This is a genomic window from Variovorax paradoxus, assembly GCF_030815975.1.
Classification (GTDB): domain Bacteria; phylum Pseudomonadota; class Gammaproteobacteria; order Burkholderiales; family Burkholderiaceae_C; genus Variovorax; species Variovorax paradoxus_N.
Genome location: NZ_JAUSXL010000002.1, coordinates 4,722,959 through 4,776,621, shown reverse-complemented (window position 1 = coordinate 4,776,621; position 53,663 = coordinate 4,722,959). Strand labels below are relative to the sequence as shown.

The following is a 53,663-nucleotide window of genomic DNA, read 5'->3' as shown; positions in this document are numbered from 1 at the left end:
CAAAGCGCGGCCAGGCGGGCCTCGGTGGCGCCCAGCAGCGCGAAATCCTGGGTGAGCTGGCCATGCAGGAAGCTGGCGGCATCAGCGCCTTCGGCGCGGATCACGCCCAGGTGAGTAAGAGTGGTAACACCGTTGAGAACGACAGTAGTCATCGCTGAATTATCATGGCCGGAGCCGTTCCGTCGGGTCCGCAGGGAATCCCGCCCCGATTCCCGCCGGGCCACCGGCTTTTCGTCCTGATTCGTTTTCCTTTCTCCGCTAAATCATCGGACCCGTGCGCCGCTTCTTCCTCACGCTTTTTCTGCTCGCCGCCCTGGCTGCGCTCGGCCTCGGCGCGGCCGGCCTCTGGTGGGTGCATCAGCCGCTCAAGCTGCCCGCGCCCAGCGTCGATCTTTCCGTGGAACCCGGCACCACGCCGCGCGGCGTTGCGCAGGCGGTGGCCGACACCGGAACCGACGTGCAGCCACAGATGCTCTATTTCTGGTTCCGCATCTCGGGCCAGGACCGCCAGATCCGGGCCGGCAGCTACGAACTGGAGCGCGGCATCACGCCCAAGATGCTGCTCAACGTGCTGGTGCGCGGCGAGGAAGCCACGCGCAGCCTGGTGCTGGTCGAAGGCTGGAACATCCGGCAGGTGCGCGCCGCGCTCGCCAAGGCCGACCAACTCAAGCCCGAGACCGTCGGCCTGCCCGACGATGCCCTGATGGCCAAACTGGGCCGGCCCGGCGTGCATCCCGAAGGCCGCTTCTTCCCCGACACCTACACCTACTCGAAGGGCTCGACCGACGTCGCGCTGCTGCAGCGTGCCATGCGGGCCATGGACAAGAAGCTCGAAGCCGCGTGGGCCGCCAGGGCGGCCGATTTGCCGATCCAATCGGCGGATCAGGCGCTTATCCTGGCCAGCATTGTCGAAAAGGAGACAGGAAAAGCCAAGGACCGCTCCGAGATCGCCGCCGTTTTCGTCAACCGGCTGCGCGCCGGCATGCCGCTGCAAACCGACCCGACCGTGATCTACGGCCTGGGCACCGCGTTCGACGGCAACCTTCGCAAGAAAGACCTGCTGGCCGACACCCCCTGGAACACCTACACGCGCGGCGGCCTGCCGCCCACGCCCATCGCCATGCCGGGCAAGGCGGCGCTGCTGGCGGCGGTGCAGCCGGCGCAAAGCAAGTCGCTGTACTTCGTTTCGCGCGGCGACGGCACCAGCCAGTTCAGCAGTTCGCTCGACGACCACAACCGCGCGGTCAACCGCTACCAGCGCGGCGGCGGCGAACCCAAACCGAAAGTTGCGCAATGAGTGAGGGCCTGTTTCTGACGCTCGAGGGCATCGATGGCGCCGGCAAGTCGAGCCATCTCGACGCCATGGAGGCGCTTTTCAAGGCCCGCGGCCGCACGGTCGTGCGCACGCGCGAGCCCGGCGGCACACCGCTGGCCGAAACCCTGCGCGTGCTGATCCTCGAGCAGCCGATGGACCCGCTGACCGAATCGCTCCTGGTGTTCGCGGCGCGGCGGGACCACGTGGTGCGGGTGATAGAGCCGGCGCTGGCACGCGGCGACGTGGTGCTGTGCGACCGTTTCACCGACGCCACCTTTGCCTACCAGGGCGCGGGCCGCGATTTCGATACGCAGGTGCTGTCGACGCTGGAGCAATGGGTGCAGGGGGGCAGGGGAGCGGCAGGGCTGCTTCAGCCTCACGTCACGCTCTGGTTCGACCTGGCGCCCGAGATCGCCGCCCAGCGCCTGGCGGGAGCCCGCCTGCCCGACAAGTTCGAGTCCCAGCCGGTCGAATTCTTCCGGCGCGTCGCGGCGGGCTACGCGGCTCGCGCGGCGGCCGATGCGCGGCGTTTCGTGCGCATCGACGCCAGCCAGACGCGCGACCAGGTCTGGCAGCAGGTCGAGACGGCGCTTGTCGCACGCGGCGCGCTGGCACCCGCAAGCGGAGCGGCACGATGAGCACGCCGGCGCTTTCGCCCTGGCTGCATCGGCCGCTCGCGGAGCTCCTGCGCCAGCGCGGCCATGCCTGGCTGCTGCAGGGGCCCTCGGGCCTGGGCCAATACGAACTCGCGCTGGCGCTTGCCGCCGCCTGGCTGTGCGAACAGCCCAAGGAGGAGGGCGGCACCGCCTGCGGCCATTGCCCGAGCTGCCATGCCATCGAGGTGCGGACCCACGCCGACCTTTGCGTGCTGATGCCCGAGGTCGCCATGCAGGAACTGGGCTGGCCGCTCGACGAAAAGGCGCAGGCCGACATCGACGACAAGAAGCGCAAACCCAGCCGCGAGATCCGCGTCGAGGCCATGCGCGATGCGGTCGGCTTTGCCCAGCGCACCAGCGCCCGCGGCCGCGGCAAGGTGGTGCTGGTGTATCCGGCCGAGCGCATGAACACCATCACCGCCAATGCGCTGCTCAAGACGCTCGAGGAGCCGGTCGGCGATGTCCGCTTTGTGCTGGCCAGCGAGGCGGCCTGGCAATTGCTGCCGACCATCCGCAGCCGCTGCCTGGGCTTCACGCTGCCCTGGCCCGGGACGGCCGAAGCCGAAGCCTGGCTGGCCGCGCAGGACGTGCCCGCCGCAGATGCCACCGCATTGCTGCGCGCCGCCGGCGGGCGGCCCAGCGATGCCTTGCGGCTCGCGCGCTCCGGCCAGTCGCCCAAGGCCTGGTCGCTGCTGCCCAAGGCCGTTTCGCGCGGCGACGTGGCCGCCCTTGCGGACCAGTCGCCATCGCAGGCCATCGGCTCGCTGCAGAAGCTCTGCCACGACCTGATGGCCGTTGGCAACGGCGCCGCGCCGCGTTTCTTCGAGGCCGCCGACCTGCCGCCCGCCGTGCCTTCGCACCTGGCGCTGGCGCGCTGGTCGAAGTCGCTCGCGAACGCGGCCCGAACCGCCGAACATCCCTACAACCCGGGCCTGATGCTGGAAGCGCTTGTGAGCGAAGCGCGAACCACCCTAAACTCTGCTGCTCGCCGCCCATGAACCAACCAGCCGCATCCGCACCCGCCGCCCCGGCGCCTCAACGGCCGAGCGTGATCCAGCTCGCCATCAAGGAAAAGGGCGCGCTCTATGCCGCCTACATTCCGCTCTTTGCCGAAGGCGGCATCTTCATTCCGACCTCGCGCGAATACCGCCTGGGCGACGATGTCTACGTGCTGCTGACGCTCCCCGAAGACCCGCAGCGCTACCCGGTGGCTGGCAAGGTCGCATGGATCACGCCGCAGCGCGCCGCGGGCAACCGGGCACCGGGCGTGGGCATCCGTTTTCCGTCGGACGAAAAATCGCGCCAGCTCAAGGCCCGCATCGAAGCGGCGCTCGGCGGTTCGATGGCCTCCGACCGCCCGACACAGACTATCTAGGCTCGCCCCCAGGCTGCGCGCACTTCGTGTCGCTACGCCCACCCCCTACCGGGGGCGACACCAGAGGCCCGGCAAAGCCGGTTCCTCGGTGTCCCTGGCATAAGCCAGACAATCAGCGCCATGTTCACCGATTCCCACTGCCACCTCACTTTCCCTGAATTCGCGGACCAGATGCCGCAAATCCGCGCCGCCATGGCCGAGGCGCAGGTCGATCGGGCCTTGTGCATCTGCACCAAGCTCGAGGAGTTCGACGATGTGCAGGCGCTGGCCGCGCGCTACGACAACTTCTGGGCCAGCGTCGGCGTGCATCCCGACAACGAGGACATCGCCGAACCCACGGTGGACGACCTGGTGCGCCGCGCGGCCTTGCCCCGCGTGGTGGCCATCGGCGAAACCGGGCTCGACTACTACCAGATGGAAGAACGCAAGGGCGGGCGCAGCATTGCCGACATGGAATGGCAGCGCGACCGCTTCCGCGTGCACATCCGCGCCGCGCAGCAAACCCGCATGCCCCTGATCATCCACACGCGCGAAGCCTCGGCCGACACGCTGGCGATACTCAAGGAGGAGGGCGAGGACGGCTCCGGCAACGCTGCGGGCGGCGTGTTCCATTGCTTCACCGAAACCGCCGAAGTGGCCCGAGCGGCGCTCGACCTGGGCTTCTATATTTCCTTTTCCGGCATCCTGACCTTCAAGAAGGCGCAGGACCTGCGCGACGTGGCGGCCTTCGTGCCGCTCGACCGCATGCTGATCGAAACCGACAGCCCCTATCTGGCACCCGTGCCGTACCGCGGCAAGACCAACAATCCGTCGTACGTGCCGTACGTCGCCAGGCAGATCGCCGAACTGCGCGGGCTGCCGCTCGAAGAGATTGCGCGAGCCACGAGCGACAATTTTGAAACGCTGTTCAACGCGATAAAAACCAAATGAAGAAATGCATTAAGAAGTTTCTGTATCTTATTGTCGTAGCAGCAACTTTTATCGCGCATGCCGGTTCGTTCGAAGACTTCTTCCGGGCTGTGCGCGGCGACAATGCCAGCGGCGTGCGCACCCTGCTGAACCGCGGCTTCGACCCCAACACGCGCGATGAGCACGGCCAGACCGGCCTGATCATCGCCTTGCGCGAACCATCGCCCAAGGTCGCACAGGTGCTGCTCGAATCGCCGCAGACCGATGTCGACCTGGCCAACGCCAAGGACGAAACCCCGCTGATGCTGGCCGCCATCAAAGGCCAGCAGGAACTGGTCGCCCAGCTGCTCAAGCGCGACGCCGCCGTCAACAAGACCGGCTGGACGCCGCTGCATTACGCCGCCAGCAGCGGCCAGCTGAGCATCATGAAAGTGCTGCTCGACAACTACGCCTTTATCGATGCGCAATCGCCCAACGGCACCACGCCGCTCATGATGGCCGCGATGTACGGCTCGACCGAGGCCGTGAAGCTTTTGCTGGCCGAAGGCGCGGACACCACGATGAAGAACCAGCTCGGCATGACGGCCGTCGACTTCGCGACCAAGGCCAACCGCCCGGAAGCCGCGCAGTTGATCGCGGCGGCGGCCGACACCAAGGCTGCCCCGAAGGCGATCCCGAAGGATGGCAAATGGTGACGCCGGCGGGTTCCTTCGCATCGCATTGAAGGGCCGGATTCGCCGCATCGGCAGGCCCGGGAAAACGCCAGAAAGAGGGCGCCTGCGCATCGTGCGAGACTCTGCGCAGAAGGAGAAGCAGAGATGAATACGTTTCTATTCATGGTCTTTTTGCTGGCCGTCGGACTGCTTGGGTTCGCAGCAATCGCCAGAAACAGGTCGGCGCAAAACAGCAGCGGCTTCGTCGACAAGCCCAAGGCGCGCCCGCCGCTCACGGCGCGCGAGCAGGCCATGTACAACCGGCTCGTGCAGACCCTGCCGGATCTCGTGGTGCTGCCGCAGGTCAGCTTCGGTGCATTGCTCACGGCCCGCACGCGCGCAGCGCGAAGCTCGTTCAGCCGGAAGATCGCCGACTTCGTCGTGTGCGACCGCTCGTTCAAGGTCGTGGCCGTGGTCGCATTCGGCGGCGACAAGAGCAACAAGGGCAAGTCGCAGCGCGACTTGGACCGCGATGCGCTGCTGGTGGAGGCCGGCTACCGCGTGCTGCGATACCCGAGGTTGCCGGACGTGGGCCGCGTGGAGGCGGACTTCGATCCAACGCTGGCATCGGTGAGTCCGATGGGGTCCTGAGGGCGGGCTTGGTTTGCCAGGGATCGGGCCTCATTGGGTATTCCTGAAAGGAACACAATGTGCATTATGTTAAATGACATAAACAACAAGTCCCCCCTCCAGGACCTGTCGCCCGCGCCCACTGCTTCTTGCAGTTGCCCCAATAAGTCCTTGTCGCATTGGCAGTCGTCCGACAGACCCGTCGGGATCAGCTCTTGGGCTTTGCGTATTCCTCGGCGCTCATCACCTCGAAGCCAACGAACGGGTCGTTGCCTTCGACCCATGCGTCGTGGCCCGGTGGAATGGTGTACGACATGCCTTCCTCCAGGGTGGTCTTCGAGCCGTCGTTCATTTGCACGGTAACCCGCCCGGAAACCACGTACCCGACGTGAGCGACCTGGCAGCTGTCCGTGCCGACGACCGGCTTGATGCACTTCGACCAGCGCCATCCGGGCTGGAACTTGAAGCGTCCCAGCGTGTACCCCTCGAGGCGGACCACTTCGACCCGGGTCTTTTCGGGCTCCCGAACCTCATCCGGTTCGTCGTGGGATTTCGTCTGAAGCTTGGTGACATTCATCGGATTTGCCATCACTACTCTCCTTGCACGAGTGAGCAGGCAGGCCGCGCCAGCCTCGTGCAAAGCCGCGCGTCGAACGATCGAATGGTAGTCCCGCGCCACGCCTTGCGGCGACTCATTCCTCGCCCGGTAGGTACCCCGGTGGCGTGCATCTCGGGCACGTGCGCGGAATTTCCAGCGCTAAAGTGCTGATTGCGATGCTCAGGCAGACCACCACCACACTCGACTTCGACACCGATGGCCGGGGCCTTCGGGAAATCACCCCTGTCGTTGCGCAATGGGTGGAAAGCACCGGCTTGCAAACCGGGCTGCTGACGCTCTTCATTCGCCATACCTCGGCCAGTCTCCTGGTGCAGGAGAACGCGGATCCGGATGTGCAGGCAGATCTCGACCGTTTCCTTGCGCGCCTCGTGCCGGACGGCGACGCGCTTTTCCGGCATCGCGACGAAGGACCGGACGACATGCCGGCGCATGTCCGCTCGGCACTGACTGCGGTCCAGCTTTCGATTCCGGTGGCGAACGGCCGCATGGCCCTGGGAACCTGGCAGGGAATCTATCTGTGGGAGCACCGGAAGAAGCCGCACCGAATGCAAGTTGTCCTGCACCTGATCGGGTCTTAGCGCGACGCCGTCCGCAGCAGCACGGTGCCCTGCCCCTCCGACCGTCGTGGGTCCACTACTCGAGCGTGAATCCCATCTTCACCGTGACCTGCCAGTGCGCGATCTTGCCATCCACCACATGGCCGCGCGTCTCGGTGACGGTGAACCACTGGATATTGCGCACCGTCTCGTGCGCCTTGGCGATGGCGGTCTGCACGGCATCCTCGATGCTGATGGGCGAAGAGCCGGTCAGCTCGAGCGACTTGTAAACGTGGCTTGACATGTCTTTTGCTCCTTGAAATGGTGCGCCACGACAACGGCTCTGCGTGCTCGCACAGCACGCATGTTGACCGGTCGGCCGGCTCGTTGGAAGTGCCGGACGGTTGTTTGCAGCAGCGGCGGAAGCAGGCACGTTCCTTGCATGGCTGTACGCACACGGTGTAACGAAGCACTGTTTTGGTGAGGTTTCCGCGGTCTTGCGGATTCCCGGAGCGTGAAGAGCGCCCAGCACCCCCGCCCGCGCTCCGCAGGCATCCCTACCTCCTAAACCCCCCGTCCGAACGATGCGGCCCCGCAAGGCTGCATTGGGCATTTGCATTTGTTTCGAATCAGCTGATTCCCGAAAGGCCCCACCCTATGAAGAAACTCAAACTCGTGATGGTCGGCAACGGCATGGCCGGCGTGCGCACGCTCGAGGAGCTCCTGAAGCTCGCCCCGGACCTGTACGACATCACCGTCTTCGGTGCCGAGCCGCACCCCAACTACAACCGCATCCTCCTGTCGCCCGTGCTCGCGGGCGAGCAGACCGTGGACGAGATCGTGCTCAACAGCTGGGCCTGGTACACCGAGAACAAGATCACCCTGCACGCCGGCAAGAAAGTGGTCGAGGTCGACCGCGTCAAGCGCATCGTGCGCGCCGAGGACGGCACCGAAGCCCCCTACGACCGCCTGCTCATGTGCACCGGCTCCAACCCCTTCATGCTCCCGGTGCCCGGCAAGGACCTGAAGGGCGTCATCGCCTACCGCGACATCGCCGACACCGACTACATGATCGAGACCGCCAAGACCCACAAGAGCGCGGTCGTCATCGGCGGCGGCCTGCTCGGGCTGGAGGCGGCCAACGGCCTGATGCTGCGCGGCATGAGCGTCACCGTGGTGCACGTCATGCCCTGGCTGATGGAGCGCCAGCTCGACGACGTGGCCGGCAAGCTCTTGCAGAAGTCGCTCGAAGACCGGGGCCTGAAGTTCCTGATCGGCGCCCAGACCCAGGAACTGGTCGGCGACAGCAATGAGGGAAAGGATGGCCGCGTCAAGGCCATCCGCTTCAAGGACGGCACCGAAGTGCCCGCCGACCTGGTCGTCATGGCTGTCGGCATCCGCCCCAACACCGAGCTGGCCGAGAAGATGCGCCTGCACTGCCAGCGCGGCATCGTCGTCACCGACACCCTGCAGACCGTGACCGATGCGCGCATCTACTCGGTGGGCGAATGCGCGGCCCACCGCGGCATCGCCTACGGGCTGGTCGCCCCCCTGTTCGAGCAGGCCAAGGTCGCGGCCAACCACCTGGCCCAGTTCGGCATCGGGCGCTACCTCGGGTCGCTCACCTCCACCAAGCTCAAGGTCACGGGCATCGACCTGTTCAGCGCCGGTGAGTTCATGGGCGGCGAGGGCACCGAGGAGATCGTCATGAGCGACCCCTTCGGCGGGGTCTACAAGAAACTGGTCATCAAGGACGACAAGCTGGTGGGCGCCTGCCTGTACGGCGACACGGTGGACGGCAGCTGGTACTTCAAGCTCTTGCGCGACGGGCGCAGCGTGGGCGACATCCGCGACAAGCTGATGTTCGGCGAATCCAACATCGGCGACACCGGCCACGAGGGCCACAGCAAGGCCGCCAGCATGCCCGACGAGGCCGAGGTGTGCGGCTGCAACGGCGTGACCAAGGGCACCATCTGCAAGGCCATCAAGGACAAGGGCCTGTTCACGCTGGACGAGGTCAAGAAGCACACCAAGGCCAGCGCCAGCTGCGGCTCGTGCACCGGGCTGGTGGAGCAGATCCTGATGTTCACCGCCGGCGGCGACTACTCGGCCACGCCCAAGAAGAAGGCCGTGTGCGGCTGCACCGACGCCAACCACCAGGACGTGCGCGACGCGATCCGGCGCGAGCACTACCTCACGCACGACGAGGTCTACCGCAACCTGGGCTGGCGCACGCCCAACGGCTGCGCCACCTGCCGCCCGGCGGTCAACTACTACCTGATCAGCACCTGGCCCAAGGAGGCCAAGGACGATCCGCAGAGCCGCTTCATCAACGAGCGCAGCCACGCCAACATCCAGAAGGACGGCACCTATTCCGTCATTCCGCGCATGTGGGGCGGCCACACCACGCCCGACGAGCTGCGGCGCATCGCGGACGCGGCCGACAAGTACCAGATCCCGACCGTCAAGGTCACGGGCGGCCAGCGCATCGACCTCCTGGGGGTGAAGAAGGAGGACCTGGAAGGCGTCTGGAAGGACATCGGCATGCCCTCGGGCTTTGCCTACGCCAAGAGCCTGCGCACGGTCAAGACCTGCGTGGGCAGCGAATGGTGCCGCTTCGGCACGCAGGACTCCACCCAGATGGGCAAGGACCTGGAGCGGGCGCTGTGGGCGATGTACTCGCCGCACAAGGTCAAGCTGGCGGTCTCGGGGTGCCCGCGCAACTGCGCCGAGGCCGGGATCAAGGACGTGGGCGTGATCGGGGTCGACTCGGGCTGGGAGCTGTACGTGGGCGGCAACGGCGGCATCAAGACCGAGGTGGCGCAGTTCCTGGTGAAGGTGAAGACGGCCGCCGAGGTGATGGAGTTCACCGGCGCCTTCCTGCAGCTGTACCGCGAGGAAGGCTGGTACCTGGAGCGCACGGTGCACTACATCGGGCGGGTGGGGCTGGATTATGTGAAGAAGAAGATCCTGGAGGACGCGGAAGGCCGCAAGGCGCTGTGGGAGCGGCTGCAGTTCGCCCTCGATGGCGAGCCCGATCCGTGGTTCGAATCGAGCCAGGCGCAGGTGGATGTGCGGCAGTTCACGCCGGTGGCGGTGGTGGACGACGTGGCGGACAAGGCCACGCAGGCCGCGTGAAGGACAAGGAGCAACAAGCCATGAGCAACGACAACAACAACCACGGCACCAGCAGCGAATGGAAAGTGATCTGCCGCGTCGAGGACATCCCGGTGCTGGGCGCCCGCCGCGTGGCGCGCCCGGTGGGCGTGAACGTGGCGGTGTTCCGCAATGCCGAGGACCAGGTCTTCGCGCTGCTGGACCGCTGCCCGCACAAGGGCGGGCCCTTGAGCCAGGGCATCGTGTTCGGCACCAGCGTGGCCTGCCCGCTGCACAACTGGGCCATCGGGCTCGATGACGGGTGTGCCAAGTCGCCCGACGAGGGGTGCACGCCGCGGTTTGCGGTGAAGGTGGCCGACGGCGTGGTGCATCTCGATTCGAACGAACTCGCCACGCATGCGCTCGACCTGGCGTCCCCTGTTGCAGGCCCGGCGAACCGCGCCTGCCTGCCCGAAGACACGACCGCCTGACACGGCCGAGCCACACATGAGCCTCACCCTGACTTCCTCGACCCCCGCAACGCGCGCCGCAACGGCTGCGGATCGCGAAGCCGGCGCGCAGTCCGTGCTGCGGGGCCGCTGCACGCTCGTCGGTGCCGGACCCGGCGATCCCGAACTGCTCACGCTGAAAGCGCTCAGGGCGATCCAGTCGGCCACGGTCCTGCTGGTCGACGACCTGGTCAGCGACGACATCGTCGCGATGGCGGCGCCCGGCGCACGCGTGATCCACGTGGGAAAACGCGGCGGCTGCAAGAGCACGCCGCAGAGCTTCATCGAGCGGCTGATGATCATGGCCGTTCGCGAAGGCGAGCACGTGGTCCGGCTCAAGGGCGGCGACCCCTTCATCTTCGGCCGCGGCGGCGAAGAGGTCGAGCACCTCGCGCAGGCAGGCATTCATGTGGACGTGGTGAACGGCATCACGGCCGGCCTGGCCGGCTTGACTTCGCTCGGCGTGCCGCTGACGCATCGCGCGCATGCACAGGGCGTGGTGTTCATCACCGGCCATGCCAAGCCCGGCTCGCCGGGCCCCGACTGGCGCACGCTGGCCGCCACGGCCCATTCGGCACGCTTGACGCTGGTCATCTACATGGGCGTGTCGAGCGCAGGCTCGATCCAGGACGAACTGCTGAGCGGACTGCCGCCGGCCACGCCCATCGTGGTGGTCCAGAACGCCAGCCTGCCATTGCAGCGGCACGCCGTCGGCACGCTGGCGACGCTGCAGCGCACGATTGCCGACAACGGCCTGTGCAGCCCCTCGATCATCGTGGTCGGCGATGTCCTGCAAGGACTCGCGGCCGCTTCAGCCTCCGCGCACCCCGCGCTGGAGAAGGCCGCCTGACGCGCGGCCCCCCTTCCCTTTTTCCGTTCAGCTTCTTCTTCTCAATCCAAAGAAAAAACGCCATGGCCTATCTGCAGCCTTCCGAATTCGTCACCAAGATGGTGGACGCCGGTGAATCCAAGATCTTCATGTCCACGCGCGACACGCTGATCCGCGCCTTCATGGCGGGCGCGATCCTCGCGCTGGCGGCGGTGTTCGCCGTCACCATCAACGTGCAGACCGGCTACTCGATCATCGGGGCGATCCTGTTTCCCGTCGGCTTCTGCATGCTCTACCTGCTCGGCTTCGACCTGCTGACCGGCGTGTTCGTGCTGACGCCGCTCGCGCTGATCGACAAGCGCCCCGGCGTGACCATCGGCGGCGTGCTGCGCAACTGGGGCCTGGTCTTCGTCGGCAATTTCCTCGGCGCCTTTCTCGTGGCCGTGCTGATGGCGATCGTCTTCACCTTCGGCTTCACGAGCCCGCCAGACAAGGTCGGCCAGGTGATCGCCACCATCGGCGAGGCACGCACGCTGGGCTACTCCAGCCACGGCGCCGCGGGCATGCTGACGCTCTTCGTGCGCGGCATGCTGTGCAACTGGATGGTGTCCACCGGCGTGGTGGGTGCGATGATCTCGACCTCGGTGACCGGCAAGGTGCTGGCCATGTGGATGCCGATCATGGTGTTCTTCTTCATGGTGTTCGAGCACTCGGTGGTCAACATGTTCCTGTTTCCGTCGGCACTGCTCATGGGCGGCAATTTTTCGGTCATGGACTACATCATCTGGAACGAGATCCCGACCGTGCTCGGCAACCTCATCGGCGGCTTGTCGTTCACGGGCCTGACGCTGTACGCCACGCACGTGCGCACGGCGCCCAAGCGCGTTCCCCGCTGAATCCGGCTGCCGCCGCCCCACGATGCGTCCCGGACTCGCGATCTCCATCGGCCAGTACTCCGACAAGGGACGCAAGGACGCCAACCAGGACTTCCACGGCGCCGCCCTGCCGCAGGCGCCGGGCCGCAGCGCGAAGGGCGTGGCGGTTGCGATTGCCGACGGCATCAGCAGCAGCGACGTCAGCCACGTGGCCAGCGAGTCGGCGGTCCGCAGCTTCCTGACCGACTACTACTGCACTTCCGACGCTTGGAGCGTGAGCCGCTCGGCGCAACGCGTGCTCACGGCCACCAACGCCTGGCTGCACGCGCAGACCCAGAATGGCGGCGGCCGTTTCGACAAGGACCGCGGCTACGTCTGCACCTTCAGCGCGCTGGTCATCAAATCGACCACGGCGCACGTCTTCCATGTGGGCGACACGCGCGTCTACCGCTGGCATGCAGAAGCGCTCGAGCAACTGACTGAAGACCATCGCGTCTCGGTGGCGGAGGGGCACAGCTATCTGGCCCGGGCGCTGGGCGTGGGCCCGCATGTGGAGATCGACTACCAGGCCCTCGCCATCGAGAAAGGCGACGTCTTCCTGTTGACGTCCGACGGCGTCCATGAACATGTGGACGCGGCCGTCATCAGGGCCGCGCTCGATGCCCACCCCGGCGATCTGGACGCCGCGGCAAAGAACATTGCCGAGGAAGCGTACCAGCGCGGCAGCCCCGACAACCTGACGGTCCAGATCGTGCGAGTCGACGGGCTGCCCGATGGCGACATCAATGAGCTCCAGGCGCAGCGCGCGGCGCTGCGCCTGCCGCCTGTGCTCGAGGCGCGCATGCGCTTCGATGGCTACACCATCGTGCGCGACCTGCACCGCAGCAGCCGAAGCCACATCTACCTGGCGGTCGACGACGACACGGGCGAGCGCGTCGTACTCAAGACGCCGTCCGTCGACCTGCAGAACGACGAGGCCCATCTCGACCGCTTCCTGCTCGAGGAGTGGGTGGCGCGGCGCATCGACAGCGCGCATGTGCTCAAGCCGCATGTTCCGCAGCGCAAGCGCAACTACCTCTACACGGTCATGGAGTTCGTCGACGGGCAGACGCTGGCGCAATGGATGGTCGACAACCCGCGCCCCAGCCTGGAGCCGGTGCGCGGCATCGTGGAGCAGCTGGCCAAGGGGCTGCAGGCCTTTCACCGCATGGAGATGCTGCACCAGGACCTGCGGCCCGAGAACATCATGATCGATCGCACGGGCACGGTGCGGATCATCGACTTCGGCTCGGCCTGGGTGGCGGGCCTGGGCGACAGCAAGCTGGCCGACCCGGCCCAGGTGCTGGGGACGGTGCAGTACACGGCGCCCGAATACTTCTTGGGCGACGGCGGCTCGGTGCAGTCCGACCTGTTCTCGCTGGCCGTGATCGTCTACCAGATGCTGACCGGCCGATTGCCCTACGGCGCGCAGGTGGCACGCATCCGCACGCGCGCGGACCAGCGCAACCTGCAGTACCGGTCCGCGCTGGATGCGCAGCGCGCCATCCCCGCATGGATCGACGAAGTGCTCCGCAAGGCCCTGCACCCCAACCCGCTCAAGCGCCATGAAGCGCTGTCGGAATTCGTCGAGGAGCTGCGCCAGCCCCACCCCGACTTTTTGAACCGGCGCGGCACGCCGCTGCTCGAGAAGAACCCCGCGGTCTTCTGGAAATGCGCCACCTTGCTGCTTGGCATTGCGGTGGTGGTGCTGCTTGGCGTGGTCAGCCTGCGGACCTGAACCCGGGGCCGCTCAGCCATGCCCGGTGCGTGGTCGAGCGAGCGTCGACGCGCCGCAGCCTCTTGTTCAGAGTGCAGAAGGCCGCAGGAAGTCGAAGCGCTTGCGTGCCGGCATGGTTTCGGGAAGCACGTAAACCACCCCGCGGCGCGTTCCCAGCGCGGGCTTGATGTAGGCGTCGTAGAAGGCGGCCGGCACATTGATGCAGCCGTAGGAAATGCGGTTGTCCGCCACGCTCGGAGATGCCAGCCGTTGCAGGCGGCGCTCCGACTTGACGTTGGCGCGCACCCGGTGCATGGAAACGGCTGCGTCGTAGTCGATCCACACGATGTCCTCGCCCTTGGTGTTGCGCCCTGGCTCCGTCTTGAAGCGCCCCGCCGGGGTCGTACGCTCTTCGGGCCGAATGCTGGCTATTTCGCGCTCGCCGATGCCCGGCACGGAGTCGTCGCCGCGCGCCAGCCCCAGCAGCACGGGCGACGAACCCTGGAGCCGGCCCGTGGCATCGAAGACGAAGACACGGGCATTCTTCTTGTCGACGACCGCGAACGGTGCGGCCCGGTTGTCCGCTGCGGCAACGGCGGCCCGCGCGAGCCACTGTGCATCTTCCGCGGCCGCCAGCGTTGCGGTCGAGGTCGATAAAAGAGCAAGCGGAACGAGCACGGCAAGCGCGCGGCTCGCTGCGCTCGATCCGGGCTTCACAGCATTCATGAATCGGCCGTGCTGCGTGGGATCGGATGCCCCACGTTCAGTTGCGGTCGGCGCGCGCACGCCGCATCGCAGGCGTGTCGCCCGAGGCGGCCATGGTGCTGCCTGAACTGCTGCTGGTGTCGGTCGACCCTTGGGCCGTGGGCGCGGAGCTTCCCGAAGTGCCGCCGCTCTGCGGGGTCACGCCCGTGGTGCCCATGGGACCGCCCGACGGATTTTGCTGGCCTGCTGCGGTCGCCGGATTGGCGGGCGCCGTGGTGGGCGGGTTGCCTTGCGCGAATGCTGCGCCTGCGGCGCCCAGGGCAAGTGCGGCAATGAGTCTGGAAGTGCTGTTCATGGTCATGTCTCCTGAAAATGCCGGCAGTCCCCGGCAGAAAAGGCCGTGCCGAGCCGGATGCCCGACCTCGGGAAAGCTAGGTCCTTGCCGGCCGCGCCGGGTCGGTTCGCAGCGCGGCATGGTGTAGGAGGACTACCTCTTGGCGTCCGCGTCGCGGCCCTCCTCCGCCTTGTCCTTGTCTTGCGGCGCCTTGGGCAGCTTGACCTTTGTCACCGTGACGGAAACCGGATCGCTTGCGGGAAATGATTCCTCGACCCCGCTGTCCAGCGCCTCCTCGCTCGGCGCCTGTTCGGTCGGCTTGGCGGGCTCGACGGGCGGCTTGCCGTGGTTCTTGGATGTGGGAAAGGGAAAGGCTTTTTCAGAAGAAGTCATCTTGGGCTCCTCGGCTGTCCAGGCGCTCAGGGCTTGGACGGCTCCTGGTTGGTCTTGGGGCGGAGGTCTTCCCGCAGCCCGAAGGCTGCGGAATCGTCGTGGCGCGAGGCCTCCGCGTTCTTGCGCTTCTGCGCCATCCCTTCGGCTGGCGCCGGCGCCGAGTCCGGCTCGCCGGCGACCGAAGAACTGCTCGCGAATTTTTCGCCTGCGCCTATGTTGTCCACGCCGCCGTCGGTGGTGGGCCGCGATCCGTCGCCTGAACCGAGGCTTCCGGGTGCTCTGTTCATGTCGGTTGACTCCTCTGTTCGCCCAAGGAACAAGTTGGAACGAACCGATTCTGGGAGCGGCCCCGGTCCCGCGCGTAGGACGACACCAGCGTCCGTTAGTCGGAAGCCTCCCCGCCTCGGCGGCTTTTTCAAGGTTGTTGAATGAAGTCTTTTTTGTGCGATCCTCGGCGACGCGGACAATAGTGCACTGATCGACGGCCCGGGCCTTTTTCAGTCCGGACCGCCGCACCGCAACCGCATCAGAAGAAACGCTTCATTTTCATGGAACACCAGCTCGACTGGGCACTGGCCGCCTGCGCCCGCATCCTGCGGCCGGTGGTCCGGCTCGCCCTGGCGATGGGGGTCAAGCATCCGCACCTGGAAGTCGTGCTGCGCGACCTGCTGCTGGAAGAAGCCACCCGCTCCTGGCGCCAGCAGGGGGTGGCAAAACCCAACATCAGCCAGCTGTCCGTCACCACCGGGCTGAACCGCAAGGCTGTGACGGCCAAGGTCCGCGAAACCGCCGACGTCCTGCCCCACACTGAAATTTCGGCCGCGGCCAAGACTTTCACGCTGTGGCTGCAGATGGTGTCGGAAAACCAGGCCTTCCAACGCCTGCCGATCACCTCCGACGGCGACGATGCGCCCTCCTTCGAAACCGTGGCCAGGCTTGGCAGCCGCGGCAATGTGCACCACCGAACCATCCTCGACGAGCTGGTGCGCCTGAACATGGTGGCCGAACAGGACGGCTGCGCCGAACTGAGGGCCAGCGGCTTCGTGCCGGTGGACGACCTGCAGTCGATGCTGGCGTTCCTCGGCGACAACGGCCGCGACCACCTGCTGGCGGCGGTGTCCAACACGCTGGGCGAAGAACCCCGCATGCTCGAGCGCTCGGTGTATGCGCGCGGCCTCGGCTTGCAGGATTGCGAAAATATCCACCAGCTGGTGCGCGACCGCTGGGCTGCCCTGCACCTTGAGCTGGCGGGCGAAATGAACCGCGCGGTCGACCGGGCGCCCGACGGCGCCAAGGGGCGCATGCGCGTCGGGATCTACACCTACTATGAAGACGAGGCGGCGCCGGGTGCGCCTCCCGTCCCCGAGCAGCGGGAAAAGGGGAAATGATGATGAAGAACCACCTCCGATGGATGCGCGGCATCCTCTTTGCCGGGGCGATGGCCTTGCTGCTCTCGTGCGGGGGCGGCGGTGGCGGCGGCACGGGTTCGGCAGGCAGCCTGGGCGGCATTGCCGGAAGCGGCGCGACGGGCTCGGCCAGCGATGGAACGGGCACGGGAAGCACCGGGACCGACGGCACGGGTGGAACAAGCGGCACCGGTACCGCGGGCGGTTCCGACGGCACAAGCACCGCTGGCAACGGCAGCGGCGACGGCTCGGGCGTGGGCTCGGGCGGCACCGGCGTGAGCACCGCCGACGCCACCGGCATCGGCTCCGTGGGCGGGCTGGGCAGCATCATCCTGAACGGCGTGCGCTACGACACGGACGCCGCCATCACCAACCTCGAGGACGCCACCGAGCTGCAGATCGGCATGAGCGTGCGCATTGCCGGCAAGATCGACAGCGAGTTCACCGCGGCCACGGCGCAGCAGGTCGATTCGGCCGCCGAACTGCGCGGTGCCGTGTCCGGCATCGATGTCGGGGGCGACAGTTTCATCGTGATGGGCACCACGGTCACCGTCGACAACGCCACCATCTGGAGCGGTGCGAACAGCCTGGCTCAGGTCGTGGCCGGCAGCGTGGTGCAGGTCTGGGGCCTGCCCTCTGCGCCGGGCAGCCTGCGCGCCACGCGCGTCGAACTGCAGCCCGCATCGACCGAACCGCTGGTGACCGGCACCGTGCAGAACCTGGACCGGCTCGGGCAGCGCTTCACGCTGGGGCAGCTCACGGTGCGCTACGACAATGCCGCGTTCTCGGGCGGCATCGACGCATCCACGCTGGCCGAGGGCGCGATCGTCCGCGTGCGCGGCAGCGCCGCGCCAGTTCTGGGCTTGTTCACTGCAAGCAAGGTGCAGGGCTGGTATGCGGTGCCATCGCAGAACGCCGCGGCAGTGCAGCTGGCGGGTGTCATCACCGACTACAGCGGGCTCAATGCCTTCAAGGTGCTGGGTACGGCCGTCGATGCGACGAATGCGCTCGTCACGGGCGGCCCTCGGGCTTCGATCGGCAACGGCGTCAAGGTCGAACTCGACGGCTTCATGACCAGCGGCGTCCTGGTGGTGAAGAAGCTGCGCATCCGCTATATCCCCGGCACCGGCGGGCCGGTCGCCTTCACGCTGATCGGCGCCATTGGCAACTATCTGTCGCCCTCGAGTTTCGTGGTGAAGGGCCAGCTGGTGAACGCCAGCAGCCCCGCAACGGTCTTCGAGAACGGCACCGTCGCCGACCTGGCCAACGGACGCCGCGTCACCGTGGTCGGCAATGCGGTGGTGAATGGCGTGCTGACCGCGCAGACCGTCAGCTTCCTTCCTCCCTGACGAGGTCGGCCGCAGCCGCGCACCGGGGAACTCGCCCAGTCTTCCGGGGCACCAACCAGTCAGGGCCGGCGCTCCTCGCCTGCCCTGGCAGGTATGAAGCAAATGGGAGCAGAAAAGAACACAGGCGCAGCCGTTCTCGGCGCCCTGCGCCGTGCCGTGCGGGCGCTCGTGCTGGCCGCGCTCGCGGGGGCAGTTGCCACCTCCTGGGCCGATCCGACGCGCCTGCGCCAGGCTTTCACGGAACAGGTCGATCGCCGGCTCGAGCCGCCACCGGAGGAGGCGCAGCGCTACGGCAATCTTGCGCGCGATGAACTCAGGCGCGCCGGCATCGCTGGTGACCAGTCCGAATACGCCCTGCTGGTGGATCGCAGCGCCTCGGTCCAAGCCATCTTCGTCTTCTGGCTGCCGGCCGGCGGAGCGCCCGTGCTGATCGGTGCGGCGCCGGTATCGACCGGGCGCCCCGGCGGATTCGAATACTTCGAAACACCGCTCGGTGTGTTCGAACATTCGGTTGCGAACCACGATTTCCGCGCGGAGGGTTCGCGCAACGAGTTCGGCATTCGCGGCTATGGCGAAAAGGGAATGCGCGTCTTCGATTTCGGATGGCAGCAGGCCCGGCGCCTGTGGGGCCGGGGCGGCACGAGCACGATGCGGCTGCAGATGCACGCCACCGATCCGAACCGGCTGGAGCAGCGGCTGGGCAGCGCGCAATCGAAGGGCTGCATCCGCATTCCGGCCAGCCTGAACCGGCTGCTCGACCGCCTGGGCGTGCTCGATGCCGACTACCTCAGGGCCAAGGCCGAGGGCACTGCGCCATGGGTGCTGCCGGCGGACCAGGCGCCCATTGAAGGCGCCGGGCGCTACCTCATCGTCGTCGACACGGGACGGTTCGAACGGCCCGCCTGGTCGCCGCCGCCGCCCGGGTCCAGGGCCGCGGCGCCCAGCCCGATCGGCGCGGGCACGATGTTCACGATGCGGGTGAAGAGCGCCTCGCCGAGTCTGGAAAACAGCAGTTCGCCCTCCTTGCGGTGATGCCGCTTTTTCAGGAAATTCGTCCACGTAGAACAGCATGGCCCGCGAAGTCGGGCGGGGTTCCCTTGCGGCGGTGTTGTTCGAGCAGCATGATGATGGAGCGCAGCATGGCGGCGAGCGCCGCATGCTCCTGGCGAATGATGCGAACGGTGGCGTGGGTCATGAATGGCTCCTGTGCGTACCCGAGGATCGCGGTTCCGGCCCCGCACAGGGTTGCCGCAGATCAAACGCGATGCATGCCGTTTGCATCCTTGCGCCTGCGAGAACGCCTTCGCTTGATCCGCATCAAGCCGCGCCTCGCACCGGTCCGGACACTGGCCGCATACCCACCTCAAACCAAAGCGAGGACACCATGTACCAGCGAATTCTTGTTCCTGTCGATGGAAGTTCGACATCCAGCCACGGCTTGGGCGAAGCCATTCGCCTTGCCAAGGTCACCTCGGGGCGCCTGCGCCTGATCCACGTCATCGACGAACTCTCCTTCGCCCTGGCGATGGACGCCTACTCGGGCCGCACGGACGACTGGCTCAACGAGCTGCGCGCTGCCGCCACCAGGCTGATCGAGGAAGGCAAGGCAAGGGCTGCCGCCGAAGGCGTCGAGGCCGACTCGGTGCTGTGCGACAACTTCAGGGGGGCCGTTCCCGACCGGGTCACGGCCGAAGCGGCTTCCTGGCCCGCGGATCTGATCGTGCTGGGAACGCACGGCCGGCGCGGCCTCGGCCGCATGGTGATGGGCAGCAGCGCGGAGCAGATCCTGCGCAGCGCGAGCGTTCCGGTGCTGCTGGTGCGCGCCCCCGAATTGCATGCCAAGGCGGAAGCGGCGCGCTTCACGATGCCGGACGGCGCCGTGGCGAGCCAGTAGGCCGGTGCGCCGTGCCGAGCCTACCCATCCAGCGGCACGCCGCCGCCGAAATGGCTGATCCACTGGTCCAGCAGTTCCTGCTGGACGGCCTTCGCCGACTGCTGCCAGGCGGCCAGCATGCCCCATTGGACCTGCTGCGCCTGCAGCACGCTCGCGCCGCAGGCCGTCTGCCAGTCGAGCAGGGAGCGAAAGTAGGCATCGGTCCATGCCGATGCGGGTGTCGCAGGAACGTTGCTGTTCATCGTGTTCTCCTTTCGTCGGTGAATGAAATCGCATGCAAGCAAGGCATCCGTTCGTTGCGGCGCGACGGGTCAGGCGCAGGAACGCAGGCGTCGAGTGCATCGTATGGGTCCGCTCTCCCTTCGCGCAAAAAGACCCGCAGGAAACATTGGGATTGCAGCACGGCGGCAAGGTGCGAACCCTGTGCGCCGATAGTGTCGATGAGGGGCACCTCGCGAATCACGCCGCGGACGGCGCAGCAGGAAGCCCCCTCCTCCTCCTCCTCGAAAGGTTTGAAATGAACCCCGATATTCAACTCAGGCACGAGGTCTTCGCCCAGCTGAACTGGGACCCGGCGGTATGCGGGTGCGATGTCGACGTGCGTGTGACCGATGGCGTGGTCACCTTGCACGGCCGGCTGGCCAGCGAGGATCTGAAGAGCGCCGTCGAGCGCGCCGTGCGCCGCACCGAAGGCATCACGCTGATCGTGAACCGGCTGACCACGGCGGAATGCGCGAACAATGACTGAGCACGGCGACTTCGCGCTGCTGGACGCCTGGTGGCGCGCGGCCAACTACCTGTCCGTGGGCCAGATCTACCTGATGGACAACCCACTGCTGCGCGAGAAGCTGAGCCTTTCGCACATCAAGCCGCGCCTCTTGGGCCACTGGGGCACGACGCCGGGCCTCAACTTCGTCTATGCGCACATGAACCGCGCCATCGCGGCCCGCGAGCTGAACGCGTTGTTCATTGCCGGCCCCGGCCATGGCGGCCCGGGCGTGGTCGCCAACACCTATCTCGAGGGCACCTACAGCGAGGTCTATCCCCACATCGAACAAAACACCGATGGCATGAAGCGGCTCTTCACGCAGTTCTCGTTTCCGGGCGGCATTCCGAGCCATGTGGCGCCGGAAACCCCGGGCTCCATCCATGAAGGCGGCGAGCTCGGCTATTCGCTGCTGCACGCCTACGGCGCCGTGTTCGACAACCCCGGCCTGCTCGCCTGCTGCGTGATCGGCGACGGCGAGGCCGAAACCGGCGCCCTGGCTGCGAGCTGGCATTCCAACAAGTTCCTGAACCCCGAGAGCGACGGCGCCGTGCTGCCGATCCTGCACCTGAACGGCTACAAGATCGCCGGCCCCACGGTGCTCGCGCGCATCCCGGAGGAAGAGCTGGCGCAGTTGCTGCGGGGCTATGGGCATGAGCCGTACTTCGTCACCGGCCACGAGCCCGCGCAGATGCACCGGCTGATGGCGGCGGCGCTCGACAAGGCGCTCGACGGGATCCATGCCATCCAGGCGAGCGCCCGCGAGCACGGGTTTCGAGAACGCCCGCGCTGGCCGATGATCGTGCTGCGGTCGCCCAAGGGCTGGACCGGGCCCAGGCAGGTGGACGGCGTGCCGGTCGAGGGCACGTTCCGCGCGCACCAGGTGCCGCTCGCCGGCTTTTCGGCCAGGCCGGAGCATGTGGGCCTGCTCGAAGACTGGATGCGCAGCTACCGGCCCGAGGAACTGTTCGACGCTGCCGGCGCGCTGCGGCCCGAGATCGCGGCGCTGGCGCCCAGGGGAACGATGCGCATGAGCGCCAATCCGCATGCCAACGGCGGCCTGCTGCTCAGGGACCTGGCCATGCCGCCCTTCCGCGAGCACGCGGTAGAAGTGGCGGCGCCGGGCGTGGCCGATGCGCAGGCCACGCGCGTAGCGGGCCTCTTCCTGCGCGACGTGATGCAGCGCAACGAGGCGGCGCGCAACTTCCGCGTCATGGGGCCGGACGAAACCACGTCGAACCGACTGGACGCGCTGTTCGACGTCAGCGCGCGGACCTCCACCGCCGAGATCCTGGCCGGCGACGACCATGTGTCGCCCGACGGCCGGGTGATGGAGGTGCTCAGCGAGCACCTCTGCCAAGGTTGGCTCGAAGGCTACCTGCTCACGGGACGCCATGGCTTCTTCTCGTGCTACGAGGCCTTCATCCACATCATCGACTCGATGTTCAACCAGCACGCCAAGTGGCTCAAGGTGACGCGGGGCATCGGCTGGCGCCGCCCGATCGCCTCGCTGAACTACCTGCTCACCAGCCATGTCTGGCGGCAGGACCACAACGGCTTCAGCCACCAGGACCCGGGCTTTCTCGACCACGTGGTGAACAAGAAGGCCGAGGTGGTGCGCGTGTACCTGCCGCCCGACGCCAACACGCTGCTGTCGGTGGTCGACCATTGCCTGAAGAGCCGCAACTACGTGAATGTGATCGTCGCGGGCAAGCAACCGGGTCCGCAATGGCTGGACATCGAATCCGCGGTGCGCCATTGCACCGTGGGCCTGGGCATCTGGACCTGGGCCAGCAACGATGAAGACGCTGCGCCCGACGTGGTGATGGCCTGTGCCGGCGACGTGCCCACGCTCGAGACGCTGGCCGCGGTCGACCTGCTGCGCAGGATGCTGCCGGAACTGAAGGTGCGCGTGGTGAACGTGGTCGACCTGATGGCGCTGCAGCCGCCGAACGCGCATCCGCACGGGCTGCCGGACGCGGACTTCGACGCCATCTTCACCACCGACCGCCCGGTGATCTTCGCGTTCCACGGCTATCCCTCGCTGATCCACCGGCTCACCTATAAGCGGACCAACCACGACAGCTTCCATGTCCATGGCTACTGCGAGGAAGGCACCACCACCACGCCGTTCGACATGACCGTACTCAACCGGCTCGACCGCTTCCACCTGGCCGCCGACGCCATTGCCCGGGTCGAGCGCTTCCGCGACAGCGCGGGCCATGTGCAGCAGCATCTGCGCGACAAGCTGCTGGAGCACCGCGCCTACGTCAACGTTCACGGCAAGGACATGCCGGAGATCGAGGACTGGCGCTGGACGAACTGACTGCGCGGCGGACTTCCTTCAGGCGGCCTGCATCGACCCCGCGCCGAGCGCATCGTTCTCGGCTTCGCTGAGCCAGCGCCGCTTGTCGCGCAGCGGCGGCGCGCCGAACATGCGGCTGTACTCGCGCGCGAACTGCGACGGGCTCTCGTAGCCCACGCTGTGCGCCGCGCTCGATACGTCCACGCCGGCCATCAGCATCTGGCGGCGCGCCTCCTGCAGGCGCAGCTGCTTCTGGTACTGCAGCGGGCTCATGGCCGTCACGGCCTTGAAGTGATGGTGGAACGACGACACGCTCATGTGCACCGCGCGCGCCATGTCCTCGATCCGCAGCGACTGCGCATAGTTGACGCGCAGCGCGCTGATGGCCTTGGCAACGCGCTGGGTGTGGCTGTCCTGCAGCGCGATCTGCCGCAGCCGCGCGCCCTCGCCGTTGACCAGCAGGCGGTACATGATCTCGCGCTTGATGAGCGGCGCCATGATCGGCACGTCCTCGGGCGATTCGACCAGCCGCAGCAGCCGCAGCACCGGCTCCAGCACCGGCATGGCGATGCGGTTGACGTACATGCCGCGCGAGGCGGGCGCATTGGCCTTCGCAGGCAGCTTCTCGTCGCCAATGAGCTTGCCGATCTCGTCGATCGCGAGCTCCAGCCGCAGGCCGAGGTAGGGCTCGTTGTCGCTTGTCAGGCGCACCTGGCCGCACACCGGCAGGTCGACCGAGGTCACCAGGTAGTGCATCGGGTCGTACACATAGATGTCGTCGCCCACGATGATCCGCTTGGAACCCTGCGCGATCAGCCCGAGCGCCGGGGTGGCGAAGGCGTGCTTGGGACCGTCGGGCTTGCTGATGCAATGGACCTGCAGGCCGGCCACCGGCGTTTCTACCGTGCCGTCCTGGCCGCGCGTGATGCGGTTGATCAGCGCCACCAGTTCCTTCCTGGCTTCGTCGAGTTCGGGCTCCAGCGGCATCGGCCGGGCAATGGCGGCAGCGATTTCGGGTGATTCTTGGGACATGTTCGGGGGGCTTGTCACGGTTGGGGCCGCAGCGGCGGCCGGCGTGGAGGATCGGGTGGTTCAAGCTTAGCGCCGCGCCAACGAATCTGCACGGCCAGCGCAGGAGGTCTGGAGAAATAGGCAAGGACTTTGCAGGAACGCGCTCGCCATGCCCGGCGCCGCGGCCGGATACTTTTGCGGTCACCGGGGGCTTTGCGGCCCCTTCCAAGTGCCACCCATCCAAAGGACACCTCTCATGCAGTACCGCAAATTCGGCCGCACCGGCCTGTTCGTTTCCGAACTCTGCCTCGGCACCATGACCTTCGGCGGCTCCAGCGGCATCTGGGGCCAGATCGGCAACCTCCAGCAGTCGGAGGCGGAAAGCCTGGTCGGCCGCGCGCTCGATGCCGGCATCAACTTCATCGACACCGCCGATGTGTACTCCGAAGGCCTGTCGGAAACCATCACCGGCCAGGCGCTGAAGAACCTCAAGGTGCCGCGCGAGAACGTCGTGGTCGCCACCAAGGTTTTCGGCGAAACCGGCAAAAGCGCCAATGCGGCCGGCGCCTCGCGCTACCACATCATGGACGGCGTCAAGGCCAGCCTGAAGCGCCTGCAGCTGGACCACATCGATGTGTACCAGATCCACGGCTTCGACCCGGCCACGCCCATCGAGGAAACAGTGCGCGCACTGGACAACCTAGTGCAGCAAGGCCACGTGCGCTACGTGGGCGTTTCCAACTGGGCGGCCTGGCAGATCATGAAGGCGCTGGGCATTGCCGAGCGGCAAGGCCTCGCGCGCTTCGAATCGCTGCAGGCCTACTACACCATCGCGGGCCGCGACCTGGAGCGCGAACTGGCGCCGATGCTGCAGAGCGAGAACCTCGGCCTGATGGTCTGGAGCCCGCTGGCGGGCGGCCTGTTGAGCGGCAAGTACGGCCGTGACACCGAAGCCGAAAAAGGCAGCCGCCGCACCAGCTTCGATTTTCCGCCCGTGAACGTCGAGCGCGCCTACGACTGCATCGACGTGATGCGCGAGCTGGCCGAAGCACGCAAGGTGTCGGTGGCGCAGATCGCGCTCGCGTGGCTGCTGCACCAGCCGGTGGTGACCAGCGTGATCGTCGGTGCCAAGCGCGTCGGGCAGCTGGACGACAACATTGCCGCCACCGCGATCCGGCTCTCCGCCGACGAACTGGCCCAACTCGGCAAGGTGAGCGCGCTGCCCTCCGAGTACCCGGGCTGGATGCTCGAACGCCAGGGCGGCGCACGGGCGAAGCGCCTCGCCGAATCAGGCCAGCGCGGCTGAGTGGCCGAATCGGGCCAGCGCCGCGGAGTGGCTGAACTACTCGGCCAGCGCCGCTGACCGGTGCGCGGCGTGAGCCGCGGTCGCGCGCAGGGCGCGCAGGTCGAGGTGCTGCGCCACGCTTGCCGCACAAGGCTCGGCCAGGTGCGGCACCACGCCGAGCAAGGGCGCACCGAGGCGGCCGCGCAGCGTCTGCAGGTTGGCTTCGGGCGCCAGCATCCCCGGCTCGACGGCGCTCGCGATCCACCCCGCCAGCACGAGTCCGCGCGCGCGGATCGCTTCCGCCGTGAGCAGCGCATGGTTCAGGCAGCCGAGCCGCAGCCCGACCACGAGGATCACCGGCAGGCCCAGCGCCACGGCCAGGTCGGCGCTGTCGAGTTCGTCGCCGAACGGCACGCAGAAGCCGCCCACGCCTTCGACGACCACCGCATCGGCGCGTTGCGACAACGCCGCGAAAGCCGACAGCAGCGGCGCCAACTCGATGCGCACGCCCTCTTCCCTCGCTGCCAGGTGCGGCGACATCGGCGCGCGCAGCAGGTACGGGCAGCGCATGGCGAGTGGCGCATCGACGTTGCCGGCCGCGCGCAACTGCTCGACGTCGTCGTTGCGCCACGCGCCATCGATCTCGTCCAGGCCCGCGGCCACCGGCTTCATGCCGACCGCGCGCAAGCCCGATGCGGCCAGCAGGCTCAGCATCGCGCTGCTGGCCAGCGTCTTGCCGACACCTGTGTCGGTGCCCGTGACGAACCAGCGGCGGTGCGTCATTGCTGCACGCGCTGCGCTCATAAGGCAGCCTCCTTCCACGGCCGCGCCAATGCCTCGCCCAACGCATCGACCAGCCGCGCGACATCGGCCTCGCCGTGGCTGGCCGACAGCGTGATCCGCAGCCGCGCGGTGCCGGCGGGCACGGTCGGCGGGCGGATCGCACCGACGCGCAGGCCGCAGGCATCGAGCTGCGCCATGGTGTGCATCGCGCGCGCGTTGTCGCCGACGATCAGCGGCTGGATGGCGGTGGGCGAATCGGGCAGCCAGGCGCTGCCATCCGGCGGCAGGATGGCTTTCAGGCCCCGGCGCAGCTGGGCGATGCGCGCCTGCAAGCGGGCGCGGCGCACGTCGCCCTCCTCGCCTTCGATCAGCGCGAGGCTCGCGAGCAGCGCATGCGCGATGGCCGGCGGCGCGGCGGTGGTGAAGATGTAGGGCCGCGCCCGCTGCACGAGGTAGTCGATGACGGTGCGGTGCGCCGCCACGAACGCGCCCGACACCCCCGCCGCCTTGCCGAGCGTGCCGACGAGCACCAGCCGCTCCGAGCGCAGGCCCATGGCCTGCAGCACGCCCCGGCCTGTGGCGCCCAGCACGCCGAAGCCATGCGCGTCATCCAGCACCAGCCAGGCGTCGTGCCGCTCGGCCAGCGCGAGCAGTTTGGCCACCGGCGCGATGTTGCCGTCCATGCTGAACACCGCATCGCTCACGATCAGCTTGACCGGTGCATCGCAGGCGCCGAGCTGCGCATCGAGCGCGGCCACGTCGCAGTGCGCATAGCGTTCGACCCGCGCCTTGGCCAGCCGCGCACCGTCGATCAGCGATGCATGGTTGAGCGACTCGGAAAAGATCACCGCCTCGGCACCGCCGAGCGCCGACAGCACCGCAAGGTTGGCCATGTAGCCCGTGCAGAAGAACAGGCTCCGCGCCTCCGGGATGAAGGGCGCCATCCAGCCGGCCAGCCGCTCCTCGAGCTCGGCATGCGCGCGCGAATGGCCAAGGATCAGGTGCGAGCCGCCGCTGCCCGTGCCGTAGCGCGCCGCGCCTTCGGCCAGTGCGGCGGCCAGCGCCGGATGCGCGGCAAGGCCGAGGTAGTCGTTGCTGCTGAAACCGAGCATGGTGCGCTGTACGGCCGCGCCGGCCAGCGTCAGGGATTGCTCGGGCGCACAGGCCGTCTCGGCGATCTGCCGGCGGCGGCGCAGCGACTGGGCATCGAGCGCCGTGATCTCGTCCTGCAGGCGTTCAAGCAAGCGCAGCATCGCGGCCTCCTTCATGTGCGTGGCTGGGACCGGCCACCGCTTGTAGCGTGGCCAGCGTGCCGTAGACCAGCAGGTCGATCTCGTCGTCGCCGATCGCATAGGGCGGCATGAGGTAGACCGTCGAGCCGATCGGACGCATCAGCAATCCGTTCGCCCGTGCGGCAAGGTGAAAACGCTCCGCGAACCGGGCACCGGGCTCGCGCACGTCGAAGGCCGTGATCATTCCGCGCTGGCGCAGATGGTCGACAGGCAGGCCGCGCAGCCCTTCGCGCAAGCGGCCGATCAGCCGCTCGGCGCGGGCGCGGTTGCGCCGCAGCGCGTCCTCGCGCTCGAACAGGTCGAGCGTCGCGAGCGCCGCGCGGCAGGCCAGCGCGTTGCCGGTGTAGGAATGGGAATGCAGAAAGCTGCGCGCCACGTCGTCGTCCATGAACCCTTCGTAGATCGCTTCGCGCGTCATCACCAACGCCAACGGCAGGTAGCCGCCGCTGATGCCCTTGGAAAGGCAAAGAAAATCGGGCCAGATGCCGGCCTGCTCGCATGCGAAGAAGCTGCCGGTGCGCCCGCAGCCCACCGCAATTTCGTCGGCGATCAGGTGCACACCGTAGCGGTCGCACAGGGCGCGCACGAGGCGCAGGTACTCGGGGTCGTGCATCGCCATGCCGGTGGCGCATTGCACCAGCGGCTCGACGATCACGGCGGCGATCGATGCATGCCGTTCGGCCAGCAGCGTTTCGAGTTCGGCCGCGCGCGCGCCGCGCCACGGCAGCGGCGTCTTCGCCCGGCAATGCGGCCCGTGCGTCGGGCGATGCCACGAGGTGCGCGTTCGCGAGCAGCGGTGCATAGGCGTCGCGGAACACCGGCACGTCGGTCACATGCAGCGCGCCCAGCGTTTCGCCGTGGTAGCCCTGCCGCAGCGCGACGAACTGCTGCTTGCCGCCGCGGCCCGCATTGCGCCATGCATGAAAGCTCATCTTCAACGCGATCTCCACCGCCGAGGCGCCATCGGAGGCATAGAAGCAATGGCCTAGCGCATGGCCGGTCAGCGCGGCAAGCCGCTCGGCCAGCTCGACGGCCGGCGCGTGCGTGCAGCCCGCGAGCATCACGTGCGAGAGCGTGTCGAGCTGGTCCTTGAGCGCGGCGTTGATGGCCGGGTGCGCATGGCCGAAGAGATTGACCCACCATGAGCTCGTTGCGTCGAGGTAGCGGCGCCCATCGTGGTCGAAGAGCCAGACGCCCTCGCCCCGCGCGATCGGCAGCGGCGGCACCGCTTCGAGCCGGATGCTCTGCGTGCACGGATGCCAGACATGGCGCCGGCTGCGCTGCTGCCAGCCGGCGTTTTGCGACGGTGCGGGTGTCGAGGGAGAGGCAATCGTTGGCGGCATCCGCGCATTCCTTTTTGGGGGCAAGGCGCGGGATCGTATCGACGCAAATCCAGTGCGGCAAACCGCTGGTCCGGGGGTGAAGATGCCCGTACTTGAGCGACATTGGCCGGCGTAGCCCGCCCGTTCAGATCAACCTCGCGCAACAGGACGGCTTCGCGTGCAGGGGCCACCGCCAGGCGACGATGCAAGTTGTCTTGCAGACGACAAAGATAGCGGCGGAATATCGAGTTCTCACTCGATACGAGGCGGTCAATCTTGATATCGGCCAATCGAATGGCCGATCTCGACTATCGGCAAATGCGGGGGCGCTGCTGGCGCGTCCTTCTCACCTCTCGGCCTTGCCCGGCATGAGGCTTGGACGACGCCCGCGGTGGGCCAATTCCGACACCGGCCGGCATGCGCCGCGCGGACAAACAAATGTCCATCCATTCTTTTGAAGGAGCACCTCATGTCCAAGACGAACCCCAACACGCCCGACGAGCGTGGTTCGTTGCCTCCCCAGCACAACAAGGCCGGCCACCAGAGCCCGACACCCCGCAACGAGCCGCGCCGGACCGTCGAGAGCCGCCATGACCGCGAAAGCCACGTCGGCGGCAGCAACCAGAACCAGTCCCGGCGCGGCGGCGGCGGTTCCGCGCACTGACGCAGGCCGCCTGAACGCCACCAGCCCGCCGGAGTCGACAACGTGTCTCATCGCAACGAGGCCACGGCCGCCCTGAAGGCGCTCAGCGTGGCGACCGATGCCTGCCGCGAATGCCCGCTGGGAGCGCATGCGACCCAGTCGGTGTTCGGCGAAGGCCCGGTCGGCGCGGTGCTGATGGTGGTCGGCGAGCAGCCGGGCGACAAGGAAGACCTCCTGGGCCGCCCTTTCGTCGGCCCTGCCGGCAAGCTGTTCGACCGCGCCGTGGCCGAGCTCGGTTGGGTGCGCGAGAAGCTCTACGTGACCAATGCGGTGAAGCACTTCAAATACGAGTTGCGCGGCAAGCGCCGCATCCACAAGACGCCCGGCCAGCGCGAGGCCGAAGCCTGCCACCACTGGCTCGAAAGCGAGATCGAACTCGTGCAGCCGCGCGCCTATGTGGCGCTCGGCGGCACGGCCGCGCGCTCGCTGCTCGGCCGCCCTGTGGCGGTGATGAAGGAACGCGGCCAGTGGATCGAAGACGCCGCGACCGGCCGCCGCGTGCTGGTCACGCTGCATCCCTCCGCGCTCCTGCGCGGCGATCCGCTGCAGCGCGAAGCCGCGTGGGAAGCCTGGCTCAAGGATTTGGCGGTGGCTTCAAGCCTGATGAAAAAAGCCGCGGCCAAACGCCCCGCCGAGAAACAGCCTGCCGAGAAACAGCCTGCCGCGAAAAAGCCTGCGGCAAGGCCCGCCGCAGGTCATGCGCGCCGCCGCGTGCGCATGGTGATGGAATAACGCAGCGACTCGGTCGGCGCAATGCTGTGCTGCCAGGCCCAGCGCGCTTCGCCGCGCAGCATGTAGATGGAGCGCGGCTCGATCAGCAGCTGGAGGCTGGCGGGCGCGGCGGCACTGGCCGGTGGATAGGGCCGCAGCTGCAGCACCGCGTCGCCCCGCAGCGAAACGCCCACGATGTCCTCGAAGTCCGGCACGTCGCGGTGCCAGCCGAGCGGCGTGCCTGGCCTGTATTCGGACAGCAGCATGTGGGCAAAGTCTTCGGGCGCCTTGCCGATCCATGCGGCCACCCGGGCGCGCAGCGGATGAAGCGCCGGCGGCATCGCAGCGCCCGGGCGCAGTCGATGGTTCTCGAAGTCGTAGCTGCCGCCAAAGCTGATGCCGCGTCGGCGCGCGGTGTATTCCTTGTAGCGCATCTCCCGCAGTTCGAAGCCCTGCACGATGCGCAGCAACTCGTCTTCCTCGGCGCGCGTGAGAAATTCGCGCTCGTAGCGCAGGCCCTCGATGGCCGCCGCGGGCGCCTCGCCGAACAGGTCGGGCTCGTCGGCAAACTGGATGCGGCTAGCGGAGCGCATCAAGGCCTCCCGCTTCGCCGGCATGCGCCGGGCCGCCCAGGCGCAATTCCCACCAGGGCGGCAGCAGTTGTCGGATCTCGGCGCGCGCAAAGCGGTCGTCCAGCAGGTGCAGCACGCCCCTGTCCTCTTCGGTGCGAATGACGCGACCGGCCGCCTGCACCACCTTTTGCAGGCCGGGATAGAGATAGGTGTATTCGTAGCCCTTGCCGAAGCGCGCCTGCATGCGCTCGCGCGTGATCTCGTTCAGCGCGTTGTGCTGCGGCAGGCCCAGGCTCGCCACGAAGGCGCCGATCAACCGGCTGCCGGGCAGGTCGATGCCTTCGCCGAACGCGCCGCCGAGCACGGCAAAGCCGATGCCGCGGCCGCCCTCCTCGAAGCGCGCGAGGAAACCGTGGCGATCGGCCTCGGCCATGCCGCGCGTCTGGGCCCACACGGGCACGCCGGGGTGCCTGGCCAGGAAAGCCGCGCAGGCTTTTTCGAGGTAGTCGAAGCTGCTGAAGAACGCGAGGTAGTTGCCCGGCATGCGCTCGAACTGCGCGCCGATGATCTCGGCCACGCTGCGCAGCGACCCCGCGCGGTCGCGGAACCGGGTCGACACGTTCATGGCCACTTCGACGCGCAGCTGCCGGCTGTGAAACGGCGAAGCCACGTCGAGCAGCATCGTCTCCGGCGGCAGCCCGAGCGCGTCGCGATAGAACTCGAAGGGCGACAGGGTGCCGGAAAAACAGGCGACCGATGCGGCATCGGCAAAGCGCGGTTCGAGAAACGGCGCCGGCACCAGGTTGCGGATGGCGAGGCTGCGCTGCTGCTGGTCGTGCGCGGGGCCCAGCGTGCGCTCGAAGACGGAATGGTCGTCGAAGGCATCGGCCAGCCGGGCGAACTGCAGCGCATCGAAGAAGAAGCGTTGCAGCGGCCCTTGCGCCGCATCCGGCGTGGCCGCGAAATGCTCGCCCATGGCCGTGTTGGCGGCCTGCAGGGTGCGCGCGAAGCGCTCGGGAATCTCGTCGCAGGTGTCGTAGGGCTCGACCTGCGCCTGCTGCACGGTGTCCCATTCGCGGTAGAGCCGCCCGAGCGCGCCGCGCACCGAGGCGGGCGCCGCGCGGTGCGCTTCTTCGAGCGCGAGACCGTCGAGCCGGGCGGTGTACATGCCGCGCGCGCGCTCCAGCAGGTTGTGCGCCTCGTCGACCAGCACTGCCGCGCGCCATTCGGCGTCTTTCATGGTGGCGTAGAGAAAGGCGCTGCCATCGAAGTAATAGTTGTAGTCGCCCACGATCACGTCGCACCAGTGCGCCATTTCCTGCGCGAGGAAATACGGGCACACGGCATGCGCCAGCGCAATTTTCCGCAGCGCCTGCCGGTCGAGCCGGGCGGCTTGCGCGGCCTCCTCGCGCGCAGCGGGCAGGCGGTCGTAGAAGCCCTTGGCGAGCGGGCAGGCATCGCCGTTGCAGGCCCGGTCGGGGTATTCGCAGACCTTCTCGCGCGCGGTGAGTTCGAGCACCCGCACCTGCGCGCATCCCTCGCCCAGCACGCCGAAGGCGTCCAGCGCCACGGCGCGGCCGGAGGTCTTGGCCGTGAGAAAGAAGATCTTGTCGATCTTTTGCGCGGCGCGCGCCTTCAGCAGCGGAAAGAGGGTGGCCAGCGTCTTGCCGATGCCGGTGGGCGCCTGCGCCATCAGGCAGCGTCCGTTCGCGGCCGCGCGGTAGACGGCCTCGGCCAGTTCCCGCTGGCCGGCGCGGAACGAGCCATGCGGAAATTCGAGCCGGCCGAGCGCATGGCCCAGCGCGGCGTGGTGCGCGGCTTCGCTTTGCGCCCAGGCGCTGTAGCGCGCGCACAAAAGCTCGAAGTGCGCCTGCAGCGCAGCCCGCGTGTGCTGCTCTTCCAGCACGGTTTCCTCGCCGGTGCCGAGGTCGAGGTACACCAGCGCCACCGTGATGTGCGCGTAGCCGTGCAACTCGCACAGCATCCAGCCGTAGCAGCGGGCCTGGGCCCAGTGCAGCGCCCGGTGATTGCCGCGGATGGCATCGAAGTCGCCGCGGAAAGTCTTGATCTCCTCGACGCGGGGTTCGCGCGGGTCGTGGCCGTCGGCGCGGCCGCGCACCTTGAGCGCGCCGCAATGCGAGACCAGCGGCACCTCGCTTTCATAGGCATCACCGCGGCGGCCTTGCACGAGCGCGTGTCCGGCCATGCCTTCGAGCGCGCTGGGCGCGGGCACGAAACGCAGGTCGAGGTCGCCGGCCTTGGCACCAAAGGCGCACAGGGCCTTTACCGAGACAACCGAGACGGTGCGGGCATCGGGCGCCGCTTCTGGCGGCTGGGTGGAAAGATCCGTTGTCACAGGCGATGCTGTATAAAACAACAGTATAACGAGGCCCCGGTACGCGCGGCAAGGCGGGCCAAAAACGGTATCGGGCCCTTCTCCGACACCCGGCGCCGCGGATTTCGGCAAAACTTCAAAAGTTTTGCTTACAAATCCCGCTCGAATGAAAACCCCGACCGCGATCGACCCCGAAGATTTCGACCGCCTGCTGAGCCGCAACCTGAAGTGGCCGCTGCTCGGCGGGCTGATCGGCGCGCTGGTGTTCGTCGGCCTGATCGCGTTTCTGCTGCTCACCATCAGCCGGGTCGAGCACACCGACCGCGTCACGCGCAGCGCCGGCGAGCTGCAGGGCCGCAGCATCGACATGGAAACGGGCCTGCGCGGTTTCCTGATCACCGGCGACGAAGGCTTTCTCGAGACCTACCAGAGTGCGCTGCCAAGGATCAAGAGCGACATCGCTGCGCTTCGGGAAATGGTCCTGGACAACAGGCAGCAGGCGGAGCGGATCGAGCGCATCGCGGCGCTGCAGGAGGCCTGGAACGGATTCGCGCAGGATCTGATCGCCGTGCGCCGCGCCGGGGGCAACTACCAGCAGGCGGTGCGGCAAGGCCGGGGCAAGCAGCTGCGCGACGACATGCGCGCGGAGTTCGCGGCCTTCATGGACACCGAGCAGGGCCTGCGCTACCAGCGCAATGAGGAGGCCAACCGCACGGGCTGGCTGGTGGTGAGCGTGTTCCTGCTGTTCACGCTGGTGTTCACCGGCATGGTGGCCTACTTCGGCCGCCGGCAGCTCATGCGGCTTTCGAACAGCTACGACGCGGTGCTGCGCGACCAGGCTGCGCATGCCGAGCGGCTGGCGCAGCAGGCGTGGCTGCGCAGCGCGCAGACCGAGCTGGTCGGTGAACTGGTGGGCGAACTGAACGCCAACGACCTGGGCCGCAAGGTGCTGGCCTTCTTCTCTCGCCACCTGGGCAGCGCCGTGGGCGCGCTGTACGTGCGCGAGCGCCATGGCACGCTGCGCCGCGCCGCGAGCTACGGCTTCTCGATGGAAGCCGAGGCTTCGCCGCAGGTGTTCTCGCCGACCCAGAGCCTGGTCGGCCAGGCGGCCGCCGAACGGCGCCGCATGCTCGTGGAGCCGATCCAGGCCGATTACCTGAAGGTCAATTCGGGCCTCGGAGAGATGCCACCCGCGGCCGTGCTGCTGGTGCCCGTATCGAGTGACGGCATCGTGAACGGCGTGGTCGAGCTCGGCCTGCCGGGCGTGCCCGATGCGCGCACCAACGAATTGCTCGACCTGGTGGCCGAGGACATCGGCGACTCCCTCGCGGCGGCGCGCTATCGCGAGCAGCTGCAGGACGCATTGGCCGAAACGCAGCAGCTCAACGAGGAGCTGCAGGTGCAGCAGGAAGAACTGCGCACCGCCAATGAAGAACTCGAGGAGCAGTCGCGCGCGCTGCGGGCTTCGCAGGCCATGCTGGAGAACCAGCAGGCCGAGCTGGAGCAGACCAACAGCCAGCTCTCCGAGCGTACCGAGGCGCTGGACCAGCGCAATGCCGCCCTGCGCCGCGTGCAGCGCGACCTGGAAGACCGCGCCGACGAACTGCAGCGCGCCAGCCGCTACAAGTCGGAGTTTCTGGCCAACATGTCGCACGAGCTGCGCACGCCGCTCAACAGCGCACTGATCCTGGCCAAGCTGCTCGGCGACAACCCGCAGGGCAACCTGAGCCCCGAGCAGGTGAAGTTCGCGGAATCGATCTACTCGTCGGGCAACGACCTGCTGGTGCTGATCAACGACATCCTCGACATCTCCAAGGTCGAGGCGGGCAAGCTCGAAGTGGTGGCCGAGAAGGTGGCGCTCGACAAGCTCGCGCAGAGCCTGGAGAGCACTTTCAAGCCCCTGGCCGCCGAGAAGCAGCTGGCCTTCCGCCTGGAAATGCAGCCTGGTGTGCCTGCCACGCTGGTCACCGACCGCCACCGGGTCGAGCAGATACTGAAGAACCTGCTCTCCAACGCGCTCAAGTTCACCGACAGCGGCGAAGTGACGCTTGCTGTCTTCGCCGCGGCCGACGGCGGCGTGGTCTTCGCGGTGAGCGACTCGGGCATCGGCATTTCGCCCGAGCAGAAGGAGCTGATCTTCGAAGCCTTCCAGCAGGCCGACGGCACCACCAGCCGCCGCTATGGCGGCACCGGCCTGGGGCTTTCCATTTCGCGCGATCTCACGCGCCTGCTGGGCGGCACACTCGCGGTGCAAAGCCAGCCCGGACAGGGCAGCACCTTCACCTTGCAGCTGCCGGCCGTGGCGCCGCAAGCCGCGCCGCAAGACACGCAGCGAGCAGCCCAGGCACCCGCTCCGGCGCCGGCAAGATTTGCCGCGGCGCGTTCGCCTGTCCCTGCCGCTCCGGCTGCGCCGACGCCAGCCGTTCCAGTACCGCCGCCGCTCTTCGCCGACGACCGCACGCTCCCGCCCGACCAGGTGCGCCGGGTGCTCGTGATCGAGGACGAGCCGCAGTTCGCGCACATCCTCTATGACCTGGCGCACGAACTGGGCTACCGCTGCCTGGTTGCCCACGGCGCCGCCGACGGCTTCGAACTGGCGCACCAGTTCCTGCCCGATGCCATCCTGCTCGACATGCGCCTTCCCGACAGCACCGGGCTCGGCCTGTTGCAGCGCCTGAAGGATTCGCCGCAGACGCGCCACATTCCGGTCCACGTGGTCTCTGCCGCCGACGACGCACAGGCCGCTGCCCTGCAGATGGGCGCCATCGGCTATGCGCAGAAGCCGGCCACGCGCGCCGAGCTGATGCAGGTGTTCGCCCGGCTCGAGGAAAAGCTCACGCAGAAGGTCAAGATCGTGCTGCTGGTGGAGGACGATGCGCTGCAGCGCGAAAGCGTGATCCGGCTGATCGGCGACGAAGACATCGAAATCGCCGCCGTGGGCTCCGGCAAGGAGGCGCTTGCACTGCTTCGCAAGCGCGTCTTCGACTGCATGATCACCGACCTGCACCTGCCCGACATGCAGGGCAGCGAGCTGCTCAAGCGCATGGCATCGGAAGAAATCGTTTCGTTCCCGCCCGTGATCGTTTATACCGGGCGCAACCTCACGCGTGGCGAGGAAGCCGAGCTGCAGCGCTATTCGCGCTCCATCATCATCAAGGGCGCGCGCTCGCCGGAGCGCCTGCTCGACGAGGTCACGCTGTTCCTGCACAAGGTCGAGGCCGAGCTGTCCAGCGAACGCCAGGGCATGCTGAAGGCCGCACGCGGGCGCGACCGCATCTTCGAGGGCCGCACCATCCTTCTGGTGGACGACGACGTTCGCAACCTCTTCGCGCTCACGAGTGCGCTGGAGCAGCGCGGCGCCGCGGTCGAGATCGGCCGCAACGGCCGCGAGGCGCTCGAAAAGCTCGACCAGGCGCGCGAGATCGACCTGGTGCTGATGGATGTGATGATGCCGGAGATGGACGGCCTGGAGGCCACGCGCCGGCTGCGCGCGGATCCGCGCTTCGAGAAGCTGCCTGTGATCGCCATCACCGCCAAGGCCATGAAGGACGACCGCGAGCAGTGCCTGGCCGCCGGTGCCAGCGACTACCTGGCCAAGCCTGTGGATTTGGAGCGCCTGTTCTCGCTTCTGCGCGTGTGGATGCCCAAAATGGAGCGGCTGTGAACCGAAATTCCGCCTCCCTGCCCCTCGCCTCTCCGTTGAGCAACACGGAGATCGAATTGCGGCTGCTGATGGAGGCCATCTACCTGCGCTACAGCTACGACTTCCGCGACTACACGGTGGCGTCGCAGAAGCGCCGCGTGCTGCACGCGCTCGCGCAGCTCGGGCTCCCGAGCATTTCGGCATTGCAGGAGAAGGTGCTGCGCGACCCGCTGCTGTTCGGCCGGCTGCTCGAGTACCTGACGATTCCCGTGAGCGAGATGTTCCGCGACCCGACCTACTTTCTGGCGCTGCGCCGGCACGTGGTGCCGATCCTGCAGACCTATGCGTCCATCAAGGTGTGGGTGGCGGGCTGCAGCACCGGCGAGGAAGTTTTTTCGCTGGCCATCCTGCTGCGCGAAGAGGGCCTGCTCTCCCGCACCCAGATCTACGCCACCGACATCAACCCCGCCTCGCTCGAGAAGGCGCGGCAAGGCATCTTCCCGATCGAATCGATCCGCGGCTACACGGCCAACTACCAGCGCGCCGGCGGCCGCAGCTCCTTTTCCGACTACTACACCGCGGCCTACGACGCCGCGCGCTTCGACCCGGCGCTGTGCGCCGACGTCATCTTTGCCGACCACAGCCTGGCCACCGACAGCGTGTTCGCCGAGACGCAGCTTGTCTCGTGCCGCAACGTGCTCATCTATTTCAACCGCGAACTGCAGGACCGGGCGCTCGGCCTGTTCCACGAGTCGCTCTGCCACCGCGGCTTTCTGGGGCTGGGTGCAAAGGAGAGCATCGACTTCTCGAGCTACTCCGAGCGCTTCGACACCCATTCGCAGCCGGAGCGCATCTACCGCAAGGCCACATGAATTCGAATGCTCCCCCATCTCCGGGCAGGCGCGTCGAGGCCGTGGTGGTCGGCGCGTCCGCGGGCGGCATCGAGGCGCTGCTGGTGCTGCTGCACGGCATTGCGCCGCCGTGGCGCCTTCCCGTGGTGGTGGTGCTGCACCTGCCTGAAGGGCACCAAAGCCACCTGGCGGAGATCTTTGCCGAGCGCTTGCACATACCGGTGCACGAAGCCGCCGACAAGATGCCGCTCGCGCCCGGCAGCCTGTATTTCGCGCCGCCCGGCTATCACCTGTCGATCGAGCGCGACCGGTGTTTTTCTCTCAGTTGCGAGCCGCCCGTGCGCTTTTCGCGGCCGTCGATCGATGTGCTGATGGCCTCGGCCGCCGATGCCTGCGGGCCCGCGCTGGCCGGATTCCTGCTCACGGGCGCGAACGATGATGGCGCCGAAGGGCTCTACCGTATTCACCAGGCCGGCGGCATCACCGCCGTCCAGGACCCGAAGGAAGCCCAGATTCCCACCATGCCCCAGGCAGCCATTGCCCGCCATTCACCCGATCACGTGCTTGCCTTGCGCGAGCTTCGCGCATTGCTGTTGCAACTGGAGTCCGCCCATGCCCATTGAGGTCGAAAGCAAGCTGCTGATCGTCGATGACCTGCCCGAGAACCTGCTTGCGCTCGAGGCCCTGATTCGCGGCCCGGGGCGTGCGGTGTACCGCGCCTCCTCGGCCGAGGAGGCCCTTGCGCTGCTGCTCGACCACGAGTTCGCGCTGGCCATCCTCGACGTGCAGATGCCCGGCATGAACGGCTTCGAGCTGGCCGAGCTGATGCGCGGCACGGAGCGCACGCGCCACATCCCGATCATCTTCGTGACCGCGGCCGGCCGCGATTCGAACTACGCCTTCCAGGGCTACGAAAGCGGCGCGGTCGACTTCCTGTACAAGCCGCTCGATGCGCATGCCGTCACGGGCAAGGTCAACGTATTCGTCGACCTGCATTGCCACCGCAAGGCGCTGCGGCACGAAATGGACGCGCTCGCGGTTGCCAACCGCAAGCAGGAAGAGCTGGTGCAGCAGCTGCGCCACACCCAGCATGAACTGGAGCATGCGGTGCGCATGCGCGACGACTTCATGTCGATGGTCTCGCACGAGCTGCGTACGCCGCTCAACACCCTGTACCTGGAAACGCAGTTGCGCCAGCTCCACGTGTCCAAGGGCAACTTGGAATCCTTTGCCGTGGACCGCCTGCCCGGCATGATCGAGCGCGACCAGCGGCAGATCCGCAACATGGTGCGGCTGATCGACGACATGCTCGACGTCACGCGCATGCGAAGGGATGCGCTGTCGATCCAGCCCCAGCCGGTCGACCTTGCCGCGCTCGCGCGGGCCGTGGTGGAAGGCCTGAAGCAGCAGGCGGAGGCCGCTGGCTCGGACATTGCGCTGGAAGCGCCGCGCGAGTTGCGCGGCGTGTGGGACGAGTTCCGCATCGAACAGGTGCTGACCAACCTGCTGACCAACGCGCTGCGCTACGGCGGCGGCAAGCCCGTGGAGATGGTGCTGCACGAGCTCGATGGCACCGCGCACATCACCGTGCGCGACCAGGGCATCGGCATTGCGCCCGAAGACCAGGAGCGCATCTTCGAGCAGTTCGAACGCACCGACGACAGCCGCAAGCACGCGCCCGGGCTGGGCCTCGGGCTCTACATCACCCGCAAGATCGTGGGCCTGCACTGCGGACGCATCGAGGTGGAAAGCAGGCCCGGCGAAGGCTCGCTGTTCCACGTCGAGCTGCCGCTGCAGGCTGCCGCCAAGGCTGCGACGCAAGTACAGGCGTAGGCGCCCTCCTACTGCACGGGAGGCAATTGACCGGGATACTGGGTGGATGAATGTGCTGATCGTCGATGACAACGAAGCTGCGGCAGACCTGCTGCAGGAACTCCTGACGCTGCAGGACCATACCGCTCGCTGCACCTACACGGCGCAACAGGCCATGGATGCCGCTGCCGAGGAGCGCTTCGATGCGGCGCTCATCGACCTCACGCTGCCCGACTTTTCCGGCGCAGAGGTGGCGCGGCGGCTGCGATCGGCAGCGGCGGACCGCGGCCCGCGGCTGCTCGTGGCTATTTCGGGTTTTTCGCAGGAAGAGGCGGGCGGCGCCGCAACGCGGAACCTGTTCGACCACCATCTTCAGAAGCCCATCGACATGGGCGAGCTGTCCGCCATCCTGTCCGCGCCGCGCTGAGCGCGTTCGGCCGGTCAGTCCCGGTCTTCGTATTCCCGGTCGTTCTCCCATTCGTCGCCGTTCGGCGGACGATAGGGATAGCCTGGCCCGTAGTAGATCCGTCCGGGCGGCGGTGCATAGACGGGCGCCGGGCGGTAATACACGGGGGGCGGCGGCCGGTAGTACACCGGCGGTGCCGGCGCGTAGTAGATCGGCTGCGGATAGTAGGCGGGCGGCGGCGGTGCGTAGTACGGCGCCGGATAGCCGCCCGCGCCGATCTGCACCGACCAGCTGCCGCGCGCGCTGGCGGCACCCGCGGCCAGCAGCGCACTGGCCGCGATCGCGCCGAGGGCCATCCATTTGAAGACAGAAGAACGTTTGTTTTTGAATTTCACTGCGGCTCCCTTGAGAGGGTGCTGACGACCAGCTCCCCATGGTGGTTCCAACGCTCGAGGCACTCTGCAAGTGCACCTGCAGCCGCGCCCGATCGTTGCCAAACGTCACTGCGCGCGCGTATGCGGCACTCAGCTCGTGATCTCGCGGCGCGAAAGTTGCACCTCGGCGCCCGCCGTGTTGAAGGCGATGGTCGGCGCGGTGAAATCGCTCAGCGGCGCGCCAAGGCCGATCTCGCCGCGTCCGTGCAGCACGCATTCCTCGCGACGCAGCGCGACTTCGTGGCTCGGCGCGCCGTTGCCATGAAACCGCACCCAGGTGCCGTAGGTGCTCAGATCGGTCAGCACGCAGCTGCCGTGCCGCAGTTCGATGCGCGCATGCAGCCTCGAGACGCGCGGATCGTTCACCACGAACTGCGCGTCGTGCACCCGCCCGAGATGGATCGGCAGCTCTTCGGTGCGGAACATGGCGCGGACGTCGAGCCATGCCAGCTCGATCTGGCCCGGCGACGAATCGGGCGGCCGCGGCGGCGCCAGCGCGGCCGGCAGCGTGAGGAGCGACGTCATTTCCTCTTGCCAGTCGATGCGGTGGACGGCCGACATTTCGCTGCGTCCGCGGATGGTGATGAGGCCCAGGTCGCGATGCCGGACGCCGGTTTCGCCCAGCTGCGCAATGGCCGTGTCGGTGGCCCAGATCTGGCCGGGTCCGGCCAAGTCGCTCAGGCGCGAAGCCAGGTTGACCGCGTCGCCGAAGCAGTCGCCCTCGACCTCGACCACCTCGCCGCTCGCCACGCCGATCTGCAGCGCCATGCGCAGCGGCACCGGCCAGGCCATGAGGCGCTTCTGGTGGTAGCGCTGCAGCTCGATCACGGCCTGCATGGCCGTGGCGGCATTGGAAAAAATGGCAAACACGCCGTCGCCGAGCGACTTCACCACCCGGCCCTCGTGGGCCTCGCAGATGCTGCCGATCCAATGGGTCAGCCGCGTCACCATGTCGGTGGCGCGCGCATTTCCCATGGCCTCGAAAACCCTGGAGCTTCCGGTCAGGTCCGCGAAAACGACTGTGGAATTGACGTCCATGCTGTGGCAGCAGTTGCTTATGCGTATATAACTTTAGTAGTCAAATCTCTGCTGCTTCTTCAAGTGCGACGTAAAGTGTGTTGTTTGCAAACAGAAACAATGTTCCAGAACTTGTTAATCGTGCGCCTGAAGCTTAAGGTAGCGACCGTTCTGGCTCCCGGCAATACGCTTTTTGTCCTCATGCTGCTCTTTCGTCGTTTTTTCCGCCTCCTCGGAATTCCCGGTGTCGGGTCTCCCCGGGTGGGAGAGAACCAGTTGGGACGCATCCGGGCCGCCATGCTGTCGGTGCTGCAGGTTCACGGCGGGCACTCGGTCCAGCGCGTGGCCCAGCGCGTGCGCTTTGCAACCGACGTGGAAGCGCTCTGGTACCTGCGTCAGGACGTGATGCTTGCCCTGAGCGCCATCGACGGCGAAACCGCGGCCCGCCGCCAGATGAAAACCATCAACAGCATGTTCAAGGGCGGCCTGCCCGGCTCGATGGGCCCGCGCGCCCATCAGCGCTTCACCCACTGAGTGCACTGATACCGCAGCGCCCTGCGTTCAATGCGCCTGGGCGTGATCGTGGTCATGCTCGTGGTGGCCATGCTGATGGCCCCACACCATGAAGACGTCGCGTCCTTCGGCCGCCAGTTCGACCTTCGCGCCCACGGGCAGCAGCACCTTGGTCTGCACATGCCCGAAAGGCAGGCCGGTGAGCACCGGCACCTTGAGCGTGGCGCGCAGCCGGTCGACCACCGCATCGAACCCGAAGCCGCGGTCGTAGCCCGGCACCTTGCGCATGCCCGTGAACTGGCCGAAGACGATGGCGCGCTGCTTGGCCAGCACGCCGGCCATGCGCAGCTGCTCGAGCATGCGCTCGATGCGGTAGGGATGTTCGTTGGTGTCCTCGATGAAAAGCACGCCCTTCTCCACCGCCGGGAAATAGGGGGTTCCGATCAGGCTCGTGAGCACGCACAGGTTGCCGCCCCACAAGGTGGCGTCGTGCACGGGCTTTAGCTTCAGGCCGGCATCGCGCACGGGCATGCGCCAGCCGGTGCCTTCGCCCTGCCCGCTCACCAGGTCGTCGAAGCAGGCTTCCATGATGTCGTCAGCACCGCCTTCGGCGCCGAAGTCTTCGCCGACCGCGGGGCCGGCCCAGGTCACGGCGCCGGTCTTGGCGAGCAGCGCGCACTGCAGCGCGGTGAAGTCGCTGAGGCCGACGAATTCGGTGCCGCGCTGGATTGCCTTGGCCACGGCCTTGTACGGAATGGCGTCGAGGATGCGCGTGAGGCCGTAGCCGCCGCGTGCGATCAGCGCAATGTCGGCGCCGCTGGCGGCAGCGCGGCTGATGGAGGCGAGCCGCGTCGCGTCGTCGCCTGCAAAGCGCTGGTGCACGGCCAGCGCCGCTTCGTCGACTTCGACCTCGTAGCCCAGGGCCTTGAGTCTTGCCACGCCGCGCCGGAAGGCGGCCTTGTCGCGGATCGAACTGGAAGGGGAAAAGATGTAGATGTGTTTGCTCACGGCGTCGAGTATCCCATTGCGTTGCGCACCTCCAGTGCGAGCAGCGCGGCCTGCTCGACGCTCGGGCCGGAGGACGACGCCATGGGGCCGAGCGCACGCAGCGCGGCCTGGTAGCCGCGGTCCGGGAACGGTGCGCGCCATGCATCGCCCACCGGCTCGCCGCCATCGGGGGCGAGCAGCACGGCCGCAAACAGGCCGGGCCTTTCGGCCCGCAGCCGCGTGGCGAGCCCGGTGGCCGCGGCGCTGTGCACCAGCACCATCGGCGCCGGCTGCATGCGGGCCAGCCATTCGTTCAAGACCTGGCAGTGCCATTCGAGCCGGTGCGCTGCTTCGCGCTTGGGCTTGTCGCTCTTGCCGAAGCCGATCAGGTCGGGCACGAGCGTGCGCAGCCCGGGCTTACCGACCAGGTGGCGGAAAAAGTAGCCCCATTCGCCGGGACCATGAAGGCAAAGGCAGCAGGCGGCCGAACCGTCTTGCGGACCCTCGTCGAGATAGTGCATGCGCCAGCCTTGCAGGCTGGGCAGGTCCTGGACGTGGCGCGGTTCGAAGGCGTAGTCGGCGAGCGCGTCGAAGCGCTCGGGCGGCGTGCGCAGCGCGTCGTCGCACAAGGGCTCGGCGTGCTCGCGCGCTGCGTCGCGGCGCTGCTGGAAGAAAGCTTGCAGCACCGCGCCGCACTCCGCCGCCAGCACACCGCCCTGCACTTGCGTGCGGTGGTTCAGCCGCGGTTCGGCAAAGAGATCGAGCACCGAGCCGGCCGCGCCGGTCCGGGGGTCGGCCGCGCCGAACGCCACGCGCGCGAGCCGCGCATGCAGCATGGCGCCCGCGCACATCGCGCAAGGCTCGAGCGTGACGAACAGCTCGCAGCCGTCGAGCCGGTAGTTGCCGAGCGCGGCGGCGCCGGCGCGCAGTGCGTTGATCTCGGCATGGGCGCTCGGGTCGTGCTGCGCGACCGGCGTGTTGCGCCCGGTGGCGACGAGCTGCCCGTTCCTGATCAGCACCGCGCCGACCGGCACTTCGCCCGCCTCGGCCGCAAGGCGCGCCTCGGCCAGCGCCAGCGCCATCCAGTGCGCGTCGTCCATTTGCCTGGAGGCGGGATCAGTTGTCATCCGGCATCTTGCGCGCCTGCGCCGCGGCGTCGAGCGCTTCCTTGACCTGTTTCTGGACCTGCTGGGCCTGCGTGCGCACATCGGCTGGCGCCTCGCCGGGTGCGGGCGCCGCGGCGCTCGTCAGCTGCTTCTTCGCGACCAGCCCGGCGACCACGAGCGCCAGCACCAGGCCGAGCAATCCGAACACGCGCATCTCAGCTTCCTTCCGCCACCGGCGCTTCGGCCATCATGCCGAGGCGATCCATCCACGCAGCCAGTGCCTTCTCGTCCGGCGTGCCGGCGCTGTAGACGGCATGCATGGCGGCATGCGATTCGCGCCGGTGCTGGTTCAGCTTGACCTTGCACTGCAGTGCGGTCACACGCATTTCGAAACCGACGATGCCGGCCAGCATCTTGAGCTGGAACTCTTCGCCCAGGTCGCGCCATTGCTGCGCGTAGCCAGGCTCGTGCTCGCCGATGAGCTTCTTGAGCAGAGCGTCCTTGGCCGCGGGCTCTTCGATCAGCCGGGCCTCCACGGTGCAGTGCACCACCAGGTAGTTCCAGGTCGGCACGCGCGCGAGGTCCGGATAGACCGAGGGCGAGAGGTAGGCATGCGGGCCGAGAAAGGTGGCGACGGCCTGCGGCCGCGCCTGCAGGTAGCGCCAGTGCGGATTGGGCTTGGCGCAGTGGCCCAGCAGCACCAGCTGGCCGTCCTCTTGCGGCTCAGCCACCAGCGGCAGGTGCGTGACGTAGGGCAGGCCCTCGTCGTCGTTCGAGATCAAGCTGGCAAACGGGTGTGCGCGCATCAGTTCCAGCGCGATGGCCGGGTCCTTGGCGTTGAATTGCGGCGGCATGTACATGGGGCGGTTTCCTCCTGGCGAGACTCCGATTGTCCCCGAGCCGCCCTATCTTGCACGCGGCGCCTCCAGCAGTTTCACCATGGCCGTGTAGCCGCGGGCCCGGGCCAGCTGGAGCGGCGTGTTGCCCTGGCGGTCGGCCAGCGCGAGGTTGGCGCCGGCATCGATCAGCGCGGCCAGCGTGCGCTGGTGGCGCGGACCGCCGTCGCCGAGCACGATCGATTCGATCACCGCCGTCCAGTGCAGGTTGTTGACATGGTCGAGCGGCGCGCCGGCCGCGATCAGCTGGCGCACCACTTCGTCATGCCCCAGATGCGCGGCGGCAATCAGCGCGGTGCCGTCGTGGCGGCTCGTCACCTGCCCGGCCTTCGCGCCGAGCGACAGCAGCACCGCGAGCGTCGCGGCATCGTCGGCCACCGAGGCGATGGTGACGGCGTCGTAGCGGTCGTCATCGAGCAGGTCGAGGTTCGCGCCGGCCTTGGCGAGCAGCTTCACCGCCTCGCGCTGCCGGGCATGGGTGGCGACATGCAGGGGCGTACGGCCCCGCGCATCGCGCGCATCGAGATGGGCGCCGGACGCGATCAAGCCCTTCAGTTTCGGCAGGTCGCCCTGCCAGGCCGCCCGGTGCAGCCCTTCATAGGCCAGCAGCTCGGCGGGCTGCGGCGGCACTTGGGCCGACACACCGGCCGATGCGCCCAGCCCCAGCGCGACCGCCAGCAGCCCGCACCGGATGCCGTGCTTCATCATCAGCCCAACTGGCCCTTGACCCTCTCGATGGCGGCGTTGGCGCACTGGTCGTCCAGGTGGCCGCCCGGCGCACCGCCGACACCCACGGCGCCAATCACTTCGTTGCCCGACTTCACCGGCACGCCGCCGCCCAGCAGCAGGAAGCCCGGCAGGTACACCAGGTTCGCGGCACCGGGGTTCTTCTGCGCGCCTTCCATCATGGCCTGCGTCGCGCTCTTGGCCGATGCCGAGGTCCATGCCTTGCGCTCGCTCGAAACCAGCGTGTGCGGGCCGGCATTGTCGGCGCGCTGTACGGCGCGCACGGTGCCGGCGCGGTCGACCACGGTGGCGGCCACGTTGTAGCCGTTGGCGGCGCAGGCCGCCACGGCTTCGGCCGCGATCTGGTTGGCCAGCGCGAGCGAGATGTTCTTTTCGGTGCGCACGGCAGGTGCCGGCGTCTGGGCCTGGACGGCCGAGGCGGCAAGCAGGATGGCGAGGCTGCCGAAGCGAAGGTTGGAACGCATTTTTGGTTTTCTCCAGTGGATGCAGGGTGATGGCGCCGGCTGCTTGCCGGCGGCTGCGCCACTGTAGAAAACACGGCCCGCCGCAGCCATTCGTACGGCTACGCCCGGCGCTGCGTAGTTCTACGGAGCGCCGGCTCTCAGTCTTCGCCGGTCGCCAGCACGGCGTAGCGCCGGATCAGCTGCGCGAGCGAATCGCAGTCGAGCTTGGCGAACAGGTTGGCGCGGTGCGTCTCGACCGTGCGCGGCGACAGTGCGAGCATGCGCGCGATCTCCTTGTTGGTGAGCCCCTGCACGATGAAGGCCAGCACCTCGCGCTCGCGCTCCGACAGCTGCGCCACCTGCTCGCGCGCCGCGTTATCGGCCTGCGAGCGTGCACGCGAACGCACATGCTGGCGCACCGCCTGCTGCAGGGCTTCGAGCAGTTGCTCATCGTCCACCGGTTTCTCGAGGAACTCGGCCGCGCCGGCCTTGAAGGCGCGGCGGCACATCTCGACCGTGCCATGGCCGGTGAGCATAATCACCGGCTGGTCGACACCCTGCGCCATGAGCCGGTCGAGCACCGTGAGGCCGCTGACGCCGGGCATGCGCACGTCGAGCACGATGGCGCCGACGCTCGCGCGGTCGAAGCCGTCGATGAAGGCCTGCGGATCGGCCCAGCCCTGCACCCGCAGGCCGACCGTGCCGATCAGCAGCGACAGGCTGTCGCGCACCGCCTGGTCGTCGTCGATGAGATGGATCAGCGGCGATTGCGGCTGGTGGGTGGCCGAGGCGTTCATGCCATGCGCTCCTTGGACGCCGCCACCAGCGGCAGCAGCAGCGTGAAGCGCGCGCCGCGCGGCGCCGCATTGGCCGCGGAGAGGCTGCCGCCCATGCCGCTTGCCAGTGTTTCGCTGAGGCTCAGGCCAAGGCCCAGGCCGCCTTCGCGCGTGCTGAAGAAGGGCTCGAAGAGACGCGGCATGGCTTCGGGCGCAATGCCGCGTCCGTTGTCGGTCACGGTCAGCACGCCCTCCTGGCCATTGCGGCCGACCGAAACCGCGAGGCGGCGTTCGGATGCGGGCACCAGGTCGAGCGCCTGCAAGGCGTTCATCAGCAGGTTGTGCACGATCTGCTCGAGTGCCACCGCTTCGGCCTGCACGCGCATCGGCGCCTGGGCCGTGGCGTCGAACTGCGCGGCAACGCCACGCTGTGCGAACTCGGGCGCCAGCAGATGCATGGCGCTGCGCACCACCTCCTGCAGCACCAGCGGCTTCACGTCGCCGCCGGCCTCGGGGCGTTCGATCACGCGGCGCAGCCGGCCGACCACGCCGGCCGCGCGGCGCGCCTGCTCCACGGCCTGCCCCATCGCATTGCGTGCCGTGGCCAGGTCGGGAGGATCGTCGTCGAGCAGCCGGCGCGCGGCCTGTGCGTTGGCGAGCACGGCCGTGAGCGGCTGGTTCAGTTCGTGCGCCAGCCCTGCCGAGAGCTCGCCCAATGCATTGAGCCGCGCCACCTGGCCGAGCCGCAGCAGCTCCTCCGCCCGGCGGCGCGCGATGCGCTGGCGCTGCACGGTCCACAGGCCGGCCAGCAACAGCGCCGCCGCCACGGCCCAGCCGGCAATGCTGCGCCATGGCAGTTCGGCCCAGCCCACGTGGCGTTCGGCCACGAGATCGAAAGGCTGGCTCGGCGAAGCCAGGGGCTTGGCGAGGCGGAAGTGCCAGCCATTCGCGCCCGGCTGCGCCGCCCGCCCCGGTTGCAGAACGAACTGCTGCGCGCCCTGCTGCAGGCTCACGCGCACGGGACTCTGCTTCGGGTCCATCGGCCAGTCGCGCCACGGCACCGAGCCGGGCAGATCGATTTCGAGGGCGTAGCTGATGGGCGTGGCGCCCATCACGAGCTGGTAGCGGCCCTGCGCGAGGTCCAGCCCCGCCAGTTCGGCGCGGCGCTGGCTGCGCGAACGCGCTTCCGCGGCGCTCAACGCGCTGGCCTGTTTCTCGTCGGGCCAGGTTTCGTCGCGTCCGCGCCGCTGCACGCGCAGGATCGACGGATAGACCGACGACAGGCGCTGCTCCGGACGGTCTGCGCCGTCGCCAGGCTCGAGCAGCGCGAGCGTGGCCAGCACCGCGTCGTACTGCACCACCTGCTGGCTCATGAGCCGGTGGGCGATGCGCGCGTCGGTCTCGAAATCCTGTTGCAGCTGCGCGAGCTCGGCGCGCGCCAGCCACACCGCGCCCGCGGCCGTGAGGGCCAGCCATGCCAGCCACCAGCCACCCTGCGTGCGCAACCACTGTTTCATGGCGCGGATTGTGCCCGGCGCGGCCCGGCCACCCGGTGTTGGCCGAGAATGCGGCCCCAACATGGCTGATGAAGTGCAGGACTCCCTTTTCCCCGATCTTCCGCGCCCGCCCGAGGCGCCCCCGGCCGTGCCGCCAGAGGCCGAGGCCGAGCCGCCCGCAAAGAAGAAGCCGCGCGGCGGCACCGTGGTGCCGGCGCCCACCGATCCGGCACTGGTCGAGCTGGCCGGGGCGCTTCCGGCCGGCTTGCGCCTCGGCACCTCTTCATGGAGCTACCCTGGCTGGGCCAACCTCGTCTGGGACGGCGACTACGCCGAGGCGTTGCTGTCGAAGAACGGACTGTCCGCCCTCGCCCGGCACCCGCTTTTCCGCACGGTGAGCCTGGACCGCAACTTCTACCGCGCGCTCACCGCGAGCCAGTACGCGCGCTACGCGGCGATGGTGCCCGACGACTTCCGCTTCGTGGTGAAGGCGCCGAGCCTCGTGACCGATGCCACCGTGCGCGACGAAAGCGGCCGCGGCACGCAGGCCAACCCGGTGTTCCTGAACAGCGAGATCGCGATCCAGGAATTCGTGCAGCCGGCCCTCGACGGGCTGGGCCACCGCATCGGCGCGCTGGTGTTCCAGCTGAGCCCGATTCCTGGGCAGTTGTTGGCCGACCAGCCCGCGCTGCTCGCCCGCATCGGCGAGATGCTCGAAGCACTGCCCGGCCTGAAGCCGACAGCGCCCGATGCCGTGATCGCAGTCGAAGTGCGCGATCCGCAACTGCTCTGCCCCGCTTTCGCCGACATGCTGCGCAGCGTGGGCGCCACCTACTGCATGGGCCTGCACGCCAAGATGCCGCCGATCGAAGACCAGCTGCCGATGCTGCGCGCGCTCTGGCCCGGGCCGCTGGTGTGCCGCTGGAACCTGCACCGCCGCCACGGCCGCTTTGGCTATGAAGATGCGGAAAAGCTCTATGGTCCGTTCGACAGGATCGTCGACCCCGATCCCGAAACCCGCGAGGCACTGGCCCGCGTGATCACGGGCACCACCGGCGCGGGCCAGCTGGCCTACGTCACGGTGAGCAACAACGCCGAAGGCTGTGCGCCGCTGACGATTGCGTCGCTTGCGCGGGACATCGCCGGCCTGCCGAAGCGCTAGTTGCCACGGCCTGCGTTCTCCTTGGCCGCCACCGTCATCTCCAGCTCTACGCTTGCATTCTTCGGCAGCGCATAGACGCCGACCGCCGTGCGCACATGCACGCCGGCCTCGCCGAACACGCGGTGCAGCAGCTCGGAGGCCGCATCGGCCACTTCGCTTTGCTGCGTGAAATCGGCCGTGCACTGCACGAAGACGCCGACGCGCAGCACCTTCTCGATGCCGTCGAGCGAACCCAGTTCGCGGCGCAGCAGCGCCAGGCAGCGCAAGGCGCAGATCTGCGCGGCTTCGCGGGCCCTGCCGAGCGGCACCTGCTCGCCTACGCGGCCGGTGACGACCACCGTGGTGCCCACGCGCGGCACCTGGCCGCTGGTGTAGAGCGTGCGGCCGTCGCGCACGACGGGTATGTAGTTGCCGCCGGCGACGAGCTCGCCCTCGAAGCTGTGGCCCAGCTCGGCGGCGATCCGGTCGGCAATCTGGTCTCGGGTTTGCGCAGTCATTTGGCTTCCATCTGGCGAAGCCTCATTGTCGCCATCCGGTCCTTCAAGAACAGATACAGATCGCACAGGCGCGATGCACAACAGACGATGCCTAACCTCAGGCAGTCCGGTCCCAAGGCCATCGCCCCAGCACCTCGTGGATGCCTTCGCCGACGTGGCTTTCGATCAGCGAGAACGAGCCGGCCATCCACCGGACCGGCTCGATGGAATGCGGCTCGATCTTCCGCGGCGTGTAGGCCAGCGTCATGTGGGGCGTGAAGCCGCGCTCGGGCTTGAAGCCCGCATCCGCCAGTGCCTCGCCAAGGCGCTGCCTGAATGCCACCAGCGCCGACGTGCCGCTGCCGCCGCCGCACAGCACAAAGGCCTTGCTCTGCTCGAAGCGCATGGCCTCGTCGAACACCACGTCGAACGAGGGCGGCGCCACGGCGGCAGCGGCCTCCAGGGCGGTCTGCACCGTTTCGCGGGGCACCGCCGGAAAATGTCCGAGGTGATGCAGCGTGACATGCAGGCGATGCGCCTCGGTCAGCTTGCCCTTCAGCGCATGCCGGTCCTTGAGACGCGCCGCCAGCGCGGCAATCGACGCGGCGTCTTCAGGGCGCGGAAAGATCGCGAAGAACAGGGAGCGCGGCGGGCGCTCCTTGCGGGGCGCGGTGCTGCGCGCACGGCGCAGCGGCGGGGGCGCGGGATCGATGCCTGGGAGTGGCAGCTGTTCGGGCATGAGAAAGGTCGGATTCACCAGTGCATTCAAGCACGACCGGACACCGCTCGGCCGCGCGCGGAACTCGGCGCATGCGCCGCGGCTCTGACCTGCCATGAACGCCCTATCAGCACCCGGCCTTCCCCGGCGCACCGTCGCCGCAGCGCTCGTCGCCATGCCCGCGCTCTGGCTGGGCGCCCGCGCGCAGCCGGCGGCAAGCCGGCTCGCCACCCCTTCGCAGACCGAAGGGCCCTTCTACCCCGTCCGCCTGCCGCAGGATTCCGACGGCGATCTGCTGCGCAACGGCACGCTGGACTACCGCGGCGGCCAGCCGGCCTGGGTCGACGGGACGGTGACCGATCTCGACGGCAAGCCGCTGCGCGGCGCGCAGGTCGAGATCTGGCAATGCGACCAGAACGGCCACTACCACCACCCCGGCGACGGCGACCGCGCCGACGCCGCCTTCCAGGGCTTCGGCCGCGTCACGGTGCGCGAAGACGGCAACTACCGCTTCCGCACCATCCGCCCCGTGCCCTACAGCGGCCGCGCGCCGCACATCCACGTCAAGGTGAAGCTCGGCGCGCGCGAACTGCTGACCACGCAGCTCTACGTGTCGGGCGACCCGGGCAATGCGCGAGACTTCATCTGGCGCAACCTTCCGCAGGCCGCGAGGGAGGCCGTCACCGTGCCTTTCGAGCGCAGTGCGGACGGGCTGCAGGCGCGCTTTCCGATCGTTGTTGCGGCCTGAGCGCGCCCGCCGCCGCTGCTGCTGACGCCTGGCGTCGCCGCGAGGGAACAAGGGCGCGCCAGGCGATGACGCACGAAGTGACGCACAGCCCGATCCCCAGCAGCGAGAAGCCCAGAACCAGCGCATGGCGCAGCCACGGGCGCGCGAGAAGCGGCGCAAAGTCCAGGCTGTGCAGACCATGGTAGAGAACGCGCTGCCAGCGGCCCGACGCGTCGCTGCGCAAGAGAATGCGCGCCGACGCAGGATCCGCGAAGACGGCCACGCCATCGGCCCAATCGGCGCGCCACACGGGCAGCGGACGGGTATGGCGGGTGTTCGGGTCCGCAGCCTCGCGTGCGTAGTACAGATCGTCGTAGGAATCGATGCGGCGCACCGCGGGAGCCCCGGCCTCCGGGCGCAACGCTGCCAGCGAGGCCTGGATGGTGGCCTCGGGCAGTGCAGGAATCGCTTGCGCCGGCATCGAGGGATCGCGCACGTCCGCACGCACCAGCACTTGGTCTTCAGCAGTTTGCAACCGATACCAAGGCTGCCCCGCAACCTGCAACAGCTCCAGTTCACGCGCTGCAAGGCCGCGCCGGTTGGCCTGTGCCAACGCCTCGGCCGGATCGAGCCGGGCCTCGGCCGGTGCACCGGCCCAGCGCGCGCGCTCGTCCGCCGTCGCGCCCGGCGTTGAAAACACGCCGAACGGGTTCATCGACAGAAGGCCCGAACAGATCCATGTGAGCGTGAAGATGCCTGCCACCAGCCCCGCGATGTGATGCCAGCGCAGCCAGAACTTGCGGTATGGAATCCAGCGCGAACGGTTCAGGAACAGTTGCCAGAGACCAAGCACCACGCCGCTCAGGGCCAGCAGCGCCGCAGGAAGGGAGAGCCACACGACGACGTGGTGCCAGGCGGCAGGGAATTGCCGCAGCACGGTCGGATAGATCCAGTGGGGCACGGCACCCAGCCAGTTCCAGAAGCGCTCGGCACGGCGCGTGTCGCGCAGGACCTCCGCTGCCCCTGGCGAAACGTAGAGCTCCAGCCCGTCCTCGCCAGCCAGAGCGACCTTCACCAGCGGCCGATAGGGATCGAGGCCCTGCGGCACGGTCCACTGGTCGCGTTCCAGTCGCTCGACATGTTGCGCGCGGCCCCCGCTGAAAGCTTCGGCCACGGCGGCGGCCTGCGCGTCCGAAAGCGGTGGCTGCAAGGCCCCGCTGCGCGCATCAATCGTTCGCCAATGGAATGGCGCGGCGCCCTGCCGTTCATGCGCCCGCAGCCGCCAGACCGGCTCCGCGCCCGCCATGCCCAGGCGCGCTTCGCTGAAGCGAAGTCCGGCGCGCCGAGCCGCCTCGTCGGCGGTCAGGCAGCACCCTGATGGCAACTGCAGCGGCGGCAAAGCCTGCAGGCGTTCGATGGGGGTGAGGCTCGGGAACGGCACGAAGTACAGGACGACGCCGCTCACAAACCACATGAGGAAGAACAGCGCAAGCACGATGCCCAGCCACTTGTGCAGAAAGATGAGCGCCTTCTTCATCACGGGCCAGTCGCCGGCCGCACGCCGCCAGCCAAATCGCTCAGTCAGAAGCGCGCACGCGCCGTCAGTTGCACCGTGCGCGGCGCCCCGAGCAGCCAGCGCACGTTGCCGGTGCCCGAAACAGCGTAGTCGCGGTCCGTCAGGTTCTTGACGGCCAGGCTGAAGTCCAGGCTGCGCGAATACGCATAGGCCAGCGACGCATCGAACACCGTGTAGGCCGGCAGCCGCGCCGTGTTGGCAGCATTGGACTGCCGCTCGCCAACGTAACGTGCGCCGATGCCCAACTGCCATCGAGGCAGGAAGCGGTAAGCCGTCCACAGGTTGGCCGTGCGTTCGGGCACGTCGATCGGGATGTTGCCTGCGCGGGAGACAGCACGCCCGGCGACCACCTCGTTGAAATCGTCATAGCGGGCACGCAGGAACGCCGCATTGGCATCGACCGTCCAGCCGGTCAGCGGCTCTGCCGCCATGGCCAGTTCGATGCCGGTCGACGATTGGCGCCCGACCTGTTGAGTGGCCCTGGGATCGCTGGCATCGCGGGACAGCAGGTTGCGCTTCTCGATGCGGTAGAGGGCAAGCGTCCATTCGCCCTTGACTGCGGGCAGGCTGCCCTTGGCGCCCACTTCGATCTGCCGGCCCTTGGTCAGGTCGAAGGTGTTGCCACCGTTCGGAAGCGACAGCGCACCGCTCAATGGGTCGGTTCCCGTTCCGTATTGGCCATAGAAGGAAACCGCATCGCTGGGAGCCCACACCGCGCCGATGCGGCCCGTGACCGGACTGTATTTCTTCGACAGACGGGTGCCTGTGCGCAGATCGTTGTTGTCGAAGCTCATGCGGTCGCTGCGCAGGCCGGTCACGAGCTTCCATCCGGGGGCGAGTTCCAGCGCATCCTCCGCGAAGAGCGCGGTCGTCTCCAGTGTCGAATGGCGTCCCGGGCGCGTTGGCACCGGGCTGATGAAGTTGCCGGGCGTGAAGAAGAACGGATCGACCGT

The 53,663-nt window shown here is 67.9% G+C and carries 58 protein-coding genes and 1 pseudogene (2 of these 59 running past the window's edge); 30 read left to right on the top strand and 29 right to left on the bottom strand.

All coding sequences use genetic code 11. From position 1 onward, the window contains the following. Positions 1 to 152: the 5' end (the start) of a CAF17-like 4Fe-4S cluster assembly/insertion protein YgfZ gene (ygfZ, locus tag QFZ47_RS26250; protein WP_307658421.1), read on the bottom strand. 775 nt of this gene lie to the left of the window's left edge; 152 of the gene's 927 nt are visible here — the first part of the coding sequence; the start codon lies at positions 150 to 152; its stop codon lies beyond the left edge, outside the window. Between the two features lie 122 nt (positions 153 to 274). On the opposite strand from ygfZ, the gene mltG reads away from it, so the two are divergent. The 7 genes from mltG to QFZ47_RS26215 all read left to right on the top strand — a co-directional run bounded on the left by mltG (position 275) and on the right by QFZ47_RS26215 (position 5,559). Then, complete coding sequence (gene mltG, locus QFZ47_RS26245; protein WP_307658420.1) at positions 275 to 1,297, top strand: endolytic transglycosylase MltG; 1,023 nt, start codon at positions 275 to 277, stop codon at positions 1,295 to 1,297. Then, positions 1,294 to 1,953, top strand: a complete 660-nt coding sequence (gene tmk, locus QFZ47_RS26240; RefSeq protein ID WP_307658419.1) for a dTMP kinase — start codon at positions 1,294 to 1,296, stop codon at positions 1,951 to 1,953. Before mltG ends, tmk begins: the two co-directional genes overlap by 4 nt. Continuing rightward, positions 1,950 to 2,969 (top strand): DNA polymerase III delta subunit-related protein, encoded by a 1,020-nt coding sequence (locus QFZ47_RS26235; RefSeq protein WP_307658418.1) that lies wholly within the window; start codon positions 1,950 to 1,952, stop codon positions 2,967 to 2,969. Before tmk ends, QFZ47_RS26235 begins: the two co-directional genes overlap by 4 nt. Then, positions 2,966 to 3,346, top strand: a complete 381-nt coding sequence (locus tag QFZ47_RS26230; RefSeq protein ID WP_307658417.1) for a PilZ domain-containing protein — start codon at positions 2,966 to 2,968, stop codon at positions 3,344 to 3,346. The genes QFZ47_RS26235 and QFZ47_RS26230 overlap by 4 nt, the downstream gene beginning before the upstream one ends. Positions 3,347 to 3,466: 120 nt before the next feature. Beyond that, on the top strand, positions 3,467 to 4,276 hold the full coding sequence (locus tag QFZ47_RS26225; protein WP_307658416.1) for a TatD family hydrolase: 810 nt from the start codon (positions 3,467 to 3,469) through the stop codon (positions 4,274 to 4,276). Continuing rightward, positions 4,273 to 4,950: an ankyrin repeat domain-containing protein gene (locus QFZ47_RS26220; RefSeq protein ID WP_307658415.1), complete on the top strand. Its 678-nt coding sequence runs from the start codon at positions 4,273 to 4,275 to the stop codon at positions 4,948 to 4,950. The genes QFZ47_RS26225 and QFZ47_RS26220 overlap by 4 nt, the downstream gene beginning before the upstream one ends. A gap of 123 nt (positions 4,951 to 5,073) precedes the next feature. Beyond that, positions 5,074 to 5,559 carry a DUF2726 domain-containing protein gene (locus tag QFZ47_RS26215; RefSeq protein ID WP_307658414.1) on the top strand — a complete coding sequence of 162 codons (486 nt, stop codon included), beginning with the start codon at positions 5,074 to 5,076 and terminating at the stop codon, positions 5,557 to 5,559. Positions 5,560 to 5,746: 187 nt separating this feature from the next. Here the strand turns inward: QFZ47_RS26215 and QFZ47_RS26210 are convergent, their stop codons facing one another. Next, positions 5,747 to 6,127 (bottom strand): cupin domain-containing protein, encoded by a 381-nt coding sequence (locus QFZ47_RS26210; RefSeq protein WP_307658413.1) that lies wholly within the window; start codon positions 6,125 to 6,127, stop codon positions 5,747 to 5,749. 185 nt (positions 6,128 to 6,312) lie between these two features. Between QFZ47_RS26210 and QFZ47_RS26205 the strand changes: the two genes are divergently transcribed. Continuing rightward, a complete protein-coding gene (locus QFZ47_RS26205) occupies positions 6,313 to 6,735 on the top strand; it encodes a secondary thiamine-phosphate synthase enzyme YjbQ (RefSeq protein WP_307659022.1) in 423 nt (140 codons plus the stop codon). A 55-nt stretch (positions 6,736 to 6,790) separates the two neighbouring features. Here QFZ47_RS26205 and QFZ47_RS26200 read toward each other — a convergent pair whose 3' ends face one another. Further along, positions 6,791 to 6,997, bottom strand: a complete 207-nt coding sequence (locus tag QFZ47_RS26200; protein WP_307658412.1) for a dodecin — start codon at positions 6,995 to 6,997, stop codon at positions 6,791 to 6,793. Between the two features lie 353 nt (positions 6,998 to 7,350). Here QFZ47_RS26200 and nirB point away from each other — a divergent pair, with 353 nt between their 5' ends. From nirB to QFZ47_RS26175, 5 genes are all read left to right on the top strand, one after another. After that, a complete protein-coding gene (nirB, locus tag QFZ47_RS26195) occupies positions 7,351 to 9,831 on the top strand; it encodes a nitrite reductase large subunit NirB (protein WP_307658411.1) in 2,481 nt (826 codons plus the stop codon). A 20-nt stretch (positions 9,832 to 9,851) separates the two neighbouring features. Next, complete coding sequence (nirD, locus tag QFZ47_RS26190; RefSeq protein WP_307658410.1) at positions 9,852 to 10,280, top strand: nitrite reductase small subunit NirD; 429 nt, start codon at positions 9,852 to 9,854, stop codon at positions 10,278 to 10,280. A 16-nt stretch (positions 10,281 to 10,296) separates the two neighbouring features. Beyond that, entirely contained in the window at positions 10,297 to 11,148 is an 852-nt protein-coding gene (cobA, locus tag QFZ47_RS26185; RefSeq protein ID WP_307658409.1) for a uroporphyrinogen-III C-methyltransferase, read from the top strand. Positions 11,149 to 11,210: 62 nt separating this feature from the next. Next, a complete protein-coding gene (locus QFZ47_RS26180; RefSeq protein ID WP_307658408.1) occupies positions 11,211 to 12,023 on the top strand; it encodes a formate/nitrite transporter family protein in 813 nt (270 codons plus the stop codon). 22 nt (positions 12,024 to 12,045) lie between these two features. Continuing rightward, a complete protein-coding gene (locus QFZ47_RS26175; protein WP_307658407.1) occupies positions 12,046 to 13,779 on the top strand; it encodes a bifunctional protein-serine/threonine kinase/phosphatase in 1,734 nt (577 codons plus the stop codon). Between the two features lie 66 nt (positions 13,780 to 13,845). Here QFZ47_RS26175 and QFZ47_RS26170 read toward each other — a convergent pair whose 3' ends face one another. The 4 genes from QFZ47_RS26170 to QFZ47_RS26155 all read right to left on the bottom strand — a co-directional run bounded on the left by QFZ47_RS26170 (position 13,846) and on the right by QFZ47_RS26155 (position 15,477). After that, entirely contained in the window at positions 13,846 to 14,484 is a 639-nt protein-coding gene (locus tag QFZ47_RS26170) for a L,D-transpeptidase (RefSeq protein ID WP_307658406.1), read from the bottom strand. Positions 14,485 to 14,521: 37 nt separating this feature from the next. Beyond that, positions 14,522 to 14,818: a proteophosphoglycan ppg4 gene (locus QFZ47_RS26165; RefSeq protein WP_307658405.1), complete on the bottom strand. Its 297-nt coding sequence runs from the start codon at positions 14,816 to 14,818 to the stop codon at positions 14,522 to 14,524. Between the two features lie 132 nt (positions 14,819 to 14,950). Further along, entirely contained in the window at positions 14,951 to 15,190 is a 240-nt protein-coding gene (locus tag QFZ47_RS26160) for a hypothetical protein (protein ID WP_307658404.1), read from the bottom strand. A 26-nt stretch (positions 15,191 to 15,216) separates the two neighbouring features. Continuing rightward, positions 15,217 to 15,477 (bottom strand): hypothetical protein, encoded by a 261-nt coding sequence (locus QFZ47_RS26155; protein ID WP_307658403.1) that lies wholly within the window; start codon positions 15,475 to 15,477, stop codon positions 15,217 to 15,219. A 261-nt stretch (positions 15,478 to 15,738) separates the two neighbouring features. Between QFZ47_RS26155 and QFZ47_RS26150 the strand changes: the two genes are divergently transcribed. The 3 genes from QFZ47_RS26150 to QFZ47_RS26140 all read left to right on the top strand — a co-directional run bounded on the left by QFZ47_RS26150 (position 15,739) and on the right by QFZ47_RS26140 (position 18,977). After that, entirely contained in the window at positions 15,739 to 16,578 is an 840-nt protein-coding gene (locus QFZ47_RS26150; RefSeq protein ID WP_307658402.1) for a DUF6502 family protein, read from the top strand. 2 nt (positions 16,579 to 16,580) lie between these two features. Continuing rightward, positions 16,581 to 17,945 carry a DUF5666 domain-containing protein gene (locus tag QFZ47_RS26145; protein WP_307658401.1) on the top strand — a complete coding sequence of 455 codons (1,365 nt, stop codon included), beginning with the start codon at positions 16,581 to 16,583 and terminating at the stop codon, positions 17,943 to 17,945. 102 nt (positions 17,946 to 18,047) lie between these two features. Next, complete coding sequence (locus tag QFZ47_RS26140) at positions 18,048 to 18,977, top strand: L,D-transpeptidase (protein ID WP_370880616.1); 930 nt, start codon at positions 18,048 to 18,050, stop codon at positions 18,975 to 18,977. 10 nt (positions 18,978 to 18,987) lie between these two features. On the opposite strand, the gene QFZ47_RS26135 is transcribed toward QFZ47_RS26140, so the two are convergent. Then, entirely contained in the window at positions 18,988 to 19,140 is a 153-nt protein-coding gene (locus QFZ47_RS26135) for a hypothetical protein (RefSeq protein WP_307658399.1), read from the bottom strand. 189 nt (positions 19,141 to 19,329) lie between these two features. Here QFZ47_RS26135 and QFZ47_RS26130 point away from each other — a divergent pair, with 189 nt between their 5' ends. Then, entirely contained in the window at positions 19,330 to 19,839 is a 510-nt protein-coding gene (locus QFZ47_RS26130) for a universal stress protein (RefSeq protein WP_307658398.1), read from the top strand. Positions 19,840 to 19,859: 20 nt separating this feature from the next. Here QFZ47_RS26130 and QFZ47_RS26125 read toward each other — a convergent pair whose 3' ends face one another. Further along, positions 19,860 to 20,081, bottom strand: coding sequence for a hypothetical protein (locus QFZ47_RS26125; RefSeq protein WP_307658397.1), 222 nt, complete (start codon positions 20,079 to 20,081; stop codon positions 19,860 to 19,862). A 32-nt stretch (positions 20,082 to 20,113) separates the two neighbouring features. Between QFZ47_RS26125 and QFZ47_RS26120 the strand changes: the two genes are divergently transcribed. Next, positions 20,114 to 20,587, top strand: a complete 474-nt coding sequence (locus tag QFZ47_RS26120) for a BON domain-containing protein (RefSeq protein ID WP_307658396.1) — start codon at positions 20,114 to 20,116, stop codon at positions 20,585 to 20,587. Beyond that, entirely contained in the window at positions 20,580 to 22,931 is a 2,352-nt protein-coding gene (locus QFZ47_RS26115) for a phosphoketolase family protein (RefSeq protein ID WP_307658395.1), read from the top strand. Before QFZ47_RS26120 ends, QFZ47_RS26115 begins: the two co-directional genes overlap by 8 nt. Before the next feature lie 18 nt (positions 22,932 to 22,949). On the opposite strand, the gene QFZ47_RS26110 is transcribed toward QFZ47_RS26115, so the two are convergent. Beyond that, a complete protein-coding gene (locus QFZ47_RS26110) occupies positions 22,950 to 23,942 on the bottom strand; it encodes an AraC family transcriptional regulator (RefSeq protein WP_307658394.1) in 993 nt (330 codons plus the stop codon). Positions 23,943 to 24,177: 235 nt separating this feature from the next. Between QFZ47_RS26110 and QFZ47_RS26105 the strand changes: the two genes are divergently transcribed. Beyond that, positions 24,178 to 25,227: an aldo/keto reductase gene (locus QFZ47_RS26105; RefSeq protein ID WP_307658393.1), complete on the top strand. Its 1,050-nt coding sequence runs from the start codon at positions 24,178 to 24,180 to the stop codon at positions 25,225 to 25,227. Between the two features lie 36 nt (positions 25,228 to 25,263). On the opposite strand, the gene bioD is transcribed toward QFZ47_RS26105, so the two are convergent. From bioD to bioA, 3 genes and pseudogenes are all read right to left on the bottom strand, one after another. Then, a complete protein-coding gene (gene bioD / locus QFZ47_RS26100; protein ID WP_307658392.1) occupies positions 25,264 to 26,010 on the bottom strand; it encodes a dethiobiotin synthase in 747 nt (248 codons plus the stop codon). After that, on the bottom strand, positions 26,007 to 27,242 hold the full coding sequence (gene bioF / locus QFZ47_RS26095; protein ID WP_307658391.1) for an 8-amino-7-oxononanoate synthase: 1,236 nt from the start codon (positions 27,240 to 27,242) through the stop codon (positions 26,007 to 26,009). The genes bioD and bioF overlap by 4 nt, the downstream gene beginning before the upstream one ends. Continuing rightward, positions 27,226 to 28,624 (bottom strand): annotated as a pseudogene (gene bioA / locus QFZ47_RS26090) (adenosylmethionine--8-amino-7-oxononanoate transaminase). Before bioA ends, bioF begins: the two are co-directional and overlap by 17 nt. A 448-nt stretch (positions 28,625 to 29,072) precedes the next feature. Between bioA and QFZ47_RS26085 the strand changes: the two are divergent. Then, positions 29,073 to 29,267, top strand: coding sequence for a hypothetical protein (locus QFZ47_RS26085; protein WP_307658390.1), 195 nt, complete (start codon positions 29,073 to 29,075; stop codon positions 29,265 to 29,267). A 42-nt stretch (positions 29,268 to 29,309) separates the two neighbouring features. Next, the gene (locus QFZ47_RS26080) at positions 29,310 to 30,038 is read left to right on the top strand and encodes a UdgX family uracil-DNA binding protein (RefSeq protein WP_307658389.1); all 729 of its coding nucleotides are present in this window, start codon (positions 29,310 to 29,312) and stop codon (positions 30,036 to 30,038) included. Here QFZ47_RS26080 and QFZ47_RS26075 read toward each other — a convergent pair. Together QFZ47_RS26075 and QFZ47_RS26070 are read right to left on the bottom strand one after the other, a co-directional pair. Beyond that, a complete protein-coding gene (locus tag QFZ47_RS26075) occupies positions 30,002 to 30,610 on the bottom strand; it encodes an alpha-ketoglutarate-dependent dioxygenase AlkB (RefSeq protein WP_307658388.1) in 609 nt (202 codons plus the stop codon). The genes QFZ47_RS26080 and QFZ47_RS26075 overlap by 37 nt on opposite strands. Beyond that, on the bottom strand, positions 30,597 to 32,945 hold the full coding sequence (locus QFZ47_RS26070; RefSeq protein ID WP_307658387.1) for a helicase C-terminal domain-containing protein: 2,349 nt from the start codon (positions 32,943 to 32,945) through the stop codon (positions 30,597 to 30,599). Before QFZ47_RS26070 ends, QFZ47_RS26075 begins: the two co-directional genes overlap by 14 nt. A gap of 145 nt (positions 32,946 to 33,090) precedes the next feature. Here QFZ47_RS26070 and QFZ47_RS26065 point away from each other — a divergent pair, with 145 nt between their 5' ends. From QFZ47_RS26065 to QFZ47_RS26045, 5 genes are read left to right on the top strand one after another with little or no spacing between them, the layout of a single operon-like run. Then, positions 33,091 to 36,588 (top strand): response regulator, encoded by a 3,498-nt coding sequence (locus QFZ47_RS26065; RefSeq protein ID WP_307658386.1) that lies wholly within the window; start codon positions 33,091 to 33,093, stop codon positions 36,586 to 36,588. Continuing rightward, a complete protein-coding gene (locus QFZ47_RS26060) occupies positions 36,585 to 37,439 on the top strand; it encodes a CheR family methyltransferase (protein WP_307658385.1) in 855 nt (284 codons plus the stop codon). The genes QFZ47_RS26065 and QFZ47_RS26060 overlap by 4 nt, the downstream gene beginning before the upstream one ends. Next, entirely contained in the window at positions 37,436 to 38,041 is a 606-nt protein-coding gene (locus QFZ47_RS26055; RefSeq protein WP_307658384.1) for a chemotaxis protein CheB, read from the top strand. The genes QFZ47_RS26060 and QFZ47_RS26055 overlap by 4 nt, the downstream gene beginning before the upstream one ends. Then, positions 38,031 to 39,251 carry a hybrid sensor histidine kinase/response regulator gene (locus tag QFZ47_RS26050; RefSeq protein ID WP_307658383.1) on the top strand — a complete coding sequence of 407 codons (1,221 nt, stop codon included), beginning with the start codon at positions 38,031 to 38,033 and terminating at the stop codon, positions 39,249 to 39,251. The genes QFZ47_RS26055 and QFZ47_RS26050 overlap by 11 nt, the downstream gene beginning before the upstream one ends. A 46-nt stretch (positions 39,252 to 39,297) precedes the next feature. Continuing rightward, positions 39,298 to 39,657, top strand: a complete 360-nt coding sequence (locus tag QFZ47_RS26045) for a response regulator (protein WP_307658382.1) — start codon at positions 39,298 to 39,300, stop codon at positions 39,655 to 39,657. A gap of 14 nt (positions 39,658 to 39,671) precedes the next feature. Here QFZ47_RS26045 and QFZ47_RS26040 read toward each other — a convergent pair whose 3' ends face one another. Together QFZ47_RS26040 and QFZ47_RS26035 are read right to left on the bottom strand one after the other, a co-directional pair. Then, on the bottom strand, positions 39,672 to 40,031 hold the full coding sequence (locus QFZ47_RS26040; RefSeq protein WP_307658381.1) for a hypothetical protein: 360 nt from the start codon (positions 40,029 to 40,031) through the stop codon (positions 39,672 to 39,674). Between the two features lie 129 nt (positions 40,032 to 40,160). Then, complete coding sequence (locus QFZ47_RS26035; protein WP_307658380.1) at positions 40,161 to 41,108, bottom strand: adenylate/guanylate cyclase domain-containing protein; 948 nt, start codon at positions 41,106 to 41,108, stop codon at positions 40,161 to 40,163. Between the two features lie 99 nt (positions 41,109 to 41,207). On the opposite strand from QFZ47_RS26035, the gene QFZ47_RS26030 reads away from it, so the two are divergent. Further along, positions 41,208 to 41,621: a hypothetical protein gene (locus QFZ47_RS26030; protein ID WP_307658379.1), complete on the top strand. Its 414-nt coding sequence runs from the start codon at positions 41,208 to 41,210 to the stop codon at positions 41,619 to 41,621. 27 nt (positions 41,622 to 41,648) lie between these two features. On the opposite strand, the gene QFZ47_RS26025 is transcribed toward QFZ47_RS26030, so the two are convergent. The 8 genes from QFZ47_RS26025 to QFZ47_RS25990 form a co-directional block, all read right to left on the bottom strand. Then, entirely contained in the window at positions 41,649 to 42,608 is a 960-nt protein-coding gene (locus tag QFZ47_RS26025) for an LD-carboxypeptidase (protein WP_307658378.1), read from the bottom strand. Further along, complete coding sequence (tadA, locus tag QFZ47_RS26020) at positions 42,605 to 43,714, bottom strand: tRNA adenosine(34) deaminase TadA (protein ID WP_307658377.1); 1,110 nt, start codon at positions 43,712 to 43,714, stop codon at positions 42,605 to 42,607. The genes QFZ47_RS26025 and tadA overlap by 4 nt, the downstream gene beginning before the upstream one ends. Next, entirely contained in the window at positions 43,704 to 43,907 is a 204-nt protein-coding gene (locus tag QFZ47_RS26015) for a hypothetical protein (protein ID WP_307658376.1), read from the bottom strand. Before QFZ47_RS26015 ends, tadA begins: the two co-directional genes overlap by 11 nt. 1 nt (position 43,908) lies before the next feature. Next, positions 43,909 to 44,553 (bottom strand): FMN-binding negative transcriptional regulator, encoded by a 645-nt coding sequence (locus QFZ47_RS26010; protein ID WP_307658375.1) that lies wholly within the window; start codon positions 44,551 to 44,553, stop codon positions 43,909 to 43,911. 45 nt (positions 44,554 to 44,598) lie between these two features. Next, the gene (locus tag QFZ47_RS26005; protein WP_307658374.1) at positions 44,599 to 45,297 is read right to left on the bottom strand and encodes an ankyrin repeat domain-containing protein; all 699 of its coding nucleotides are present in this window, start codon (positions 45,295 to 45,297) and stop codon (positions 44,599 to 44,601) included. Continuing rightward, on the bottom strand, positions 45,297 to 45,800 hold the full coding sequence (locus QFZ47_RS26000) for a GlcG/HbpS family heme-binding protein (RefSeq protein WP_307658373.1): 504 nt from the start codon (positions 45,798 to 45,800) through the stop codon (positions 45,297 to 45,299). The genes QFZ47_RS26005 and QFZ47_RS26000 overlap by 1 nt, the downstream gene beginning before the upstream one ends. 137 nt (positions 45,801 to 45,937) lie before the next feature. Then, positions 45,938 to 46,576 carry a response regulator transcription factor gene (locus tag QFZ47_RS25995; protein WP_307658372.1) on the bottom strand — a complete coding sequence of 213 codons (639 nt, stop codon included), beginning with the start codon at positions 46,574 to 46,576 and terminating at the stop codon, positions 45,938 to 45,940. Beyond that, positions 46,573 to 48,072: a sensor histidine kinase gene (locus tag QFZ47_RS25990; RefSeq protein ID WP_307658371.1), complete on the bottom strand. Its 1,500-nt coding sequence runs from the start codon at positions 48,070 to 48,072 to the stop codon at positions 46,573 to 46,575. The genes QFZ47_RS25995 and QFZ47_RS25990 overlap by 4 nt, the downstream gene beginning before the upstream one ends. Before the next feature lie 61 nt (positions 48,073 to 48,133). Between QFZ47_RS25990 and QFZ47_RS25985 the strand changes: the two genes are divergently transcribed. After that, a complete protein-coding gene (locus QFZ47_RS25985; protein WP_307658370.1) occupies positions 48,134 to 49,213 on the top strand; it encodes a DUF72 domain-containing protein in 1,080 nt (359 codons plus the stop codon). Here QFZ47_RS25985 and QFZ47_RS25980 read toward each other — a convergent pair. Further along, a complete protein-coding gene (locus QFZ47_RS25980) occupies positions 49,210 to 49,710 on the bottom strand; it encodes a RidA family protein (RefSeq protein ID WP_307658369.1) in 501 nt (166 codons plus the stop codon). The two genes, QFZ47_RS25985 and QFZ47_RS25980, sit on opposite strands and share 4 nt — an antisense overlap. 97 nt (positions 49,711 to 49,807) lie before the next feature. Continuing rightward, on the bottom strand, positions 49,808 to 50,446 hold the full coding sequence (gene thpR, locus QFZ47_RS25975) for an RNA 2',3'-cyclic phosphodiesterase (RefSeq protein WP_307658368.1): 639 nt from the start codon (positions 50,444 to 50,446) through the stop codon (positions 49,808 to 49,810). A 76-nt stretch (positions 50,447 to 50,522) separates the two neighbouring features. Between thpR and QFZ47_RS25970 the strand changes: the two genes are divergently transcribed. Further along, entirely contained in the window at positions 50,523 to 51,155 is a 633-nt protein-coding gene (locus QFZ47_RS25970; RefSeq protein ID WP_442480560.1) for a dioxygenase family protein, read from the top strand. Here the strand turns inward: QFZ47_RS25970 and QFZ47_RS25965 are convergent. Beyond that, entirely contained in the window at positions 51,088 to 52,671 is a 1,584-nt protein-coding gene (locus QFZ47_RS25965; RefSeq protein ID WP_307658367.1) for a PepSY domain-containing protein, read from the bottom strand. The two genes, QFZ47_RS25970 and QFZ47_RS25965, sit on opposite strands and share 68 nt — an antisense overlap. A 44-nt stretch (positions 52,672 to 52,715) precedes the next feature. Further along, positions 52,716 to 53,663, bottom strand: partial view of a TonB-dependent receptor gene (locus tag QFZ47_RS25960; RefSeq protein ID WP_307658366.1) — the end only. It continues 1,146 nt past the right edge of the window; 948 of the gene's 2,094 nt are visible here — the last part of the coding sequence; the start codon falls outside the window, past its right edge; it ends in the stop codon at positions 52,716 to 52,718.

Excerpts from the sequence above, each read along its gene's own strand:
- tmk (WP_307658419.1), top strand. The coding sequence starts at position 1,294 with ATGAGTGAGGGCCTGTTTCTGACGCTCGAGGGCATCGATGGCGCCGGC.
- QFZ47_RS26235 (WP_307658418.1), top strand. The coding sequence starts at position 1,950 with ATGAGCACGCCGGCGCTTTCGCCCTGGCTGCATCGGCCGCTCGCGGAG.
- QFZ47_RS26230 (WP_307658417.1), top strand. The coding sequence starts at position 2,966 with ATGAACCAACCAGCCGCATCCGCACCCGCCGCCCCGGCGCCTCAACGG.
- QFZ47_RS26225 (WP_307658416.1), top strand. The coding sequence starts at position 3,467 with ATGTTCACCGATTCCCACTGCCACCTCACTTTCCCTGAATTCGCGGAC.
- QFZ47_RS26220 (WP_307658415.1), top strand. The coding sequence starts at position 4,273 with ATGAAGAAATGCATTAAGAAGTTTCTGTATCTTATTGTCGTAGCAGCA.
- QFZ47_RS26215 (WP_307658414.1), top strand. The coding sequence starts at position 5,074 with ATGAATACGTTTCTATTCATGGTCTTTTTGCTGGCCGTCGGACTGCTT.
- QFZ47_RS26210 (WP_307658413.1), bottom strand. The coding sequence starts at position 6,127 with ATGGCAAATCCGATGAATGTCACCAAGCTTCAGACGAAATCCCACGAC.
- QFZ47_RS26205 (WP_307659022.1), top strand. The coding sequence starts at position 6,313 with ATGCTCAGGCAGACCACCACCACACTCGACTTCGACACCGATGGCCGG.
- QFZ47_RS26200 (WP_307658412.1), bottom strand. The coding sequence starts at position 6,997 with ATGTCAAGCCACGTTTACAAGTCGCTCGAGCTGACCGGCTCTTCGCCC.
- nirB (WP_307658411.1), top strand. The coding sequence starts at position 7,351 with ATGAAGAAACTCAAACTCGTGATGGTCGGCAACGGCATGGCCGGCGTG.
- nirD (WP_307658410.1), top strand. The coding sequence starts at position 9,852 with ATGAGCAACGACAACAACAACCACGGCACCAGCAGCGAATGGAAAGTG.
- cobA (WP_307658409.1), top strand. The coding sequence starts at position 10,297 with ATGAGCCTCACCCTGACTTCCTCGACCCCCGCAACGCGCGCCGCAACG.
- QFZ47_RS26180 (WP_307658408.1), top strand. The coding sequence starts at position 11,211 with ATGGCCTATCTGCAGCCTTCCGAATTCGTCACCAAGATGGTGGACGCC.
- QFZ47_RS26175 (WP_307658407.1), top strand. The coding sequence starts at position 12,046 with ATGCGTCCCGGACTCGCGATCTCCATCGGCCAGTACTCCGACAAGGGA.
- QFZ47_RS26170 (WP_307658406.1), bottom strand. The coding sequence starts at position 14,484 with ATGAATGCTGTGAAGCCCGGATCGAGCGCAGCGAGCCGCGCGCTTGCC.
- QFZ47_RS26165 (WP_307658405.1), bottom strand. The coding sequence starts at position 14,818 with ATGAACAGCACTTCCAGACTCATTGCCGCACTTGCCCTGGGCGCCGCA.
- QFZ47_RS26160 (WP_307658404.1), bottom strand. The coding sequence starts at position 15,190 with ATGACTTCTTCTGAAAAAGCCTTTCCCTTTCCCACATCCAAGAACCAC.
- QFZ47_RS26155 (WP_307658403.1), bottom strand. The coding sequence starts at position 15,477 with ATGAACAGAGCACCCGGAAGCCTCGGTTCAGGCGACGGATCGCGGCCC.
- QFZ47_RS26150 (WP_307658402.1), top strand. The coding sequence starts at position 15,739 with ATGGAACACCAGCTCGACTGGGCACTGGCCGCCTGCGCCCGCATCCTG.
- QFZ47_RS26145 (WP_307658401.1), top strand. The coding sequence starts at position 16,581 with ATGAAGAACCACCTCCGATGGATGCGCGGCATCCTCTTTGCCGGGGCG.
- QFZ47_RS26140 (WP_370880616.1), top strand. The coding sequence starts at position 18,048 with ATGGGAGCAGAAAAGAACACAGGCGCAGCCGTTCTCGGCGCCCTGCGC.
- QFZ47_RS26135 (WP_307658399.1), bottom strand. The coding sequence starts at position 19,140 with ATGACCCACGCCACCGTTCGCATCATTCGCCAGGAGCATGCGGCGCTC.
- QFZ47_RS26130 (WP_307658398.1), top strand. The coding sequence starts at position 19,330 with ATGTACCAGCGAATTCTTGTTCCTGTCGATGGAAGTTCGACATCCAGC.
- QFZ47_RS26125 (WP_307658397.1), bottom strand. The coding sequence starts at position 20,081 with ATGAACAGCAACGTTCCTGCGACACCCGCATCGGCATGGACCGATGCC.
- QFZ47_RS26120 (WP_307658396.1), top strand. The coding sequence starts at position 20,114 with ATGCAAGCAAGGCATCCGTTCGTTGCGGCGCGACGGGTCAGGCGCAGG.
- QFZ47_RS26115 (WP_307658395.1), top strand. The coding sequence starts at position 20,580 with ATGACTGAGCACGGCGACTTCGCGCTGCTGGACGCCTGGTGGCGCGCG.
- QFZ47_RS26110 (WP_307658394.1), bottom strand. The coding sequence starts at position 23,942 with ATGTCCCAAGAATCACCCGAAATCGCTGCCGCCATTGCCCGGCCGATG.
- QFZ47_RS26105 (WP_307658393.1), top strand. The coding sequence starts at position 24,178 with ATGCAGTACCGCAAATTCGGCCGCACCGGCCTGTTCGTTTCCGAACTC.
- bioD (WP_307658392.1), bottom strand. The coding sequence starts at position 26,010 with ATGAGCGCAGCGCGTGCAGCAATGACGCACCGCCGCTGGTTCGTCACG.
- bioF (WP_307658391.1), bottom strand. The coding sequence starts at position 27,242 with ATGCTGCGCTTGCTTGAACGCCTGCAGGACGAGATCACGGCGCTCGAT.
- QFZ47_RS26085 (WP_307658390.1), top strand. The coding sequence starts at position 29,073 with ATGTCCAAGACGAACCCCAACACGCCCGACGAGCGTGGTTCGTTGCCT.
- QFZ47_RS26075 (WP_307658388.1), bottom strand. The coding sequence starts at position 30,610 with ATGCGCTCCGCTAGCCGCATCCAGTTTGCCGACGAGCCCGACCTGTTC.
- QFZ47_RS26065 (WP_307658386.1), top strand. The coding sequence starts at position 33,091 with ATGAAAACCCCGACCGCGATCGACCCCGAAGATTTCGACCGCCTGCTG.
- QFZ47_RS26055 (WP_307658384.1), top strand. The coding sequence starts at position 37,436 with ATGAATTCGAATGCTCCCCCATCTCCGGGCAGGCGCGTCGAGGCCGTG.
- QFZ47_RS26050 (WP_307658383.1), top strand. The coding sequence starts at position 38,031 with ATGCCCATTGAGGTCGAAAGCAAGCTGCTGATCGTCGATGACCTGCCC.
- QFZ47_RS26045 (WP_307658382.1), top strand. The coding sequence starts at position 39,298 with ATGAATGTGCTGATCGTCGATGACAACGAAGCTGCGGCAGACCTGCTG.
- QFZ47_RS26035 (WP_307658380.1), bottom strand. The coding sequence starts at position 41,108 with ATGGACGTCAATTCCACAGTCGTTTTCGCGGACCTGACCGGAAGCTCC.
- QFZ47_RS26030 (WP_307658379.1), top strand. The coding sequence starts at position 41,208 with ATGTTCCAGAACTTGTTAATCGTGCGCCTGAAGCTTAAGGTAGCGACC.
- tadA (WP_307658377.1), bottom strand. The coding sequence starts at position 43,714 with ATGACAACTGATCCCGCCTCCAGGCAAATGGACGACGCGCACTGGATG.
- QFZ47_RS26015 (WP_307658376.1), bottom strand. The coding sequence starts at position 43,907 with ATGCGCGTGTTCGGATTGCTCGGCCTGGTGCTGGCGCTCGTGGTCGCC.
- QFZ47_RS26010 (WP_307658375.1), bottom strand. The coding sequence starts at position 44,553 with ATGTACATGCCGCCGCAATTCAACGCCAAGGACCCGGCCATCGCGCTG.
- QFZ47_RS26005 (WP_307658374.1), bottom strand. The coding sequence starts at position 45,297 with ATGATGAAGCACGGCATCCGGTGCGGGCTGCTGGCGGTCGCGCTGGGG.
- QFZ47_RS26000 (WP_307658373.1), bottom strand. The coding sequence starts at position 45,800 with ATGCGTTCCAACCTTCGCTTCGGCAGCCTCGCCATCCTGCTTGCCGCC.
- QFZ47_RS25995 (WP_307658372.1), bottom strand. The coding sequence starts at position 46,576 with ATGAACGCCTCGGCCACCCACCAGCCGCAATCGCCGCTGATCCATCTC.
- QFZ47_RS25990 (WP_307658371.1), bottom strand. The coding sequence starts at position 48,072 with ATGAAACAGTGGTTGCGCACGCAGGGTGGCTGGTGGCTGGCATGGCTG.
- QFZ47_RS25985 (WP_307658370.1), top strand. The coding sequence starts at position 48,134 with ATGGCTGATGAAGTGCAGGACTCCCTTTTCCCCGATCTTCCGCGCCCG.
- QFZ47_RS25980 (WP_307658369.1), bottom strand. The coding sequence starts at position 49,710 with ATGACTGCGCAAACCCGAGACCAGATTGCCGACCGGATCGCCGCCGAG.
- QFZ47_RS25970 (WP_442480560.1), top strand. The coding sequence starts at position 50,523 with ATGAACGCCCTATCAGCACCCGGCCTTCCCCGGCGCACCGTCGCCGCA.
- QFZ47_RS25965 (WP_307658367.1), bottom strand. The coding sequence starts at position 52,671 with ATGAAGAAGGCGCTCATCTTTCTGCACAAGTGGCTGGGCATCGTGCTT.